A 57,671-nucleotide genomic window follows, 5' to 3' on the forward strand; every position below is an offset into this window, starting at 1 on the left:
GCACTTGATGGCAACCTATTAGTGCCGTTGCTATTTTCGGAAGCGGTAAACTTACATCCCGTCACTATTATTATTGCGGTGATTTTATTTGGTGGCTTATGGGGATTTTGGGGAGTGTTTTTTGCAATACCACTCGCAACTCTAGTAAAAGCTGTACTTAATGCTTGGTCAACTACGACACAGCACGACGCAGCTAAAGACGCATAATTGTTTGTTTAGATAACAATGTAGATATTAAGTTATTAATATCTACATTGACTGCTTTTTAAACTTCACCGTATTTGTAGCTCACCTTTTTGCATTGTAAACACATTAAACGCACTATTATTCAATGATCTTTATCAAATAATGCTTATTTATTATTGATCTAATAAAACCAAAATTTAGAACTTATCATTTCACATTGTCATATAAATAATGGTGCAGTTAGCACATGTTATTCATATCGGAAAACTTGCCTTTTTATCGTAGCTAAGGGCACATTCTATTATTGCTTTTTTACTGTTCTTATCACTATAAGTAACAGCTTTTTTATATCTGGCACGGCAATAAAAATGTTCTATTCTTAATGATGTTGGCAAAATTTACACGCGTAATAATTTAGTAAGTAGTGTCCAATAATATGCAAAAAATATCATAGCTTTTAGGCTTGTAGTAAGTTTTGCTTATTGGACAGTTTTTCATCGCCAAGCGTACACAAATATACTTTATTCTTATGATTCATATGGCTATGGCATTATTCAAAATTTTACATTGTGTGATTTAAATCAAAGCAAATTATCACACTTATGCCAATATTAGGCTGCAACAACGGTGTTGATAAGGGTAGGCAGATGACAATTGTAAAACAAACTTTAGCTATGACATTAGGCACTTTATTTTTGGTTAGTAGCAGTATTTCCGTTCAAGCCGAGGAATTAACGTCACAAAGAAAATCGGAGCTAATTCATATGGTTAAACAAGACTGCGGCTCTTGTCATGGTATGACACTAAAAGGTGGTCTTGGCCCAGCGCTTCTGCCTAGCGAAATGAAAAAACTACCCCAAGCTGTTATTAAGAATACTATTTTATTTGGTCGCCCAGGTACGGCAATGCCACCGTGGGAATCATTATTAACAGTGCAAGAAGCATCGTGGATCAGTCAACAATTACAACAAGGTATCGAAACTCATGATCAATCCAAGTAAATTATTAGCGGCAACAATGTTGTCGGTTTTAGTGAGTGCATGTTCTCAATCAGGGCTTAAAAGCGCAAACCAACATGAGGTTAATGCTGAATCATCTATTCGTGCCACTGGAGATTTAGGCGTTATTATTGAACGTGCTACCGGTCAAGTACAAATTGTTAATCATACCTATGCGACACAATTAGCAGAAATTGACGGTTTAGGTGATTTGTCGCACGCTTCAATTGTTTACTCTCGAGACGAGCGCTTTGCCTATGTATTTGGTCGAGACGGCGGTTTAACTAAGGTTGATTTATTAAAAGATAAAATTGATCGCCGTATTATTCAATCTGGTAACAGTATTGGCGGTGCTATTAGTCAAGACGGAAAATTGGTTGCAGTATCAAATTATACCCCAGGTGGCGTAAAGGTTTTTAATAGTGAAACGCTAGAATTAGTCGCCAATATAGAAGCGACTATTGTGCCGAGTAAGGGCTTAACGAAAGACGGCCAACCTTATCGCTCTAAAGTGGTAGGCCTCGTTGATGCACCTGATAACAAATTCGTTTTTAGTTTATTTGATAGTCATGAAACTTGGGTTGCAGACTTTTCAGAAGAAGAGGTTGCAATAACGAAATATAAAGATATTGGCTTGTTTCCTTACGACGCCTTAATTAGCCCCGACGGTCGTTATTACATTGCGGGTCTTTTTGGTGAAGATGGCATGGCGCTGCTAGATTTATGGCACCCTGAACAAGGCGTTAAGCGCATTTTAAGTGATTATGGTAAAGGGGATAAAAAATTACCTGTTTATAAAATGCCACATCTGGAAGGTTGGGCCATCGCTGGTAACCGTGCCTTTGTTCCTGCAGTAGGCCAACACAAAGTACTAGTTATTGATACGAATACTTGGCAGCAAGTAGCAGAAATTGATGCGCACAGCCAACCAATTTTTGTTATGGCGCAGCCTGATAATCGACAAATTTGGGTTAACTTTGCTTTCCCTGATAACAATACCATCCAAGTATTTAACACGGAAACACTAGAAAAAGTAAACACCTTAACACCAGGCCCAGCGGTACTTCATATGGAATTTACACCGAGAGGCGATAAAGTGTGGATGTCGGTGCGCGACGCTAACGAAGTGCAAGTTTATGATACGAAAACACAAACCTTATTAGATACGATTCCATCTGAAAGCCCGAGTGGCATATTCTTCACAAATCGTGCCCACCAAATAGGACTTTAATGATGGCTATTGTTTTAACTGAGTTACAACAAAGTATTATTAACCGTTACCAAAAAGGTTTTCCACTTTGCTCGCAACCGTATAAAGAGATGGCAGAACAACTAAATAGCTCTGAGCAAGATGTGTTATCAGCTATGGTAGCTTTGGATGAAGCGGGCATACTGTCAAGAATTGGCCCCGTATTTAATCATAAAAAAGCGGGTGCAAGTACCTTGGCAGCATTGGCAGTACCTGAAGATTCATTAGATGAAATTGCCAATATTGTTAACCAGTTTGAACAAGTGAATCATAACTATGCAAGGGAGCATAGCTATAACTTGTGGTTTGTGGTAACTGCTAGCGACGACATGGCACTAAAACAAGTTATTACTGACATTGAGCAACTTACCGGTTATCAAGTATTGGTATTGCCGATGGAAGCGTCTTATCACATTGATTTAGCGTTTAATATTAATTTTTCTCAGCAGCAATTAGGAAGTCATTAAGATGAAACAAATCGTAAGCGACTATAACCAAACACAGTGCGACAAGGTTGCTGAGCTTAAATTAAGCGGCATGATGAATGAGCACTTATCTGAACAGCAAAAACAGTTACTTCGGGGCATTTTAGAATGTGGCTTACCTATAGTCGCTGAGCCTTATTTACATATTGCCAAGCAAATATCTGCAACAGAAAAGCAAGTATTGAAACAAATTGAACATTGGCAAACCGACGGGCTGGTAAAGCGATTTGGTTTAGTCGTTAAACATCGTCAGTTAGGGTACAAAGCAAATGCAATGGTGGTTTGGAATATTGAAGATTCACAAGTCGATAGTATTGCTGAAATGTTTGCCAGTTGTCCAGAAGTATCGCTTTGCTATCGACGTCCTCGCCGTCTACCACATTGGCCATATAATTTATTTTGCATGATACATGGTACCGACAGAGACTTAGTGTTAGCACAAATTGACGCGATAGTGGCAAAGTTTTCGTTAGAGCATATTGAAAAAGATGTTTTATTTAGTTTTAAAGCGTATAAGCAGCAAGGTGCGCGTTATGGAAAAAGAAGGTCTTAATAATGGATAAATCATCACGTCATTCAACTACTGCACTGGCTGAGTTAACTGATTTAGATAAGAAGCTGATTAACTTATTGCAGCGCGGCATGCCGATAGCGGAGCGACCTTTTTTAGAAATTGCTGAGCAATTAAATAGCACTGAAGAAGCAGTACTTGAGCGCTTAAATCATTTAATGGCTAACAAGGTGCTGACGCGTTTTGGCCCAATGTTTGACGCTGTTTGTTTAGGTGGTGCATTTACATTAGCGGCATTAGCAGTGCCTGAAGAACGATTTGAAGAAGTTACCGAACAAGTAAATAGCTTTGATGAAGTGGCACATAATTATCGACGAACTCATGACTTTAATATGTGGTTTGTTGTTGGTGCTGAATCTGAAGCCCAAGTGAATCAAGTTATCGATAATATTGAGAAAAAAACCTCTTTACCGGTTCTTAATACTCCAAAATTAGAAGAATTTTATGTCCAATTATATCTCCCAGCCTAAAGAATTGACGGCACTTGAGCGCCAATATGTGCTATTGACACAATCAGGTTTACCGATTGTTGCCAAGCCATATCAACAAATAGCTGAAAAGCTCGATATTTCAGTAGCAGAAGTGTTGGCGATGACCACTGATTTAAAAGAGCGCGGTATTATTCGCAGAATAGCAGCTGTGCCAAATCATTATAAATTAGGTTATCGCTATAACGGCATGACAGTTTGGGATGTACAAGATAAATATGTCAGTGAATTTGGTAAAGCGGTAGGGCAATTACCTTTTGTTAGTCACTGCTATCTACGACCTCGCCATTTACCACATTGGAACTATAATTTATTTGCCATGGTACACGGTAAAACCGAACAAGAAGTTCAGCAATACCGAACCCAAATCAAAGATTTACTGGAAAACGTTTTTGAGACTAGAAATGATGACACAGATCAAGCGTGTAAATTTAAAACTAATGATATGTTAACCAGCACAGAGATACTAAAGAAAACAGGCTTGCGATTAAAACGCTAGCTATACTTAATAAAGTTTATATTTTGGTTTTTGTTGCCAGTACATGAGCAATAAAAATTTATAAGGATCGAAGCAGATGTTTAGAATTTCACAATTATTAAAAACATTTCATGATGATTTACCGGCCAATAAAGCCCATAAAATGCCTGGACCTGTTGTTATTTGGAATTTAATACGACGTTGTAATTTACGTTGTAAGCATTGTTATTCAACATCGCTAGATATGGATTTCAAAGATGAGTTGAACACAGAGCAAGTCAAAGCAACCATTGATGATTTAAAAGTAGCAAAGGTTCCAGTACTTATTTTATCTGGTGGTGAGCCGTTAATGCGCCCCGATATATTTGAAATTACCGCATATGCGAAATCGAAAGGTTTTTATGTTGCACTGTCAACTAACGGTACCTTGATTGACGAGTCGAATATCGAGCAAATTAAAGCCGCTGATTATCAATATGTTGGTATTAGTATTGACGGTCTTGAAGAGTTTCATGATGAATTTCGTCAACAAAAAGGTAGCTTTAAACAATCAATGCAGGCACTAAAACTGTGCAAAGCCGCTGGAATTAAAGTCGGTATGCGCTTGTGTTTAACACAAGATAATTTTGCTGACTTACCCGCTATGCTTGATTTAATGGAAGAATACAAGGTTGATAAGTTCTACTTATCTCATTTGAATTATTCTGGGCGCGGTAAACGAAACGCAGAAAACGACGCGGTATTTAAAATGACCAAAGACGCTATGGAAATGCTATACGAGCGTGCTTGGTCACATATTTCTCAAGGTATAGATACTGATTTTGTTACCGGAAATAATGATGCGGATGGACCGTTTTTATTGCAATGGGTTGAAAAAAGATTTGGTGATAAGTACCCAGACAGAATCGAAAATTTAAAACAACGACTCATTAATTGGGGCGGCAATTCTAGCGGCATCAATGTTGCTAATATTGATAACACCGGCACAATTCACCCAGATACTTATTGGTGGAATCATCCTATTGGCAACGTAAAAACTGAGAAGTTTTCTGATGTTTGGCGTGATACACAAGATCCACTTATGCTAGGTTTTAGGCAAAGCCCGCGTCCGGTTAAAGGTCGTTGTGCAAAATGTCAGTACTTGAATATTTGTGGTGGTAATACTCGCACCAGAGCGTTTGCACAATCAAATGATGCTTGGGCAGAAGACCCGGGGTGTTACTTAACTGATGCTGAAATTGGTGTGCAAGCAATACATTCTGAGTGTGCTGAAATTCCAGTAGTTGAAGTATAAGCACATTTTTTAGTGAGTGTGCGGTAATTTTAAAACACGCTTACTACAGTTAACTTAGTTTATTTAAAGCTAAGTTATTGAAATATAGTTTTATAAATTTAGTGGCTAGCATTTTATAATTGCAAGATAGCCGACAAGGTAACGTATAAAATGACACAGTTATCGATTGATAAAGTATCGAGTGAAAAACAAATGAACACAGATGTATTAAGTAAGTTAACGAAAAAATCATTCTTGCAATCTGGTGAAGTCGCTCTTGTTGGCTCAGGTCCTGGTGATGCTGAATTGCTAACAATAAGAGCATTGCGTTTTATTGAGCAAGCGGACGTTGCAATTTATGATCGTTTGGTCAGTGATGAAATTATGGCTTTGTTACCGGATGATTGTGAACGCTTTTACGTTGGTAAAGAGCAAGCAAAACACTGTGTTCCGCAGGGTAAAATTAATGAGTTGTTGGTGCAATATGCACAACAAGGTCGCAAAGTATTGCGCTTAAAAGGTGGTGACCCATTTATTTTCGGGCGTGGTGGCGAAGAAGCTGAATTTTTATTACAACACGGTATTAGCTGTCATGTTTGTCCTGGTATTACCGCGGCATCGGGTTGTACTACTTACGCTGGTATTCCACTAACGCATCGTGGCGTAGCGCAAGGTTGTACCTTTATCACCGGCCATATGCAAAATGATGGTCAGTTAAATCTTCCTTGGCAAAGTTTAAGCAGTGATGCTCAAACCGTGGTGTTTTATATGGGCATTAATACCTTGCCTAGTATTACCGAGCAACTAATTAAGCACGGTAGAGCAGCAAGCACACCTGCAGCGCTAATCCGTAAAGGTACGCAGCCTGAGCAACAAATTTTCCGTGGAAATATTTCTAACTTAGCTGAATTAGTTGAAAAGCACCAAATAACACCGCCAACCTTAATTGTAATTGGTGATGTTGTTAATCAACTAACAGACAGCACATTAGCAAAACCAGGCTTTTTAGACGCAAAAACGTATCAGACGCAAATGCAGTTATCGGCAAAAGCTGGATAAGAATCTAAAAAATTTGAAATTAATTTGTTTAATTGCGAAGTGTGAAGTCATGTTAGAAACAAAGTTAAGTTGCTTAAAATATATGCCAAAACTGATGAAGAGCGTTATTTTCTCATCAATTTTGGTGTTGCCATCGGTTGTTAGCGCTCAAGAACAAAGTGCTGAGTCGCTTTATCAAGAGCATTGCCAAAGTTGTCATGGTGTTGACCGAATGGGTGCTATGGGGCCTGCATTGTTCCCTGAAAACCTGTCTCGACTACGCAAAAACAAAGCGACCAAGGTTATTCAAAATGGTCGTGTAGCAACGCAAATGCCATCATTTAGTGAAAAGTTAACTGTCGAGCAAACTAAGCAATTAGTTGACTATATTTATACTAAGCCAAAAACTGAGTTAACTTGGTCAATGGCGGATATTACAGCCAGTAATATTCAGCACTTTGATCAAGCTAAGTTACCTAATAAGCCGCATTTCGAAGCCGATTTAATGAATTTGTTTATCGTTGTGGAATTAGGTGATCATTCCGCTACTTTGCTAAATGGCGATACGTTTGAACCAATCACGCGTTTTAAAACTCGCTTTGCATTACATGGTGGTCCAAAATATTCTCCAGATGGTCGCTATGTTTATTTTGCTTCTCGTGACGGCTGGATAAGTAAATACGATATCTACAACTTGAAAGTAGTTGCAGAAGTGCGCGCCGGTATTAATACTCGAAATATAGCGATATCGTCAGATGGTCAATATGCCATTATTGGTAATTATCTTCCGCATAACGTTGTTATCCTCAACACCAAAGATTTATCACCGGTTAAATCAATTGCAACGGTCGATAGTGAAGGTGTCAGCTCTCGTGTTAGTGCGGTTTACAATGCTCCACCACGCCATAGCTTTATTGTCGCTTTAAAAGATGTGAAAGAAGTATGGGAAATTCCATATAGCGATAAAGGCGGCGTAGAAGTATTTAAAGGCTGGGCGCATGACTATCGTAAAGACAGCGGTGAAGGAAAAGTGGAAAACTGGAAAGTGGATGAGCAGTTTCCAGTTAGAAGAATACGTACGGCTGATTTTTTAGATGACTTTTTCTTTGACCCAGAGTATATCAATTTAATTGGTGCATCGCGCGATAGTCATACAGGCCAAGTGATTAACCTTGATGCTAAAAAGAAAGTGGCAACCATTCCAATGGCAGGCATGCCGCATTTGGGCTCAGGCATTACTTGGGACTATCAAGGAAAAACGGTTTTTGCTTCACCGAATATTAAAGAAGGGCTGGTAACTGTTATCGACATGGATAACTGGACAGTTATCAAAGAAATTGAAACTTTAGGCCCTGGCTTCTTTATGCGTAGCCACAGCAATTCACCTTACGCTTGGGTTGATGTGTTCTTCGGTCCAAATAAAAACAAAGTGCATGTTATCGATAAAAACACCTTGGAAATTGTTAAAACGTTAGCACCTGTAGAAAATAAAACGGCAGCGCATGTTGAGTTTACAAAAGACGGTAAATACGTATTGTTGAGCATTTGGGATAAAGACGGTGCGGTAATTATTTACGATGCCAATACTTTAAAAGAAATTAAACGCTTACCGATGAAGAAGCCTTCGGGTAAATATAACGTCTTTAACAAAATTAATTATGAAAAGGGCACCAGCCATTAATTGTTAAGGTAATTAAACGATATTTACAATGAAAAAAAGGCGAAACAACATTGTTGTTTCGCCTTTTTAAATTTTAACCGAATGAGTTGCTACATTCTAATTTAGATTATTTAGTACATCTAAAACCACTTGATGATGATCTTTGGTTTTAAACTTATTAAAAACATGAGCGATTTTACCGTCAAGACCAATTAAGAAACTTAAGCGATGAATACCGTCATATTCACGGCCCATGAATTTCTTTAAGCCCCAAACGCCAAAAGCATCGGCGACGCTATGGTCTGGATCTGATAATAAGGTGAAGTTAAGCTCATCACGTTGACAAAACTTAGCAAGGCGTTTTGGTTCATCTGGGCTAATACCAAAAACGTGTGTGTTTAAAGCGTCAAGTTCGTTTTTACTGTCGCGTAATGCTTGTGCCTGCACTGTACAACCCGGTGTCATCGCTTTCGGGTAAAAATATACTAGAATTTGCTTTTTACCGATAAAGTCGGCAAGGTTTACCTCTTGCTCGTTTTCATCTTTTAATGAGAATAGGGGGGCTTGTTCACCAACGGTTATTGTTTTCATAGTATTCCTTTAAAATAAATTTGATTGCACGCTTTTAATGCAGCCTTGTACATCAAACTGTTCACATAATTCGACAAAATCACTTTCCAACTGTTCTATGCTGGTATTTTCCCGTAAAGCAATTAATATTGCTGCACTCATATGGTTAGTTTCTTGATTAATTTCTGACTTTAATGATGAAATATCTATATTGCGGGTAGCAAAAAATGCCGTTACTGCTTTTAAAATTCCAGGTTGATCGATACCAGCATAGTTGGCTTGATAGTGATGAACGAAATCGCGTTCGCGATAACCTGAAGTTCTTTTCATCATGGTAATTAATTCAAGTTCATGAGCAACCCCAGGGAGTTTACTTTCTAACTGGTAGATGGCTTTATTAGTGCCATTAAGCAACATAATGAGGGTAAACTCTAAACCAAATATCGCCATTCTACTGTCAATGATGTTACAACCACATTCACTAGCAAGCTTGGTTAAATCGCTAACGCTACCGGTACGATCGGGTCCCATTGCCGTTAAGACTAAATACTCACTCATTTAAAAACCTAGTTACCTCAAAAAACGTTATTGTAACGTATATTTAAAATTTAAAAACTAACTAATTTTTTGATTTATTGTTATAAAAACGCCCGAGTATCTTGTGTTTGGTTTTTCAGGCAAGTACCATGGTGCGCTGATTAATTTGCTGCTGTTTTCACGGCTCCCTAGATTAAGTAAAAATATGGGGAACTTAGCTAAGTCTCAGTAATCAAAACGGCGTATATATTAAATTTTAACGTTGGTTATTGGTCAAATGTGGCAGTTAAAGACATTAATCAAGATTATTATAAAAGCAAAATTACATTTAAAAGATTCAGGTTTGTATCCTCGGGAGTGTTAATGAATCGCAAGATATTTTATTTTTCATTATTAAGTATTGCTGTGGCAAGTTGTGGCACGATTAATAATAAGCAAGCAGTAGGCGATTTTGAGTACGCAAATCAAAAGCAAGCAAAAGTATTAGCAATACCTGTTGGGCTTGATAAGCCATTTCAAGCGAGCACATATGCGGTTTCAGATAACATAAATACACAAGGGCCAATTGGTGAAAACGTTGACGTAAGAGCGCCTTCTTTAGTTTTACCCATAGCTGCTTCAACGCGTGTAGAGAACAACTCAGCTCAAGCAAAAGTATGGTTTGACCAAGTACTAGAAGATAGCGACCTTAAAATATTTATTGTTGACGCCCTTAAAGCACAATTAGCATCTGATAATGTCGAATTAAAGAGAACAGATAAGTTAGGCCGCGTTTATGAATCTGATTGGTATCATAATGAAGTAGAAGAGGGAACTTGGCCATTTAAGTCAGTGGCAATCTCTGAAAGTATGCGTTACCGCTATACCTTAGAAGATAAATCTCATGGTCGAAGTGCGGCGTTAAAAGTTGAATTAATTGAGTATTTAAAAACAGATCAAAGTGGTGGCAGCAAGCGCATTGACCCAATTGACCAGCAACGTGCTGAAATGAACATGCTCAATGAAGTGATTTCTCAGGTTGATTACCAATATCGCTTAAAACAACAAGAAAACCGTTTGCTTCGAGCAAATCAAAAATTTGTTAGTTTAGGTGAAAACAGTAAATCTGAAGCGGCTTATATTGTTGAGATCAGCGCTGATTTGTTGTGGTCAAATTTACCGCTATTCTTTGAAGATCATGGTTTTAGTATTAATGATCTCAATGAGACAGATAAAGTTTATTTTGTTGATTATATTCAGCCAGAATCTAGCTTGTGGGATAGTATTTGGGGCGATGACCTACCTGTTGTTGATATTCCAAATGGCAAATACCAGTTTAAAGTTGAAAGTGCTGACGAGAAATCAACGGTAACTATTTATAATGAGCAAGGTGTTGCATTACCAGCAAGTAGCTTAGAAAAAATATTTGAGGTAATGGAACCAGGGTTATCATTTAAAGATGCGTTTTAAGTTAGAAAACTTAAACCTTGGCTAAAACAAAAAAACTCCGTAATTCGGAGTTTTTTTGTTTTAGCAAGTTAATTAATGTGATTTTTTTGAGAAAGTTTCTTTTTTAACTTCTGACTTATTTGACCTAGGCAGTGTTTCTTTTAAGTCATTTAGGCCTTTTTTACGTAATGGTGTTTTGGCACTTTTTTGAAAAGTACTAAAATTACCAATTAAAATGGCTAAGGCAATAATGATGATAATTGGTGTTAGCCAACTTTCAGTCAATATATTACTCATATATATGCTCCAACCTGCTTAGCAGAATTGTTATGAAATATTCGTTATATTTTCGGTAGCAACATTGCTGATATAGCGTTGATACAGCTCTGGCAGCAATTGTAATAATTGTTTCTTGCCTTGTATATCACTTTCAGAAATTACCCGTGCTAAGAGCGCAATGCTGTGCAGTTTTTGGTATTGACTGGCTACGGGCTGATAAGATAAATGCCAAGGCTCTGTGGCCACACCACCGCGAAACTTATTGTAGGGAAAATAAAAGCCAAAGCTTGCAGCATTTTTGTTTAGCCAAACCGTTAATGGATAAAAAGGCCCGTTGCTTTGATATTCCCATGGCTCTAATTGCAATGTTTGCCCATCGGCTAATAAATTTGGTGCATAAACGTCGATATCACAACCCCAATGGTGTCTGCTGGCTCCCGGCAGTGCCGAAAACAACATAATGGCGTGAATTTTTTCTATGTCATTTAGCTTTGAAATCTCGATTGGCTCATTGTCTTGGTTTTTAACTGGCAAATTGCCAGTAAATTTATTTTGCCAAATGGTTAATTGCCGAGAAAAGTTTCGAAAGCCACTTGCTATGCGCAGGTCTATGTTGTCGATTTTGGCTGCCTTGACCATTTTAGTGTATGCGTCAGTCATTTCATGGTGAATACCGACTTTATCACTAAGCCAATGTATGTGGCGGTCAGTTTGCCCGGTTAATATCAATTCAAGTTCTGTCATAACTTAGCTGCCACTTAGCTGTCGCCAAGGACATTAACCAATGTTTGGTAATATACCTGAGTTAGCGTGATCAGATCTTCAACCGACACACTTTCGTTAACCTGATGAATTGTGGCATTACAAGGGCCTAATTCCACAACTTGAGCACCGGTAGGTGCAATAAAACGACCATCAGAAGTGCCGCCACTTGTTGAGAGTTCCGCACTAATATTTGTACAGCTTTTTATAGCCTTGGTGACCGAATCAACGAGTGTGCCTGGCTCAGTAATAAATGGTTGACCATTAAAGGTCCAGTTAATTTCGTAATCTAATTTATGTCGAGTTAATAGTGCATTAACTTTATCTACAATCATATCAGCGCTTAATTCGGTACTATAGCGTAAGTTAAACCAGGCGGTTAAATGTCCGGGTACAACATTGGTAGCGCCTGTGCCAGATTGGATATTAGACAATTGAAAGCTTGTAGGTGGGAAGTATTTATTGCCATTATCCCAGTGTAATTGGCTTAACTCTGCTAATACCGGCATAGCTAAGTGAATAGGGTTATTAACATGCTCTGGGTAGGCAACATGACCCTGTTTGCCGTGTATATGCAATTCGCCGGAAATAGAGCCGCGTCGACCATTTTTGACCACATCACCTAATTGATTTGTACTTGATGGCTCACCAACAATGCAATAATCGATCTTTTCATTGCGATCTTCCAGCGTGTCTATTACTCGTGTGGTGCCATTAATAAATGGTCCTTCTTCATCACTGGTGATCAAAAATGCAATAGAGCCTTTATGATCAGGATAGTCGGTGACAAAACGTTCGGTAGCCACAATCATTGCAGCTAAACTGCCTTTCATATCGGCTGCGCCGCGACCATATAGCATGCCGTCTTTAATTGTGGCTTGAAACGGTGGTGTTTGCCATAACTCCAAATTTCCAGCAGGTACTACATCGGTATGACCGGCAAAACAAAATACTGGACCACTGTTGCCACGACGAGACCAAAGGTTTGTTGTATCCTCAAATATCATAGACTCATTATTAAAGCCAATCGCAGAGAGGCGTTCACTCATTAATACTTGGCAACCACAATCTTGGGGTGTCACTGAAGGGCGATTAATCAAGGCCTGAGTGAGTGCGATTGTTTGATCATTATGAATTGTCATTATTGCTATCTAATCTTTTTAGTCTAGCTATGCTTAGCTAAATATTGCTTGGTAGTTGTCTGCTTTAAAGCCAACCGTTATTTTACCATCTTTAAGCAAGACTGGGCGTTTGATCAATGTTGGTTGTTCAAGCATTGCTTGAAATACATTTTCTTTTGTTAAGTTGCTTTTAATGCTTTCATCTAAATTTCTGTAGGTGGTACTACGCTTATTAAGTAATTCATTGAAATCAATAAGCTGGAAAAGCTGTGCTAATAAAGATTCAGTAAAGCCGTCTTTTCTAAAGTCGTGAAAATTGTAGTCAATGTTATTTGCAGTTAACCATTTTTGTGTTTTTTTTACTGTATCGCAGTTGTGAATGCCGTAAAGCGTTGTCATAAGGTGTCCAAATTTAAATTACTTGATAATTATTGTTAATAAGCGCTGTTTTTGCTGCAGCAAATTTGTTTGATTTAACCAGCACATAGTCAGTGTCGAAAGTAGAAATGGCGAAAATACTAATTTTCTCATTAGCTAATACCGTTGAAATACTCGACATAATACCCGTTAAGGAAAAATCTAATGGCCCAACAACTTCAAATGCTTGCCAATCTCGTTCAACTTCTTCGCTGTCAATTTCGATAGCTTCGGGTAAAACGATTGATATTTCATCATAGGTTTTTGCTAAGAAAAATATTGGTGCGTTAAAAACAGCATCGGGTATTGAGCTTTCACGCCTAAGGCTATGAATGGCAAAAGTTTCATTTAAATGACGTAGCGTTAAATTGCTCATAGTTTAAATAGGCTTAGTTCATAGGTGATATAGATACTATAGCGGTTAAAGGTCAGGAACTCTAGCGTTTATGGCTTAGGTAAATGTTTGTTAAGTAAATAGTGAACGCATAAATTGTTGTGGTTAACCAGTACAAATAGGGAGCTTAGGAAGCATATGCTGGATTTGCTCAGTATTATTAAGTTTTATGCTTGTTATTTTGCCAATTTTATGCGTTTGAATGTGAAGTAGATTAGACAATGATATCCACATAACTTGTGGGTATCATTGTGAATAACTAATGTTTAACTGTTTAAGTTATTGTATTTTAATTATATTTATATGTGGTTAAAAAGTGCCACCTATAAAATTGATGGTTATTTTTTAGGTAAGTTGTCAAAATAACTGCTTGGGACTGGAATAAGTAGAAGATCTCTTTATCTACAAAAGAGATCTTCAGTATTTCAAGTTTTTATGCTGTAGAACTACATTTGTGCTTGAATAGCCGTCAATGCAATTGTATAAACGATATCGTCAACTAATGCTCCTCGCGAAAGGTCATTAACTGGCTTACGCATACCTTGTAGCATAGGGCCAATGCTTACTAAATCAGCAGAACGTTGTACCGCTTTATAGGTAGTGTTACCGGTATTTAAGTCAGGAAAAACAAATACATTTGCTTGCCCAGCTACTGGGCTATTAGGTGCTTTCTTACGGGCAACATTTTCCATAATGGCGGCATCGTATTGCAGAGGGCCGTCAATTATAAGATCAGGTCTTTTTTCCTGTGCGATTTTGGTGGCCATTGCCACTTTTTCTACGTCAGCGCCAAAGCCTGATGTACCTGTGCTGTAGCTGATCATGGCGACTTTTGGTTCGATGCCAAATTGTATAGCAGAGTCTGCTGATTGAATGGCAATATCTGCAAGTTGTTCCGCATTAGGTTCAGGATTAATTGCACAATCACCATAAATAAGCACTTGATCAGGCAAAAGCATAAAGAAAATAGATGAAACAAGTGAGCTACCTTCAGCAGTTTTAATTAATTGCAAGGCAGGCCGTATGGTATTGGCCGTGGTATTAACCGCACCAGATACTAAACCATCAACTTGTCCTAGTTGCAGCATCATAGTTGCTAAGGCAACATTATCTTTAAGCTCTTGCTTAGCAACGACTTCGGTTAAGCCTTTGGCTTTTCTCAGTTCAACCATAGGTGCGACATAATTATCGCGAATATTGTCAGGGTCAGTAATTAACAAGCCTGAAGGTAAGCTGATGCCTTGCTGCTCGGCAATTCGTAAAATGGTTTCTTTATCACCAATTAACTGACAGCGGGCAATATTGCGTTCAACACAAATAGCAGCGGCTTTTATGGTGCGAATATCAGTTCCCTCTGGCAATACAATTAATTTATTTGCCTGACGTGCTAACTCGGTTAATTTGTGTCTAAATGCTGGTGGTGACATTTTGTCACTAATCGTCGATTTATTACTTAACTGGGTTAACCAGTCGTTAGCCAAATTATCTGCGACATATTCTTTAACCTTGTCTTGGCGTTGCACGTCATCTTGCGGAATTTCAGGGTTAAAATTCATTAAGTGGCGGGAAGTTTGCCAAGTATCCCAAGGTACAGATAATACCGGTAAACCAGCGTCGAGAGCTTGTTTGCAGAGGTTTAATATGTTCTCGTTAGGTACGTAGCCATTAGTTAATACCAATGCCGATACTTTGGTGCCGTTTAGTGCAGACAAACACGTGGCAATAATAATATCAGTACGATCGCCGGGAGTTACTATGAGCCGACTTGGTTGTAAGTGACTCATTAAATTACCAACACTGCGTGCGCAAAAGCTAATGCTACGAATACGGCGATGTTCCATATCGCCACTGTTGATAATGTCGGCGTTTAAATAGTTTGCAATATCTAATACTCGTGGCGCGATAAGATCCATTTCCCATGGCACGGTACCGAGTAAATCGAAATGTCTATTTTTAAAGATAGACAAGTTGATCAGCGGCGTTAAATCTAAGGCTTGGTTGAATTCATTTTCTCTTGGAAGTAAGCCATATTCGTCTTTATCTGGAGAATTGATTTTATTAACGATACAGCCGATTAATTTGGGGTTTTTAATACCACCAAAAGTTTCTGCGCTCACTTCAATTCGATCTTCAAACTCTTCAACTGAGTCGTTATCTTGTGCTGCTACTAAGACAATTTCGGCCGATAGTGCTTGAGCTACGTCACGATTAATACGTCCTGCGTATGGTTGGCGAGTTGTTGGTATTAGTCCTTCAATGATGACGACATCATGAGCTTTATCAACAGCATTAAAATTCTCAACTATTTGCTCTAGCACAACATCGTGATGACCATCCCCCATTTGTTGTTCGACATAAGACAAGGCAATTGAATCAGAGGTTGGGGCTGTGGCGTCTTTGCTAGCATTGGCACGGCGATTTCTCGCGGGTTGCGAAATGGGTTTAAAATGACCAACATTTATGCCTTTTTGTTGGCAAGCATGAACAAGCCCGAGAGCAATACTGCTTAATCCGACACCAAAACCTGCTGGAATTAACATAATACGATGTGCCATGATTATGACTCCTGACTTAATAATTGAAAGGTTTGCTCTGCAATTACCCATTCTTCGTTAGTGGCGATAACCCAAGCTGCACGAGAACTCTCACTGGTAATGCGACCAGACTTACCAAATCGATTTTCGACATTTGCGTCAACGTCGGTGGTAAAATTAAGTAAGGTTAATTGTGACAGCACTTTTTCACGAATAATATCTGAGTTTTCTCCAATACCACCAGTAAAAATAATGCCATCTAGTTCAGTTAAACTAGCAGTAAATGACGCAATTGATTTAGCAATACGGTAGCAAAATACGTCGAGTGCAAGCGCGGCCTGTGGGTTGTTATCTTCTAAATAAGCACTTTCAATGGTTCTACAATCATTACTTAATTGTGAAACGCCAAGTAAACCACTCTTTTTATTAAGTAAGGTATCAACCTCTTCAACACTGTAATTAAGCTGATTGACTAAATGGAAAATAATGCCGGGATCTACGTCACCGCTACGTGTGCCCATCATTACACCTTCTAATGGTGTCATACCTAAGCTAGTGTCAACACTTTTGCCATTTTTAATTGCTGCTACACTACAACCATTGCCTAAATGAGCGCTAATAAAGCTACATTGCTCTAAAGGCTTATCGAGCATTTTTGCTGCTTGCTGAGCAACAAAGTAATGGCTTGTACCATGAAAGCCGTACCGTCTTATGCCATGTTCCTTGTATAGGCTATAGGGAATACCATAAATAAAGGCTTTTTCAGGCATAGTTTGATGGAATGCGGTATCAAAAATTGCCACTTGCGGTAAACTTGCAAAGGCAGACTCTGCCGCAGAAATGCCAATTAAATTGGCTGGGTTATGTAAAGGTGCTAATCGCGCAAGTTTCTCTATTGCGGCTTTTACATCGTTGTCAATTAAGGTTGGCTGGCAATACGTTTCACCGCCATGTACAACGCGATGACCAATTGCCGAGATGCAATCAACTAACTCCTGAGCAGTTAAAAAACTAACAAGTGCTTTAATCGCTGCTTGATGATCAAATGGTGTAGGGACTTGCTGCTGTTGCTTTTTACCATCATATTTAATTTTTATAGTGGCTTGCTCTGATAGCAAACGCTCTGCTAAACCAGACAATAGTGTGTTACCATTTTCTGGGGTGATTAATGAAAATTTTAATGATGAACTGCCGCAGTTTAAAACTAGAATGAAATTATTTTTCATGATTAACAAAATGCCGTCTTTACAATATCTTAATGGCGTTCATTATAGTGCAATAATTTGTTAAAAGTGTTGATGTTGTGCAATAAAATGTAATTGAACTAGGTCTTTTAACTAAGTTATTAACAACTTTGTGCTATCTTTTAATTAAACCTTGTTGTAGTGTGTCGCCTATGAAGTTATCTGTATTTGAAATTATCACACTTGGCCGAAAGTATATGAACTTATGGCCTGTTCGCGCTGAACTTGAGCAGTATTTTGCCGACTATCAGGCAGTAAAAATTAGCCGTTTAGTCTGCAAAGTTATGCCGGGATTAGCCTTGTTTTGCTTTATAATGCAAATTTACTTTGGCTCAACCAGTGTTTTACCTCAAGCGTTATTATATAGTTTTTGTATTTTAAGCTTTCCATTACAAGCGTTAATTTTTATGGGGGTAAAAGCGGATAAATTTCTCCCTCCAGGCTTAGCTAATTGGTATAAAGAAAGTGTTGCTAAAGTTAATCAGGGTGGAGGTGATGTAAAATTATCAACACAACGCCCACGCTATTTAGATTTGGCTTACTTGCTAAACTTAACATTCCAAGATAAGCAGAACTCTCATTAATCTTTGTTTAGGTTACTCTTCAATTCTTTTTTTGATAAAGCCTGATTAAAAAGTCAGCTTGGCAGTGAAAGTTATTGATGCTCAATAACTCAGTTTTTACGGCGTCACTTGCTTTAAAGGCAAACGGTGTCATTGACAACAGGTTTAAAGTGTCTTCACCACTTTTTAAGGTCATAGTGTAGGAAACGTTTTCTTGATGTATTAATGTTAAATGCTCAATTGTAAGCTTTTCTTCATTATGTTCTTTTGCATCATGATAGATTTTCTGTTTCAGTTGCATTAAATGTTGCTTAGCCGGTGTGACCGTTAATAAATAACCTTCCTGAGCTAGCACTCGCGTGAATTCTGCCTCTAGAATTGGTGCATATATTGAGAATAGCCAAGAAAATTGTTGCGCTGCAAATGGTAGTTTTGACAGTGTTGCAACACTAAAATGACATTCAGGATATTTCTTGCCGGCTTTTTTAATCGCTTCTTTAGCAATATCAACGCCATAAACAGTATTATTAGCAGTTTTATGTTGATGAGTATAATAGCCTTCGCCGCAGCCTGCATCTAAGATAATTGGCGGTAACGTGGTAACAGCCATATGCTTTTGATAAAGGCTGAAAATTTTATCAACTAAAGGCTGATAATAACCTTTTTCTAAAAATGCTCTTCTAGCATTCACCATAGCCTTATTGTCGCCGGGATTTTTTGAGTGCTTAAATTGAACGGGAAGTAGGTTTAGATAATTTTCTTTTGCCAGATCAAAGCTATGGTTGTTGTCACAGCGATAAAGTTTTTCTTGGCCATTAAGTGCCAAATTGCAAAGTGGGCAGGTATAGTGCAAAGCAGTCATAAAAAATAATAAAACTAATTAGAATATTAAAAGTATAAGTTAAATAGGGGACTTGCCCCTATTTAAATAGTGAAATGGGTAAGGGCTATGCCTTGAATGTTGACCAAATAGGCGCGTGATCAGAAGGCTTTTCAATACCTCGAAGTTCGTAATCAACGTCTGACTCGAGACAACGTTTAGCAAACTTCTCCGTTGCTAATACCACGTCAATGCGTAAGCCTCGGTTATCGTCAAAACCACGAGAGCGGTAGTCAAACCATGAGTATCGTTCTTCGCGTGTTGGGTGTAATTCTCTAAAAGTATCTTTAAATCCCCAATTCATTAGTTTGGCCAACCATTCACGCTCTTCAGGCTGGAAGCTACATTTACCTGTTTTCAACCAACGCTTGCGATTAGGTTCGCCGATACCGATATCAAGATCTGTTGGTGAAATATTAATATCACCCATTACGACAATATTTTCGTCCGGTGTGTGATTCTCGTCTAGGTATTGCATTAGGTCTTTATAAAACTTACGCTTATAAGGAAATTTCGTTTCATGAGCAATATTATCACCTTGTGGGAAATAACCATTAAGCACAGTTACTTTCTCGTCATTCTCGTCGGTTGTTTGCACCATAATCATGCGCTTTTGCGCTTCATCGTCATCTGTTGGAAAGCCTTTAGTTACAACGTTTGCAGCCTTTTTACAGAGCATAGCAACACCATAGTGTGCTTTTTGACCGTGAAAATACACGTGATAGCCCATAGCTTCAACATCTGCTAATGGGAATGCTTCGTCGTGTACTTTAATTTCTTGCAGGCCAATAATGTCAGGTTGGTGCTTATCAATAATGGCTTGTAATTGGTGGAGTCGGGCACGTAGGCCATTAATATTAAAAGAGATGATTTTCATATGCTAACTCAATAATTATTTTGGCTAATGCTAACAGAAGTTGTAAATAAGCGCGAAAGAGAATTTGAAATTATTATATTTTTGATACTGCACGACATACTTTGTTACGTATTTTTAACAACTGCTAGTAGTATGTTTTTTCGCCCTTGTTATAAACTGCTGGCTTAGGTTATATTGTTGGAAATGTATTTTTAATCGATTAAATCTTTGCATTCAATATGTTAGTTAAAGAGCATATGAGTGCGAGCATAATGAATATGATGATTTGATATATAAAAACTAAAAAGAAAAATAATTTGAGGGAAGGGAAATGCAAAGACGTGATTTTATTAAACTGACTGGCGTAGGTGCTGGTGGCTTGATGTTGCCAATGTCTGGCTTAGCCGTATCAGCAGATCAATTATTAGATAAGCCAATGGATGTTGCTTATAAGAAAAAATTAGCGGATATCGCCTTAAACGCGGCAAAAGCTAAAGGAGCAACATATGCTGACGCACGAATTGGTCGTTATCTGAATCAATTTGTTACGACACAAGAAAAGCGCGTAGACAATATTGTTAACACTGAATCGGCAGGTATTGGTATTCGCGTAATTGCCAATGGTACTTGGGGATTTGCTTCCACTTCAAATATGACACCAGATAGCGTAGCCAAAACCGCAGAAAAAGCTGTTTCAGTAGCTATGGCCAATTCTAAGTTTCAAACAGTTCCAGTGCAATTAGCGCCTGTTAAAGGCGTAGGTGAAGTTAGTTGGAATACGCCTATCAAAAAAAATGCCTTAGAAATACCCATTAAAGATAAGGTTGATTTATTGCTATCAGTTAATGATGCGGCAATGTCTAATGGCGCAAATTATATAACGTCAATTTTATTCTTAGTAAACGAGCAAAAATATTTTGCATCAACTGATGGTTCGTATATTGACCAAGATGTACACAGACTATGGGCACCATTTTTTGCAACTGCCGTTGGCAAATCAGGCTTTAAGCAACGTACAGGTTTAGGCAACCCTGTGGGGATGGGGTTTGAATACTTAGATGGTAAAGAAGAAGATAAAATTCGCATTTCAGGTGCCAATGTTGGCTATAAAAACTCATATGACATGCTTGAAGATGCAACAGCTGCTGGCAAACAACTACAAGCCAAGCTAAAAGCAAAATCAGTTGAACCTGGTAAGTATGATCTCGTGCTTGATCCCGCCCATTTAATGTTAACTATTCATGAATCTGTTGGGCACCCATTAGAGCTTGATCGTGTTTTAGGCTATGAAGCGAATTTTGCTGGTACTAGTTTTGCGACATTAGATAAATGGAGGAGTGGCAAATTTAACTACGGGTCAAATATTGTTAATTTGTTTGCCGATAAAACGCAGCCATATTCATTAGGTAATGTTGGCTATGATGATGAAGGCGTTAAAACTAAAGAGTGGGATCTCGTTAAAGATGGTACTTTGGTTAACTATCAAGCGACACGTGATCAAGTACATATGATTGACCAAAAAGAATCACATGGCTGTTGTTATTCGCAAAGCTGGCGTGATGTGCAATTTCAACGCATGCCTAATGTTTCATTAAAACCAAATGAAAAAGACTTATCGGCAGATGATGTGATTAAAGATGTTGAAAATGGCATTTATATCGCTGGTCGAGGTTCTTTCTCTATTGACCAACAACGCTACAATTTCCAGTTTGGCGGTCAGTTATTTTTCGAAATCAAAGACGGTAAAATTACCGAGCAAATTGAAGATGTTGCCTATCAGTCCAATACGCAACAATTTTGGAATAGTTGTACACAGTTGGCGGGTAAGTCAGATTATCGAATTGGCGGCTCTTTCTTCGACGGTAAGGGGCAGCCTTCACAAGTTAGTGCGGTTTCCCATGGTTGCCCAACGACACGTTTTAATAATATCAACGTGATCAATACTGCTCGTAAAGTGTAATTTCACTCAAATTTGACGATAAATAAAGAATAAAAGGAAGCAAAGCGTCATGACAATTTTAACAGAACAACATGCGAAAAAGTTATTACAAAAAGTGCTGTCATTTTCTAAAGCGGATGAATGTGAGTGTAATTTAGATGGTCAAGTCGGTGGCAATATTCGTACCGCGCGTAACACCGTATCAACAGCGGGTGAACAAAGTGATTTAACATTAGCAGTACAGTCTACCTTTGGTAAGAAAACCGGAGTTGCAACGATTAATGAATTTGATGACGCGTCACTTATGAAAGTCGTGAAGCGCTCTGAAGAATTAGCAAAGTTGGCACCCGATAATCCAGAAAATATGCCAGTATTTGGCAAGCAAAAATATACAAAGCCAGTCAGTGCTTTTGATTCAACTTCAAATGTTACTCCTGAAGATAGAGCACAAGCTGCGGAAGATAGCATTAAACCTTCTAAAGACAATAAACTGGTATCTTCTGGTTTTTTACAAGATGTAACTACCTTTGTTGCTATTATGAATAATAAAGGTTTGTTTGCTTATAACAAATCAACCAATGTCGATTTTACCGTCACCATTCGCACAGAAGATGGTAAAGGCTCTGGTTGGGTAAGCCGCGATTATAGCGATGTTAAGCATCTAAATACTAAGAAAGCATCGCAAATTGCTATAGATAAAGCTATGGGCTCTGTCGATGCAAAAGAGATGGAACCGGGTAAATATACCGTTATTCTTGAGCCAGCGGCGAGCGTGCAGCTATTGAGTAATATGTTTGGCAATATGAATCAACGTACCGCTGATGAAGGGCGAAGTTTTTTAAGTCAAAAATCCGAAGAAGGTAAAGAAGGTGGCCCAACGAACCGTTTAGGCGAAAAACTCTTTGATGAACGTGTCAATATTTATTCAGATCCAATGAATAGTGAAGTGCCAACTGCACCATTTGCTGGCGATGGCCATAAGGTTACTCGTACTGATTGGATCAAAGACGGTAAAGTTGTCAATATGCCTAATTCGCCATTTTGGGCGAATAAAACAGGTGTCGCGTATAACCCTACAGCATACACAGGCTCAGGTTTATTTGGCGGCCCAGCGCAAATTATTATGACCGGCGGTAACGATAGTATCGAAGATATGATCAAAGATACACGCCGTGGTATTTTAGTTACTCGGTTATGGTATATTCGCGCACTTGACCCGCAAACTTTGCTATATACGGGCTTAACGCGTGATGGTACTTTTTATATTGAAAATGGCAAAATTAAATATCCTATTAAAAATTTCAGATTCAATGAAAGTCCTATCGTTATGTTAAACAACATAGAAGCTTTAGGTAAACCACAACGTATTAACGGTAGTTTGATCCCGCCAATGAAGATACGTGATTTTACCTTCAGCAGTTTATCAGATGCTGTTTAGAAAAAAGAACAAGGTTGAGCTTAGAAACCAATAACAAGGTAAGTCCTTTAGTGGGCTTACCTTTCTTGGTTTTTGTGCATCATTATGAATAGACGTAATTTTCTTCGAATACTTTCACTAGTAACTACTACTGCTGTCACTGTGCCGTTGCGGCCGTTAAACGCTAGTGAGCAATTTGATTTCTTTTTTACTCGATTAAGTTATGAATCTGGTGATTGGGAAGTTGATGAAAGAATGCCTGCCAATGTGCTTAATTCTTTAATTGAATACACAAGTCTGCGTGTTGATATCAAAGAGCGTATTATTCCCTTGTCAGATCCGCAAATGTTGTCTGTACCATTTTGTTATATGGCAGGCCATCGACTAGTGCAATTTAATGATGAGGAGCGCCAGAATTTTCAACGTTATGTTGAAAATGGTGGTTTTGTGTTTGTTGATGATTGTAATCATGATATAGACGGTATGTTTGCACGTAGTTTTGAACGGCAAATGGCCGATATTTTTGGTGAATCCGCACTACAAAAAATTCCTAATAATCATGCTATTTATTCTTCCTTTTTTGAATTTGATGGTCCGCCTAGAACCTCCATTGAACTTAACGGTTGGGGGGATGATCTCGTGCACAATTACTTAAAAGCCATTGAAATAGATGGCCGAATAGCTGTTTTGTATAGCAATAAAGACTTAGGTTGCGAGTGGGATTACGATTTTCGTAATAAGCGTTGGCTGAAAGAGGATAATACCCGCTTTGCCGTTAACATTGTGATGTATGCGATGAACAGCTAAAGAATATTGAATTGGAATGGAAATGAAAGAACAAGAAATAACCGCGTTACTTGACAAGCTTTCTAAGGTGAATAGAGAAATAGCGAAAGTCATTGTTGGTCAACAAGATATTATTGATGAATTGTTGATCAGTATACTTGCAGGTGGTCATTGTTTACTTGAAGGAGCCCCAGGTCTTGCTAAAACGCTGATGGTAAGTTCATTAGCGAGAACCCTAGAACTTGGCTTTAATCGGGTGCAATTTACCCCAGATTTAATGCCAAGTGATATTATTGGTACAGAGATATTAGAGACGGATCATAATACTGGAGATCGCTTTTTTAAATTCCAAAAAGGCCCAGTATTTACCAATATTGTATTAGCAGATGAAATAAACCGTACGCCACCAAAAACTCAAGCAGCTCTGCTAGAAGCCATGCAAGAGCACAGTATTAGTTATGCTGGCACGACCTACAACCTACCTGAGCCGTTTTTTGTTTTAGCAACGCAAAATCCGGTTGAACAAGCGGGAACCTATCCTTTACCTGAAGCACAGCTTGATCGCTTTTTAATGTTCGTAAGAGTTAATTATCCAACCGAGCAAGATGAAATAGAAATTTTAAGCCGAACTACGGGTAATCATAGTGTTGAACTATCTGCAATATTAAACGCCAGTGATATTATTTCGCTACAAAGCCTAGTAAGAAGCGTAACTGTTTCAAGTGCGTTACTTAAATATGCCGCACATTTAGCGCGAGCAACAAGGCCGACACCCGACGGGAACACAGCTAATAATGAAGTAGCAGATATAGCAAAAAGTGTTGTTAATTATGTGCGCTGGGGAGCAGGGCCTAGAGCAGGGCAAGCATTAATTTTATCTGCAAAGGCTCGTTCACTCCTATTAGGGCGCTATGCAGTAACATTAGAAGATATTCAGTTTGTTGCACCAGCAGTACTGCGACACAGGATATTACTTAATTTCCAAGCGGAAGCTAATAATGTTACCACAGATGATGTTATTAGTGATTTACTTAAGTTTGTTTCTGCACCCGTTAGTCCGCTCAATTAAAGTTCTAGGATAAAGCCTTGCAACAACCTTACTTTGACGCCAAAACCATGCAACGAGTAAAAGACTTCCCCGTTGTTATTAAAGCCTTAGCACAAGGTTTTCTACATGGTATTCATACTAGTCAACAGCGCGGTGTAGGTGTTGAATTTAGTCAGTTTAGAGCCTACGAGCCCGGTGATGAGCTTAGCAAAATTGACTGGAAACTGTTTGCTCGCTCTGATAAATATTTTGTACGAGAGGCAGAAAGAGAAAGTGATGTTAATGTTTGGTTTGTTTTAGATTGTAGTGGCTCAATGCTGCAGCAATCGAGCGCGAATAACCGGCAAAGTGAGGCAAGTTTACCGGATGATTCTACTCAACTAGGGCGATGGAACAAGTTAGATTACGCCCGATACCTGATCGCGACATTATCTTATTTGGCACAAAAACAAGGAGATGCTGTTGGTTTACTAACCCTTTCTGGTGAGCAAACCTTTCAATTGCCGGCGTTACCTGGCAATAAACACTGGCAAAAGTTGTTGCTTGCCTTGACTAAATTAAAAGCTGATGGCCGTATTGAACAAAATAAGCAAGTTTTGAAATATTTAAATGCTGTGCAAGAAAATGCCTTAGTGGTCGTGGTTAGCGATTTTCATCAACAAAATTTAGAAGTTAGCACATTGCTTTCGCAATTAAAGAACAGTAAAACGGATGTTATTGCCTATCACTTGGATTGTGATGATGAAATTTATTTTTCATATCAAGGCTTGGTAAAATTTCAGGACTTAGAAACCAAGCAAAGTATAACTGTTGATGCCAAAGATATTAAAGATGACTACCTAGAAACAAAGCGTCAAATAAATCAGCAACTAATAACGCAATGCTATAAGCAAGATATCAGTTATTTTACCGCGAATATTGACCAAGCACTCGACCAGTCTCTGTTGGAATTTTTACAAGCTAGGGCCAGAGGAAACCGTCGGTGAGTGTGAGTAATTTAATGGCACAAAACCCACTGGCGTTAACTGCGCTTGCTTTGCTAGCCGTTCCTATTGCCATACATTTACTTAGCAAAGGTCGTATTACACAGGTTAAATTCGCCAATATTAACTTGCTTAGAGCGGTAAAGCCGAAAAAAATGCGCCATATCATGTTAACTGAGCCTTTTTTATTGCTCCTGCGATTACTATTGCTGACGGTTTCTATTTTAATGCTCGCACAAGTTTTTTATCTAAACTCTATGATTGTTGCGGATAAAATTACGTTAGTGACAGCGCAGTGGCTAAATAATAGTAATGATACCGAAAAACAAGCACTGTTAACAAAGTCAGTTGGCTCACCAATATACATGTTAAGTCGAGATAGCGTAAAGTTATCAAAAGATGAAGTATTAAACTGGCAAAAGCAACAAGCACAAAACAGCCCGAAAGAAACACATATTACACAGAATAAGTTCCAGGATATAAGCCTAAATCTTTATTATTTTTTACAGAAAGTTAAAAATGGCGCAACAATAAATATCTTTACTAGCGATAAAGCGATAAATTTTTCATCGGTAGCTATTGAACAGAAATATAACGTTCATTGGCATACCAAGAACATTACAAAACCTGCTGATATCAATAGCAAAATGTCTCAGAATATCCTGATTGTTTATGATCAAGATCGCGCAGCTGATATTAAGTACTTCCAACAAGCATTATCAGCTATATCGCGATTATCTGATCATAAATTTTCGCAATTGAGTTTTTTAAATAATAACCTTATTGGTAATCAACAGTATCAAAATTCACTAGCAAAAAGGCCAACTTGGATTTTTTATTTCAGTTCAATAAAACCTGATGAGTCAATAATGCAGGCGGTGAAAAATGGCTCATATATATTCGTTGATGCCAAGCTCGCTCATGAGAATTTAATGTCATTAGCTATGATTTCACTAGACAAAGATAATAATAAATTTTTGCCAGCCAATATAACGTTTTACCAGCGAGCAAGACCATTAAATATACTTGAGTCTTTACTTAACGGGAGCGAAAATATAGTGACGCAAGCATTGTGGCAATATCAAGAATCCCAGTTAGTGAACTCGCCTATGTTAACCAAAAGCACTATTAGTTGGCGAACTGCACACGATGAACAAGCAAGTGAAACAGATGTTTATCAATTTTATTCACGTTTCTCACCTTCGTGGAGTACTTTACTAGCTTCTACGCATTTTCCTGTATTTTTACAGAATTTATTATTAGCGGATAGTCAAAGACAAGTACTAGCGCAGCAATATAGGCTGAGTGAAGAAATAATAAATCTGCAAATTGGTCATGGAAACCTTGGCTTAAATGAGAATAAACTAACTAATGACTTAGCCGAAGAAACACCACCGGAGAGTCATCAAATAGCAGATTTTGCTAATTTAGCTTTTAATGTTGGTCAGCAACAAAGGGCATCGACACACTTTACGCAGTTATTAGCTACTCTATTGATTTTATTGTGGTTACTAGAAAGGGTTGTTAGCGAAGCGCTATTAAAAAATAGCCAGCAATTTAAGCAAGTCGATAATATAGCAATAGTTAGTCATGAGCAGGTTAATTAAAATGCAAGGAAAATCTCATGACAGCAAACTTGGCAATAAGGGCTCGTTAAATAGCCTAAATCAGCATCTAGAATTGTCAGAGCAGTTTTCTCGGCAGTTAATGACTATTTTAACACGCTGGCGTTGGTATTTTATTGTTCAGCAAAGTGTTTTATTTTTACCTATTTTATTAGCTATCACGGGTATTAATTTATACATTTTATTAAAGCTTGGTGTTGCGTCATTGTATGTTGCATTAGCTACAGTGGCGGCATTGATTTTGTTAAGCTGTATAAAAGCATTATTAATAACGAGGGGTAGGCGTTATAAAAATATAACCGCAGCGCACCTAGTATTACATTTAAATCGTCATTTTCCACAATTGGAAGAGAGCGCACAATTACTTATTTGTGATGAAGCGCAATTATCAGTTTTGGAGAAATTACAATGTGCGCGAGTGTTGCCTTTCGCTGTTTCGCTTACTTCAAACCAAGCTGTGCTGTTATATCGATCTTTAACCCCCGTTTTTGCGAAGCAGACTTTTTATCGACATGTTTTTCTATCGGTGCTGTTAGTTATATCGGCTGTTTTATTGGTTAATTTCTTATGGCTTGATAAACAATTAGCAACGACGAAAACAGCAAATCGTCATATTGATAAGCAAGCTTTAATTACTGATGGTAGCGTTGGTACTGCAATTGAAATTTTATCAAAACAAGTTTCTATTGAACCGCCAGCTTATAGTTTAGCTACTTCGCATCCAAGTAAGTCGGTAGCTAGCGGTAGAGCTGAATCTTTAAACTTTAGTGTTTTAGCTGGTAGTAAAGTTTCGTGGCTGTTTAAGTTTAATCAAGCAAACCAAGAATACTTCCTTAATTTTTCAAATGGCCAACGCCATAGATTGCAAAAAATGCCTGATGGTAGTTTTGGCCTTGAGAAAACATTTTCCTCAAGTACTGTTTACCATTTATCGACTCTTGATACTAAACAAGCCGATGCATTCTCGTCAGTTTATAGTATTCAAGTTATTGCTGATGCGGCGCCTAAAGTTCGCATTATTACCCCTAAAGCTACCATAACTGAGTTTACAAAAAATTCATTACCTAAACTAACAACAAAGGTGCAAATTTATGATGATTTTGCTGTTACGGATGTAAATATATTAGCGTCAATTTCCAAAGGCTCTGGTGAAGGTGTTAAATTTCGTGACCAAACTTTTCATTTCGACCATAAAGAACAAGTCGCAGGTAAATTTATCTACAGTAAAACATGGCAACTAGCTGACCTAGGTATGGAGCCAGGAGATGAACTTTATTTTAGTGTTAGTGCAAAAGACAACAGAATGCCGGCACCACAAACAACACGTTCGGTAACTAAAATTATTCGTTGGCTTGAAGAAGGCCAACTTGGAATTAGTGCCGATGGTATTTTGATTGATTTCATGCCTGAGTATTTTAAAAGCCAACGACAAATAATTATTGAAACCATTGAATTAATAGAGGATAAATTAGCGTTAACGCAAGATAAGTTTACTGAAAAATCAGAAATATTAGGTGTTGCGCAAAGTGAACTGAAAGAAAAATACGGACAATATTTAGGTGATGAATTTGAAGGGCAACACAGTGTTGGTGTCACTTTTACTGATGATCATAGCCAAAAGCAAAAACCGACTATTCATGTCCATGATGATCATGGCGGTAGTAATGCTGTTATTACCGAAAATGTGGCAAGTGTTGAAGCTGCGATAAATGATCACACACATCAACATAATGAGTCTGAAGGCTTAAATGAAAGTCAGGACATTTCAGGGCGAATGGCTCTTATTAACCGTTATGGCCATAACCATGAAGATAGTGATGTTGGTGTCATGACTAGTCAAGATCCTAAAGCGTTAATGAAAAAGAGTCTAGAGAATATGTGGCAAGCAGAATTGCATTTAATGCTGTCAGCTCCAGAGCTTGCTTTACCTTATGAGAAAAAGGCACTGAAATTGCTCAAACAAGCAAAAAAAGCAGAAAGAATTTATGTGAAACGGCTGGGTTTTGAACCGCCTCCAGTTAGTGAGCAACGCCGCTATCAAGGTGAGCAAAAAGATATTTTGGCGGATAATATTACACAGTCTCAATTTCAAAAATCACAGCTTTCAAATCAAACTCAATTAGCCTTTAAAGCGCTACTGCACCTGCTATATGAGCATCAATCACTCATCTTGGTTAAAAATAATGGGCTTAGCTCTAATGCTGGTGCTGCTAAAACGTTAAATAGTGATGATATATTCCTTGTTCAACAAGCCAAAAGTGCTTTAGCTGACATGGTTGAAGAACGGCCAGCTTTAATTAGTGCACTAGCAAGCGTTGAAAGAATTTTGCTAACAGAAAGTTTAGATTTACCTCACTGCGATAAATGTGAGCAGCAACTTATGGGCAAATTAGAACAGCTAATACCAAATGCTATTGCAGTACCCGTTTATCCTTCGAAAAATGTTGTTGATAAAGAACCTTTAATGAAAAGTTACAGCCAGTTTTTAAAGGATAATTTGTGAATATTTCACTATTAAATTACCAAACCAGTATTCATTCTATGAGTCAGTGGCTAGTCATTGCATTAGGGCTAATGGGGCTGGTTATTAGCTTGATATTTGTTTATCGACGCTTTTATCCCGTAACAATGAGTATTAATGATGCTAGCCCTCAACAGAAAGCAAGTCATGGCAGATTTGTTATGGTAGCTATCGTTAATATTATTGCATTTGTTGCTATGGTGTTGTTCATACTTCCTATTAAAGAGTTACAAAAAAAAGAAGTTTTTGATGTACTTATTACGCCAGGAAGCGATTATGTTCTAGGAGAGCAAACATTAAATTTACAACAAATTGAAAGCAAAACCGCTGAGTTATCATTATCTAAAGCGCGATATTTGTGGTTGCTAGTAAAAGATGAACATGAATATAGTCCGAAATTTATTGCTTACCTTGCAGAGCATTATCAGCGCAAATTGCTGGTAATTAAATCAACACAAGAGCTACAACAACTGTGGCAAGGAGCCGATAGTAATGACGCTAGTTTTCCTTTAGCTCAGGCTGTTATGCCGCATAAACTAAAGGTGATCGGAGATGGCTTAAACCAACAAGATTGGCAATATCTTAACGATATAAAAGAAAAAACATTACCCTTGCTGTTTTATCCGAGCGTGAAAAAGCTTGGTGTGGTTGAATTAAATTGGCCAAGAGAAATAGCATTAGGACAAACGCTTACCCTTACTGGAAAATTGCAAAAAGCTGATTTTGACCAGAAAGAATATCAAGTGAGTTTATGGCAACATCAGCAACAGCTTGAGCAAGTGGAAATTTCCGAAACGGGCTATTTTCAGATGCAAATAACACCCAAAATGTTAGGGGCGTTTAACTACCAAATGGCGATACATTTATTGCCAAGCGTTTTAGAGCAAAACGCAAAGCAAGCTAACATTGGCAAGTCTAATCGTAAATTACCACTAAACAGTGCAATCGTGATTGAAGACATTGCGGTAAATATTACTGGCAGCGAAAAGCCTGTTATCGTGATCAAGCAGTCGTCACCTTCTTTTGAAACAAGAGCGTTCAGGCAGTGGCTAAATCAAACGGGCAGTAGCGTTAAAGTGATCACACAAATAAGTCGCGATAAATGGTCGCAGCATCACTATAATGTGGGCAATGAAAATAACGCGGAAGCAAAACCTGACGGACATTTATTAACCGCATCACTACTTAGCAATAGCGATCTTTTATTGCTTGATAGCCGAGCAGTATTAAATTTATCAGCTAATGAAATTGCAATACTTGAACAAGCAGTTAGTAGTGGCTTAGGGGTATTTATTAATGTCGATAAAGATTTAGTAACAGCCCAACAAAGATCTGAATTAGCGCAAACTAAGTTATTTTCAGGGTTGAAAATTCAACCAACAGCAAAGCAAAAGCTAGTTCTACCGACGTGGCCCAGCAAGCATAAAACGGCAAGCGCTGAGCCATTATTTACCCAGGCTACGGAATTTAAGCTCACAGCAGAAAATGAAATCACGTTGGTGAAAGCCGATACTGGTCGTACGCTTGTTACTAGCTATCAGTTTGGACTTGGCAAAATTGCTTTTTCAACAATAACGCAAACGTACCGCTGGGCATTAGAGTTTGGTAATAGTCAATATAGCCATTACTGGCAATATATATTAGCTCAGATGTTAAGAGACAAAACATCCTCCTATTTTCTAAAGCCTGCATCAAACGAGTTATATATCAGTAATAATTTATCAACGTTGTGTTTGGTTACTGATGTGAAACAGGTCGTTTCAACCCAAGTAAAATTAGTGCCTCACCCTTTGTTGAAATATCGTCAATGTGGGCTTTATACTCAAGAGAAGGTCGGTTGGCATAAAATACAAGCTTTTGACGATAGGAATAAATTACTGGCCGAGCAATTACAGTATATTTATCCCGCATCAAGCTTTAGCGCTTGGCAACAGGCGAATAAACACAAAGAAAGTTTGAAGTACAGTGCCCATAACATCGCCACTATTGATAGCAATAAATTACTTATGCAGCACGTCAATAAACTTTATTTATGGCTACTACTGTTTTTTTCATTGCTGTTTTTATGGTTGGAAAGAAAATGGCTAACTGGCTAGTTAGCCAATTACTAGCTTATTGCTAATTTATTAATCAGTTAGCAGTAAGCTTAACGTTAGTTTTTTTGGCTGAAGTGAAAATCAATCGCAGCAATAATAAGTAAAATAGCACCGAAAATTATTGCCCAATGGGCAGCTATGAGTGCGAGAAAACTACCAATAATTGCCATTACAACATTGGCTAGGCTAAACGTTGTAGTGATTAAACCCATCAGTTGCCCTTGTTCGATATCGGCGTATTGCTCTGATATATAAACGGGCAGTAAGCCATTAAAAATAGCAATAGCAATGCCTGTTATTGCATATATTGGCCAGACACTGTTGGTTGATAATATAGGGTGTAAACAAAACAGCACTGCCATAAGAGTCATGCCGATAATTGATCCTGCTTTCAGTCCAAAAATGAATTTTAGCTGTTTAACAAATAAGACACTGGTTATTGTCATGAACAATGTCAAAATCACGGTAATATAACCAATTGTAGCACTAGAGAAACCAAACTTTTCTACTAACCACACCGGGTAAAATTCGTAATAAGCGTTTAAGCCTAATGTCGCTAATAAGTAAATAATAAAAATACGTCTTATGCTTTTGTGGCTTAGTAGGGCAAACGAGTTTTGGCTTGAGAACAATGTGACAAATTTAACATCAACCGCTAATGTATCGAGTTGATCTGTTGGTAATATAGTACTAACACAAAATAAGGCGACGATAATTGTAGCGGCAGCGAAATAAAATATGCTGTCAAGACCATAAATTGCCAGTAAACCGCCGGCGAGAGGGCCTAATAGCCAACCTAAATAACCCGTAGCATTGACTAAATTAAAGGTATAGGTTTTATCAAGTGTCGGTGATAAGTCTACCGCTACCGCTTTAGCGATACTGATATTGCCAGAAAATACACCTGTAATAAATCTTGCTAAAAGAAACAGTAAAAAGTTTTCCGCTAAAATTGCGAACGCTGACAATATATAGCTTATCGCTGTCAGAATTAAGGTAACCACTAGGGTTTTCTTTCTACCATATACCCCAGACGCAGCGCCGATGACAGAACTACCCAAAATGACCCCTAATGGGTAAATAGCTAGAATGATACCAAGCAGTACTTTGCTGGGAATGTTTGCAAATGTGGTTAAGGCATTAACTTCGTTTAAAAATACTGGCGCTAACACCGGGTAAGGCAGTGCAATGCCTGCGCTACTAAACAGTACAACCAGCATAACGGCAAAAAGCGCTTTCTTAGCTTTTGATTCTTCCGCATTCTTTATGTGTTTATTAGTTTCAACAGTCTGAATATCACTCATTTTAATAGTGTAGCTTTTCTTTTACGTTTATTTAATAACCGCTATTTTCAAGCTTTTTAACAAGTAAGTAAAGTTTTTACTTTATATAATATGTATAGTGTCATTTATATTATTATTTTTGGATAAAAACTTACGAAAACTCAGTTTGTTAGCTAGTTTGTAATTAAGTGTAATTGACGAGTAATAAGTTGTACTATTGAGGTAACACCTTGTACATGGCGTTGTTAAATAACTATAAACATTTTAAGCTAACCAGCATAAAGTCATTCATACTTTCAATGGTTATTGCTTGTTGCCATTACATTGAATTGTAAAAATAGCCATGAAACCGCTGCATTGCCAGCATAATAAAGTAGGAGCAAGTTTATGTCAGATAGTAAATCATCAGTTAAGAAGATTTTACTCGTTGAGGACGACCGTCAGTTATCGGATTTAGTCTCTGAGTTTCTAGAAAGTGAAGGTTACCATGTTAAGCAAGAATTTAGAGGCGACTCAGTTGAGAAGCGCGTTGAGAAGTTTGCCCCTGACTTGATCATACTAGATATTATGTTGCCAGGTAAGGATGGCTTTGCGGTTTGTAAAGATCTACGTCCTGAATTTAAAGGCCCAATTTTAATGTTAACGGCAAAAGGTACTGATTTTGACCAAGTACTTGGGTTAGAAATTGGTGCTGATGATTATGTTATTAAGCCTGTAGAGCCTCGTGTTTTGCTTGCACGAGTAAATGCTTTACTCCGTCGAGGCCAGTTGCCAACCGATGGCAAAGAAAATGCTGAAATTGATTGCGGAAAATTACATATTAGCCGCGGTTCTCGTCAAGTTACTTTACATGATGAAAATATTGACTTAACTAGCCAAGAGTTTGATTTATTGTGGTTATTGGCTAGCCGAGCAGGTGAAGTACAAAATCGAGATTACATTTATAAAGCGGTTGTTGGCCGTGAATACGATGGAATGGATAGAAGTGTTGATGTGCGAATTTCTCGCTTACGTAAGAAACTTCATGATAGCAATGAAACGCCGTTTAGAATTAAAACCATTTGGGGACAAGGCTACCTATTTGTTCCTGATGCATGGAATTAGTCAGTAATTTTTCATCATTAACACAGGCAAATAGAGTCATTATTTGCCTGTAATTATTTTCTATTCTTAGGCGTTTTAATGAAACTTGGTCGCTCCTTTTTTAGCTTATATTTCTTGATAATATCTATCTTTATCGTGTTTTCTTGGATGCTCGATGAAGTTTGGAGCTCTTATCTTGAACAAGATATAGAGTCTTATACTGGTTATAAAAGTATGCTATTTGCACTTTCTAATTATTTAGAAAAGCATCCTAAAGACGAGTGGCAAGAAATTATTTCTGGTGCGGCTGAACAGTGGCAAATGCCATTAAAATTATTATCAGAACATGAGGTTAAACAACTCAATTATCCTGATCATGATGTTATTAGTGCAGAAAACACCCATATTTACTATGACAATGACGCAGTAGAAATACATCACCGAATCGAAAGTTCAAATGCGGTTATTGTTTTAGGTCCAGCGAAAATGCCAACTCGGCCACGTGCTGAAGCATTAGTAAGAGTTGTATTACTGGCAAGTTTGGCCTGCTTACTTTTCTTCTGGTTACGGCCATTATCTAGGGATCTAGATATATTGCGTAAAAGTGCCGTTGAATTTGGCCAAGATAGTTTTGATATTGCCATCCCTAAAGCCAAATCTACCATGACTGCTCCCATGTTTACTGCCTTTAATTCCATGGCGGGTCGTATAAAACGCTTGATTGAAGCACATAAAGAACTTTCTACAGCGGTTGCACATGAGCTGAGAACACCATTAGCTCGTTCTAAATTTGCGCTGCAAATGCTCGCTTGTACGGAAGATAAAGATAAGCAGGAAAAATATCGAACGGCCATTAGCCAAGATATTTGCGAGCTTGAGCAATTGATCAGTGAAATGCTTATTTATGCCAGTTTTGATAATGACAAGCCGGATCTTAATTTTACTCAGGAATCTGTACTCGATATTATTCAACAGCAAGTTGGAAATTATCAGCAATTTGAACAGAACTTTGTAATTAATAACCATATTGGCGATTGCAAAGTTGATGTTGACAGGCATTTTATTAGTAGGGCGCTTAACAATTACATTTCAAATGCAATTAAATATGGTAATGGCGAAATAGATATTACGGTTAAGCAAGATAATCAACATTGCCAAATTCATGTTACTGATAATGGCGAAGGTGTTTGTGACGACTTTAAATGCATTATTTTTGATGCCTTCTCTCGTGGTGATTTATCAAGAAACCGCGAAACGGGAGGCTTTGGCTTAGGGCTTGCTATTGTTTGTCGTATCATGGAATGGCATGGTGGCAGCGCTTCTGTTGTTGATGGAAAAAATGGCGGTGCATGTTTTATCTTGTCGTGGCCAATAAAGCACGCCTCCTCATAATGGTTAATTTATATACAATTCGTTGTAAATTATAAAGGAATTAAACTTTATTTATAATTTCGCCTAAAGTTAACTTCGCTCTTGCCGATACTTATTTTATCAACGGCAAATAAGTAGAAAATTTTGGCAGTAGACGCGTTATCAAATGACATTCTGACCCATGAGCTTCAATTAGGCGAGCAGCTTAATGAAAGTGTTCATTCGGCACGTCGTTCTGATTTTTCCTTATTACTGGCAATGCTCACCGATGATGTAAGGGCACATAGTCAGTTTAAATTACCTCGTTCGAAGTCTCCTGAAAAAATTACCTCTGCCAAATTGTTGCGTAAAGAGTTTCAATTGCCTGATGAAGCGCCACTAGCAATAGCAGATATTAGTGAATTATCTGCATTTGATCAGGCAAGTTTGGTTGAAAGTAAACAATTAGCGCAGCTACATTTACTGAATGCATTACAGCCAAAGCCACTTGCCTTTAGAGATGATGCCAAGCATATTGCCAGTGATATTTTAGCGAATACGAGTCTTTATTGTCAGCAGCAACATAGTGACAATAAACTCGAATCGCAACAATTTGATAACCAAAGAGCTGAATTTAATGCAAAAGCTTGGTTAGCGGCTGTTCAAACAACAATTGTAAAGTCACCGCTTATGGCAGCACATGCTTAAAAGTTTTTTGCACAGCATTGTTTAAATTTTTTCTTACTACCACAAAAACATGCTTCATTACGTTTAGGTTTACTTAATGCATCGCTTTCGGATACCTTGCCATCGAGGTAACGCCATTGCTTATCTTCGTAGATAAAATTTGAACATTCACGCATTTGCCAAATATCACCTTGGTATTGATAAAAGGCTGAAAATTCAACTTGAGCAAGTTCACTTTTTTCTAACTGAACATTAAAGTCGCTGCTCGAATGAATAATTAACTTTATCCATTTTGTTGCTGCTGCCCATTGGCTAATATCATCTATTGATTGCGACTTTCGACTTGTTTGTGCGTAGGTGTTGTAAATATATTCTGCTTGTTGAGTCGCATAGGCACTATAGCGTGAACGCATAAGTTGCTCTGGAGTACGTGGCGTTATTTTGTTTAGAATATACGGCTGGCAGCATAAATTAAAGGCTCGTTCTGAGCCGCACGGGCATAGCATAAATAGTTACTTTATTGACAAAAACAACAGTTTATCATATTTCACTATTGTACCTTTAATCTTTCCCTATCGATAATATAGCAAAACCTTACTCTCAATGTGAATTATGCTCTGATATGCAGGGGCATTAGTGCAGTTGCGCTGTATTTTGAGGCATCGTTTGTTGTACTAAAATACATTGTGTTTTTCCCTGTTCAGCATAAGTTGATAATTCTGCAATTTGTTTTTGATTAAATTCAGTTTTTGCAAGAATGATTGCTGAACAGTTACCTTTAAGTAAGGTATTTTTTATATGTATAAAGTTAACATTTACCTTGTTTGCGTTCACTTTTAATATTTTTGCAGGGTCAATTTTCCCCTCTGATGACAGTTGAACTAGTGGCTTGTCATCGGGGTTTATCATCAAGATCCATTTATTATCAGCGCAATGAGTTTGACAAATACTCAAGTAATTATCTGAAATATCACAGACATCTTTAACATTAACAATGTTACACCATTGGCGTTTATTTGCTGTGATGCTGGTTGACTTTGTAAGTGAATTTACTAGTAAGTTGTTGTTATTTAATTTTAAATTCAATTTATTAATATTCAACATAGGTATTACCTCGATATACTGTATGGATGTACAGTATATCGATTTTGATGCTATTTCAAGCATTTTTGATTTTATTTTTGTAAAAAATGAGACTTGGTCTATATTTTAAAATCAACAATAAAAAAGGAACCTCTGTGATGGAGCCGCAAGGAGCAATACAGTTAAGTGTAAAAGAAGTGAAAAGTGCATTAGACGATTTACAGTTAATTGTCGCCACAGACACTTGTTCACATGACGCTTTAAACAATCTGCGAAATGCACTTGCAGATATTAATGAAGAAGTTAATTTGCTAAGTAATGTTATGCAAATGAATATGTCATCAAAATAATTTTGCTCTATTAACCTATTTAAATAACCCAGTCTAAACAATATGCGTTCAACATAAGCTGTTGTCATACGCTTGCATACCTCTTTTTAAGCAGTTTTCTCAGGTTTGAACTTAGCTAATTTAATTTTCAAGATTTAAGGCAATTTCTTAAGTAAACGTTAAGAAAGCATTGTTATCTTTTCTCACAAGTCGACAAGAACACGATTAAATAAGGAAAGATGTCATGAATTTACAGCAAGAAAAACCAAGTTTGCAATCGTTAGCACTCGCTAATAATCGAACACCATCATTTCACTTATACGACATACATAACGTACAAAGGTCAAAAGCAGAAGCCGCGGTAAAAAAGATTTTTCGCTCAGCACATGGCGCCGATATTACCAGTTTTTTACCTTGTTTATTGACAGCTGAAATTAACCAGCGAATTGCTGCCGTCGTTGGCGTGCGCAGTGCGGTAAATCAACCTCTGTTCCTTGAACAATATTTAAATTTCCCTATTGAAACGGCCATTAAAAATATTAATGGCCTTGATATTTCAAGGACAAGCTTAGTTGAAATTGGCAACTTAGTGTCATGTAAAACAGGTGTCAGTCGACAATTATTTATTGTTCTAGCATTTGCTTTAGAGCGAGCGAATATTGAATGGGTGAGTTTTACCGCAACTAGTCAGGTTGAACAATTATTAGCAAAACTTTCCTTAATGCCTGTCGTGATAGGGCAGGCAAATGAGGAGTCATTAGTAAACGGTACTGACAATTGGGGAACTTATTATGTTGATAGTCCAAATGTATGCGTTGGTAATGTTTATAACGCCGTTTATGAATTAAGAAAATCAATGCGTATTCGGGAAATGGTAATGCAATTAACGCCAACTATTCACCGTTTAGCACGACAAATAATGCAACAGATCGAAGGTGAGTTATGAGAAAAGATTTAGATTTAGTCTGGTCTGGGCAAGCAGAACAGCCAATGTTGATTGGCGATAAAGAGCAAATTAATTACCTTGAGTTTAAAAAGCGTGTTGAGCAGTACAAGTCTTGTTTAGTTGATTACGCTGCAACTTCGGTAGCTTTATGTATGGATAATAGTATTGACTGGGTGTTAATTGATTTTGCGTGTCAGCAATTATCAATCACACTCTTGCCTTTACCTAGCTATTTTAGCATTGAGCAAATTAATCATAGCGTTATTACTGCTGGATGTGACTTGCTATTTATTGACAGTAAAATATCAGAGCAATTTATTAAGCAGTTTTCAGGGGCAGAATTATTAGTATACGGTAGTGATTTAACTGTTTATTCACTGCCATATGCAAGCTGTCTTAAAAGTAAAAAGTGCTTACCTGAACATACGGCAAAAATTACCTTTACATCTGGCACTACTGGCAATCCAAAAGGCGTTTGCTTAAGTACGGAACATCAATGGCAAGTAGCTGATAGCATTGCTCAGGGTGTTGAATTAAAAATGACTAAACACTTATGTGTTTTACCATTGGCAACATTATTGGAAAACATAGCAGGCGTTTATGCGCCGTTATTAAATGGGACGCCAATTGAGCTACCTTCGCTGGCTAATTTAGGTTTTAATGGCAGTTCGTCACTAGATTTTAGGCAGTTTGTTCGACAAATAAGTTTATCTTCACCGGCCAGCATTATTACAACACCTGAGCTACTAAAAGGGTTGATACAAGCGTGTCAAAATGGTTGGAAAATACCAACTACCTTAAGGTTTATCGCTGTAGGTGGTGCTCATATAGCGCCAGCGTTACTTAACATCGCGACAGATATAGGCTTACCTGTTTATCAAGGTTACGGTTTATCTGAATGTGGCTCTGTGGTGAGTTTAAATACTAGACAGAACAACCTTGCGGGAAGCGTTGGTCAGTCACTAAAGCATTTAAAACTTGACATTGAAAACGGCGAAGTTGTTGTAAATGGGCCTTTATTTCTAGGATATGCCGGCGAGAAGAGTTCATGGGGAAATACTCGTTATGCCACAGGCGATTTAGGCTATATCGACCAACAAGGTTTTTTGCACATTCAAGGGCGCAAGAAAAATACGTTAATTTCTAGTTTTGGCCGAAACATTAATCCCGAATGGATAGAAGCTTGTCTACAAGCTAAATCAGATATCAAGCAAGTGATTGTTTTTGGTGATGCAAAACCTTTTTGTTGTGCGGCGATCTACTTTGACAATGCTTCAACCAATGACCATGACGTTTCACAGCACATCAAGCGAGTAAATCAACAATTACCTGATTATGCACAAATAAAATCTTGGTTCCCGTTAACAGAGCAAATTAAAGCAAACTCAAATTTAATGACCGCAAATGGTCGTATTCGACGTCAGCTTGCAAGTGAATTTTTGTCAAAACAAATTGCAGCGCTATACCAGCGGCCAGTGAACGCTGAACTTTATGTAAACCCTCAAGGCTCGGATCAGAGCATTCAGCCCAAACTAAGCGTGGAGAATTTGTAATGAAAATTGAAGAAAGTACTGTTGTTATTACCGGGGCTACTGGTGGTATTGGTGCTGCGGTAGCGTTGCAGTTGTCAAACCTTGGCGCGAAATTAATTTTGGTTGCACGCAATATAGAGAGCTTAAAAGAATTACAGCAGCAACTATTAACAGAGTCAGGACAAGCGCATGAATACCTCAGCGCTGATATCACAACTAAACAAGGCAAAATTGATGTAATTAGTAAGGCGAAAGTTTGCCAAGCCAATATGCTAATAAATGCGGCTGGCGTAAGCGATTTTACACGCTTTGAAAATGTTACTGAACAATCGCTAAGCACAACCATGAATATTAATTTGTTAGCACCTATGATGCTCACACAGTTGTTCTTAGCCTGCGGCTCTAACGAGCAAGTTACGGCAAAATGTATTGTTAATGTGGGCTCGGCATTGGGCGCAATTGGGTTTCCCTGCTATAGCAGTTACTGTGCATCAAAATTTGGTCTTAGGGGCTTTTCTGAATCTTTACAGCGTGAATTGACTCACACCAAACATCGTATTCTTTATTTTGCCCCACGTGCAACAGCGACAAAAATCAACAGTGAAGCGGCAAATGAAATGAATTTCGCATTAGGCAATTCTGTGGATGCACCAGAAGCCGTTGCAACAGCATTAGTGCAGCAAATTTCCAAAGAAAAACTAAGAGTTACAGTAGGTTGGCCGGAACGATTGTTTGTACGCATTAATGGCTTTTTACCTGAATTAGTTGATAACGCGTTACGAAAAAATATTGAAAAAGTTAAACGTTTTGCAGGTTTATCACAACAGGAAAATAGCCGGCATTATGAAAAAGGAGTGGATGAATTTATAAATCACTATTTTGACTAATTTTAAGAATGATTAACTAAAAATGACAACTTAGGTTGCAGGACAAATACAATATTTGGAGTGAATTATGAGTGCGTATATTAAAATGAAGAAAAAATTTAAGTCAGCTAAAGTTAGCGTTAAACGAAGTATAGTAGTGGTTACTTTACTAGTGAGTAACTCACTATTTGCTCAGCCAATTGATATGATTCAGACACTAAGCGATGACTGGGCTCATGTTAATTTTGAGCTTGAAGGTGACGCGCAAGAAGCAGCATTTAGCAAACTGATAACGACAGTAAATAAATTAAAATCTAGTGCGCCTGAGCAAGCGGGTATTTGGACATGGAGTGGCATTATTAATTCAAGTTTTGCTGGTGCAAAAGGGGGCTTAGGAGCATTGTCGTATGCAAAACAAGCGAAAAAAGATTTTGAAAAAGCAATTGAACTTGACCCCAGCGCCTTGGCGGGCTCGGCATATACAAGCTTAGGGGTACTTTACCATAAGGTACCCGGTTGGCCGATAGCTTTTGGTGATGATGATGACGCAGAGCAGCTATTAAAAAAAGGTTTGAGTACTAACCCTGATGGTAAAATTTCAAACTTTTTTTACGGTGAGTTTTTATTTGATGAAGGAAAATACCAACTATCGAAAAAATACTTATTAATCGCAAAACAAGTACCACTGCGTCTTAACGCCCTAATTGCCGATAAGCATCGACAAGTGGAAATTGAAAATTTATTGGCAAAAGTAGAGAAAAAAATTGCTAAAAAAGGCAAACGTTAAAACAACTGTTTCTTGCCTAGGCAATTAATATTGCCCTTGTTGGCGAATGAGTAAATAAACTAAATTGTCAGATATTTTCAGGCAATTTAGTTTAAAATCATGTTGATAAGGTACAATCGAAAAAAAACACTTGAGTTTGCTTTTATATATATAAGGTAAAATATAGCTTTATGAGAATTTTATTAGTGGAAGATGATTTACCACTGGCACAGGCATTACAGCAATCTTTGCGACATGAAGGCTTTGTTGTAAATCATGTCGGGAATGGCAAAGACGCCCTAACTGCGTTAACAGTTCCTGATCATGATATGGTTATTTTAGATCTCGGTCTTCCTGATATTGACGGCTTAATGGTTTTAAAAAAATTGCGTGCTAAAAAGCAAACCACGCCTGTGATTATTCTTACCGCCAGAGATACTATAGAGCAACGAGTTCAAGGGCTTGACTTTGGTGCTGATGATTATTTAGTTAAACCTTTTGATATTAATGAGTTACTTGCTCGTCTTAGAGTCATAGAGCGCCGATTGGGCACTGCTGATAGCGCCATTATTTCCATAGCGGCTGTGAAACTTGATAGTACTGCACATAAAGTGTTTGTTGGTGAAGCTGAGCTCAGCTGTTCAAAAAAGGAGTATATGGTACTGAAAGCCTTGATGGAAAATGCCGGTAGGATCCAATCCCGTGAGCAAATAGAGTCTCGCTTGTATGATTGGGGGGAAGAGGTGATTAGCAATGCTGTTGAAGTTCATATCCATAATTTACGTAAAAAATTACCGACGAAGTTTATTCAAACAGTGCGTGGTGTTGGTTACACCATAAATAAAGGTTAATTGATGTCGATTCGTCGTTATTTAGTACTGATATTGTTGTCGATTATCACCTTAGTGATATTCGTTTCCGCCATTCAAGGTTACAAAACCAGTATGAGTAAAGCGGAAAGTTTATTTGATAAAGAATTAGTATCCTTGACACAGGTACTAACTGCTGTAGCACTTCCTAACGGCGTTATTAGTCAACAAAAAAGTGCTAATTTTGCTTATCAGCTGATACAAGATAGCCAAGTGTTGTCGCGAACTAGTAATGCTCCGTCGGCGATGATCAATGAATTGGCTAGTGGATTTCGAGAAACAAATTTTTTAGGTAAACGCTGGCGTACCTACACCTCAAAAGTAAACAATGGTTTAGGTGCAAATATCTGGTTTATCATTGCGCAACCAATAAAAAAACGATTTGATCTTGCTGAAGATATCATTTTATCAGCGGTGACTCCTATTATTGTTGTTATGCCATTGTTAGCGCTCATTATTTCGCTAGCTGTACGTCAGGGCTTGCGTCCACTAACATTTTTAACTCGCGCCTTAAAAAATAAGAAAGCAAATGATTTAACTCAACTAGCCCGGAGTGATATTAAAGAGTTAGCGCCGGTAACTGATACTTTAAATGAATTGTTTTTACGCCTTTCTTTAGCATTTGAGCGAGAAAAGCATTTTGCATCGGATGCAGCACACGAACTAAGAACTCCGTTAAGTGTACTAAAAATTAATGTGCACAACTTACAGCAGAATTACCTAGCTATTTCCGAAGTTATTGGCAACGAAAATTTAAAGAAATTAGATAAAGAATTATCTTTTGAGCAACTTCAGCAAAGCGTAGAAAGAATGGCTCATGTGGTTGATCAAATATTAACTTTAAATAGAACTAACCCTGAGCAAATATTAGCTGAAAGTGAACAGCTTAATTTACAACAGTTATTGCAAGAATGTATTAGTGATCTTTACCCTGATATCGCAGCTCGTGGCCATGATATAGAATTGAATAGCGAATCGACAACAATACGAGGCAATCGATTTGCTATTGGGATACTATTAAAAAACTTAATAGGTAATGCCGCCAAATATACGCCTAACAACGGAGAAATTAGAATCAGCTGTACTGAGCGTGACAACTTGGTGCAATTGCGCATTGAAGACTCTGGTCCAGGTATTGCCGCAACAGAATATTCCCGAGTATTTGATAGGTTTTACCGAGTCGGAGGGGATAGCCACAGTTCAAAAGTATTTGGTTGTGGTTTAGGTTTGTCGATTGTTAAACATATTGTAGAATTACACCACGCTGAAATCAGTTTATCGACCTCACCATTATTATCAGGATTATGCGCTCAAGTGACATTTTTTAAGGATAAAAATAACCACACAACAAATCCACACGGAGCAAAGTATGGCTAAGGCTATTAATACCGTGCTGTTATTGTTTTCATTTTACGTGTTAACGGCTGAAGCGAAGCGGCCAGAATATGAAATAGAGCTAAAAGATCATTTATTTTATCCAACAGAACTGGAAATTCCTGAGAATACTAAGGTGAAGTTGATTATTTATAATCGTGATCAAACGCCTGAAGAATTTGATAGCTTTGATCTTAATCGAGAAAAAGTTATATACCCTAATAAACGTTCTGTGATTTTTATTGGCCCGTTGCCTTCAGGACGTTATGACTTTTTTGGTGAATATAACCCAAACAGCGCCAGAGGTACCATTATTGTAGTACCTAAAACCAATAAAGCTGCGGCCAATATCTACTCAGTAGCAAAAGAAGAACTGCTATTCGTGAGTCAAAATAACCAACAAGATAGCGAGGTGCTGTATGTTGATTAATACCGTTATTTTGTTTCTACGAGACGCACTACCTATTTTTGTGGCAATCATTCTTTTGTTATCACTATTGCAAAAGCAAGCCATTCAATACTCTTGGATTTATTACGCCGTTTCAGTCGGAGTCGGCTTAAGTTTCATCTTGTTATTATTTGGTGATGAATTGTCTCGTTCACTTGATGATACGGGGAGGGAGTGGTTTTATGCTGGGCTTTACCTTGTTTGCTACAGTTTATCGTTATTAATATTAGGGCAAAAGTTTATACACCAATACACAGCAGCCGATGTTCAGCGACAAATAACTAAATATAGCGCCATAGCACTTATTGCTATTGTGTTTATGTTAAATGGCGGAAATTTTTTAATCTATATCACAGGATTTTGGCATCAAAGTAATGCCTCTAATGTATTAACAACAGGTGTAGTGTTAGGCATTGGCATTTGCGCAAGTATTGCGGTTTTATTGTATTTTTTGATTGATTTCATCAAACCTTACTACCAACTGTTTGCTGAAGTATTATTGGCATTTTTTAGCACTGGCTTATTAATGCAAGCTAGCAATTTATTATTGCAGATAGATGTTGTCTCAAGTGGCAATATGCTTTGGGATTCCAATGATATTGTCATTGAGAACTCAGAGTTTGGGCACCTATTTACGGCATTTTTCGGTTACGATGCCACACCAACCTTTATGCAAGTAGGTGTTTATTTAAGTGCAATTTTCTTGGCGCTATCTGTCACTATTTACGCAACAAAAACAAAAGTAACAGACAAAGAAAAAATTATTCAGGAGGCTTTGTAATGAGCTATCGTATTTTTACAAGGCAATTTGCGCTACTTCTTCATAGCGCCCTTATTATCTATTTATTGATTGCAGCTAAACTTGTGCTGGCAGATGGCGTGGTTGTTGATAAAGTTTATCATCCATATGTTTTACCTGATGAAACCGAGTTTGAGTGGCGATTATTGTCACATCAAAATGATGCGGGCAATAGCCTAGGACAACGTTTTGCTTACGGGCAGTCTTTAACTGATCATTTTATGGTTGAAGTTTATTTAGTTGGTGAACGAGATGCTAGTGGTGATTTTGGCTTATCGGCGTATGAAATTGAAACACGCTGGATGGCGACTGAACAAGGCGAGTACTGGGCTGACTGGGGCATGTTGTTTGAGGTAGAAAAAGAACATAAGCTTGATATTTGGGAAGTAACGACCGGAGTACTGTTTGAAAAAGAATTTGGGCGCACCAGTTTAGCGCTAAATGCATTTTTAATTTATGAAGGGGGGAGTGATATTAAAAATGAATTTGAAACAGAATTTCGTTTGCAATACCGCTACCGCTGGATACCACAAATTCAACCTGCTATTGAAATTTATACCGGTGAAGATTATACCGGCATAGGCCCAGCTTTTATGGGCATACAGCGCTTTAGTGGTCAAAAACAGTTAAAGTGGGAAGCTGGTTTTATTACCGGTTTAAATGGTGATAGTAAAGATCATGTATTGCGTGTAGCAATAGAATATGAGTTTTAATGCATAAAATGACTTTATTTTTGGTATGTCGCCAATTGCTCTGGCTAACTTTTTCATTATCCTTATTGATATTTTCTGCGGGAGTAAGTTGGCAGCTCAGTAAATCGGCAAACTTTTTTTATGATGTTTGGTATCAAACCCTAGACATTAATGATGTTGTTGTAAAACACGTTCCTAAGAACACTCAAGGTAAACGAGATTTTCCACGTAATGATACCTCATTACATAGCCAAAAATTTGCTGATATCGTTGGTGCCATTCATCAACAAGGTGATGGTTTAACGACTATCTCTTATGTAAATAAACAGGGCTTGTCACAAAAATTGCTAACAAAAAGTGAAGTGCAACATTTACAAGATGTTGCCAACTTAATTGACAGTTTAAAAACACTTTGGTGGTTAAACTTATTGTTATTGATTGCATTTATTTACTTTTATTGTGCTAAATGCGTATTGCAGAGTCGTTATAAAGCGCTGGCGATTATTTTGCGTATTCCAAATGTTAAGCAAAAATTGTTTGCTATAACTGTGCTGGCGCTATTGATTGTTATTAGTTTTATAAGTTGGGGCTTTACGGAAATTTTTTATTATTTACATACCGTGGTTTTTCCCGAAAATCATCAATGGTTTTTTTATTATAATGATTCTTTAATGGCAACGCTTATGAAAGCACCTGATATATTCGCTGCCATTGCAATACAGTTGACCTTTATTACTTTAATAGTGGCAGCGTTTATGGACATGTTCATTACACGCTTTCAGGCACGAAATAAGCCTTTATTTACTCAGACTGGTTAATTCGTTAATTCTATCTTGAGTTAGGGTGATATAGCACTTTTTGAACGCTGCTGCCGCACCTGTCCCCGGAGAAATGGCTAAATATTGCCAACGACAATTATTTTCACGATAAGTAATAAAGTTACGTTGTGAACGCTTAAACATATTTAATGCTGCTTGACGTCCGGTAACCTTGGCTAATTCTTCTAAAGTAAAGGTTTGATTGTTTACCCAAGTTTGTAGCTCACGGTCTTTGTGTTTTCTTACGCCATCTAAGCATTTTGAAAACTCTTCTGTGGTGGTCATTTTAGCTTCACACAATGTCACTGTGTTTTTGGCAATGCTGGAGTAAGAAAATGCAAGCAAACAAAGAATAAAATATTTCATAGGGTTATTTTTAATCACTTTAAATACTAATATTGGCAGATAAAAACTTAGGCTGGTAGTACTTTTTTATAGGGTTTTACCGTCACATTTTTATATACACCAGCGGCAATGTAAGGGTCTTGTTCTGCCCATGCTTTAGCGTCAGTTAAGCTATTAAATTCTGCAATAATCAGTGAGCCAGTAAAGCCGGCATCGCCTGGGTTTTCACTATCAATTGCTGGGCAAGGGCCTGCAACTAACAACTTGCCTTGGCTTTGCAATACTTTTAAGCGTTCAAGGTGCTTTTCACGAACGCTCATACGTAGTGATAAACTATTTTCTACATCTTCACTGTAAATTAAATAAAACATCGGCTTCCTAAATTCTTTTTATTGCTGATAAAAGTGTGCGAAAAACTACTCTTTCTTTTCTTGCTCTTGGTCGTCGGGCATATATTTGTATAACGACATAACTGAACCTATGGCGAATACAAAGGTTAAGCCAGTTAAGCCAAACACTTTAAAGTTAACCCAAGTTTCAAGGCTAAAATTAAACGCTATGTACCAGTTAAGTATACCGCAGGTGGCAAAAAATATTGCCCAAGATAAGTTTAACTTATTCCAAATATTCTCAGGTAGAGTTATTGCTTCCCCCAAAAATTGCTTAATAATATTTTTATTGAATATTTTTTGGCTGATTATAAGTGCAATTGCAAAAATGCCATTAATAATCGTTACTTTCCACTTTAAAAAGGCGTCGTCATGCAAAAATATGGTGAGGCCACCAAATATTGCAATTAAAGCAAAGAATATTAAATTTCGCTTAGGAACTGGTTTTTTCTGGATCAGGTAATAAGCAATTTGTATGGCTGACGTTACTATTAATGAACCTGTTGCCCAATAAATATCAGCAAATTTATAGAAAACGAAGAAAATAATTAACGGAATATACTCTAAAATGGCGTGCATAGCTTTTAAATCAAAAATTATAGTAGTTGGATTCTATCCAAAGCCACGCCATAGGCCAAACTATTTTAGTGTGTAAAATGTAATAGTTTTTAATAAGCCAGCATTAAATCGTATTTCAATGCTGGCTTATATACAGAATAGCGTGGAAAATGGCCGAATATAAAGCTTAGTTTTGATTATAACCAAACGGATCGTCAATAGAATAAGATGGCTCGGTAAACCATTTAGCCCCTGTTGCTGTCATATAGAAATGATCTTCCAAACGAACACCAAACTCGCCCGGTAGCACTAACATGGGCTCATTAGAAAAACACATACCTTTTGCTAATGGTGTTCTATCGCTGCGCACTAAGTAAGGCCACTCGTGAATGTCTAAGCCGATACCGTGTCCTGTTCTGTGCGGGCAACCTGGAGTTTCATAATCTGGCCCCATATTTTGGCTTGCTAGGTATTCTCTTGCTGCAACATCAACGTCACCACAGGCAACACCAATATTAGCGGCATCAAAAGCTGCTTTTTGTGCTAACTTTTCCACTAGCCACATTTCACGCTGACGCTGATTGGGCTCACCGAAAACATAAGTGCGGGTAATATCAGAGTTATATCCTTCAACCTGACAACCAGTATCAATTAAAACAATATCATTTTCTTCAAGTACTTTCGGTGATTTTACCCCGTGTGGGTAAGAAGAGTCTTCACCAAACAGAACAATACAAAAATATGAGCCAGCCGCAGCGCCAACTTTACGATGTGCTTGGTCAATAAAGTGGCTAACTTCTTGAGTCGTAATACCCGCATAAAGAATACGAGCTACGGCTTTATGTACTGCCATAGTCATATCTTTAGCTTGTTGTAATAGGGCGATTTCATGATCAGATTTTTCAGCACGGCATCCTGCGGTTACAACTTTTGCATCAATGAGTGTAAATTCAGGTGCGACTTTTTTAATGCCGTCTGCAATAAAAAAAGCAGTTGATTCATCAATAGCAATTTGACCATCTTTAATATTAAGCTCAGCAAGGGTTTGTTTAAATAACTGATATGGGCTTTCATGTTCTTGCCAGCCTTTGATATCTCCTTTTATCGACATGTATTGGTTTAGGGTATTAACTTCAAAAAAAGGTGCAATATATTTAATTTCACCTTGTTGTGGGATGATAGCTCCTACCATACGTTCGCTTGCGTACCAGCGTGTGCCGGTAAAGTAATATAAATTGGTACCTGCGTTGATATAAGTAGCCGCTATATTGTTCTTGGTCATTATAGCTTGGGCTTTAGCAATACGCTGTTCAAACTCAGCTTCAGTAATTGGCTGAACGTTTTTTGTCATGTCTGTTAATTTATCGAGTTCTTGCTTTGCGGTAGAGCCGCCGACACCTATAGTCATAGTAGTACCTTGCTAAATTTAAAATTAGTTATGTATATTTTATACAAAACTAGCATAAAAGTAATCTAATAAATCAGCTTAACTTTATATATCTTATCTAAAAATGACGAAATTTATTACCGTACGCAAAGTTAAGCTTTTTCTTCTTGTGCTCACATCTTGTTATTAAGAAGATCACCAATAGTAAAAGAATCAAGGTGATGCAAGAGAAATAGTGATTAGAGCATATGCTATGCTGATGAATAATAGTGCCTAACCAAGACAGTTTTTAGAAATTGCGGACAAGTCATTATCAAGCAGCCAAATGTTAAAACAGTGGCTGCTTTTATTGCAAGACCACTATCAGTTATTAATACCGCCCATACAGAGGTATTTAATTTCTAGGTAGTCATCTAAGCCATATTTAGATCCTTCACGGCCATTTCCTGATTGTTTTATGCCACCAAAAGGTGCTGACACATTAGAAATAATACTTTCGTTAATACCAATCATACCGTATTCCAAAGCTTCTGATACGCGCCAAACTCTACCAATATCGCGTGCATAGAAATAGGCTGCTAAACCATACTCAGTATCATTTGCCATAGTAATGGCGTCTGCTTCATTATCGAATGCAATAATTGGTGAAACTGGACCAAATATTTCGTTACTTGCAATTGGCATATCTGAGGTAACTTTAGTTAAAATTGTCGGCTGATAAAAGTGGCTACCCGCTAGATGGCGCGAGCCACCTGTATGGAGTTCTGCGCCTAGTTCAAGAGATGCTTTTACTAGTTTATCTACACCGTCGACCGCTTCACTTGAAATCATTGGCCCAATTTGCGTGTTGTCATCCATACCATCACCTACTTGTAACGCGTTAACGGCTGCTGAAAACTTTTCAGTGAAATTGGCAAGGATATTTTTTTGCACGAAAATTCGATTTGTACATACGCAGGTTTGCCCAGCATTTCGATATTTAGAAATGATGGCACCCTTGACAGCTTCATCAATGTCCGCATCGTCAAATACGATAAATGGAGCATTACCGCCTAATTCCATGGAGACTTTTTTAACGGTTGAGGCACATTGTTTAATTAAGGTTTTACCTACGGCGGTTGAACCAGTAAAGGTAAATTTCGCGATATCAGGGTGTGTTGTTAATACCTGACCTATGCCAACAGCATCTTCACCAATAATAACATTGAATACACCAGCAGGAATTCCGGCGCGCTGTGCAAGTTCTGCAATGGCTAATGCTGAGAAAGGTGTTTGTGTTGCAGGCCTTACAATAAATGTACAACCTGCTGCTAATGCGGCCGCAGCTTTACGGGTGATCATCGCATTGGGAAAATTCCAAGGCGTTATTGAGGCAACAACACCGACAGCTTGCTTGATAACAAGAACTTTTTGATTCGACGATAAACTAGGAATAGTATCGCCGTATACACGTTTTCCTTCCTCAGCAAACCATTCAATAAAGCCAGCACCATAGGCAATTTCTCCTCTCGCTTCTGCTAACGGTTTACCTTGCTCAAGCGTTAACATACGCGCCAAATCTTCTTGATGTTCCATCATCAAGTTATACCAATTACGTAGCAGATGGGCACGTTGTTGGGCCGGCATTAAAGACCACGTTTTAAAGGCTTTCTTTGCCGCCTTTACCGCAAAATGTGCATCATCTATCGTTGCATCACAAACTTGCCCTAGAATGTCACCTGTTGCAGGGTTAGTGACATTAAAGCTGGTATTACTGGTTTGCCAATTGCCGTCAATATACGAGGCATTTTTAATTAAATTTTTGTCTTTTATAGTATGCAAAATATGTCCTTAATCATTTTTTAGGAAGCCATGAAAAGTACTTTGTTTTAAATATGGCAATGATGATAGATAAGTGCCGCTTATATTGACTTTAAAGCTGTTTTATCTGTTGCTGATAAATTATCATAATTACTACGCTGGCATCATAATTATTATTCATATGGTATACAATATAAAATTAAAGGTTTGTAATGTCTGAAGCATTAAAAGGAATTAAGGTCGTTGATTTGAGCCGGATTCTCGCAGGGCCATGGGCATCGCAAATGTTAGCTGATATGGGGGCGGAAGTCTTTAAAGTTGAACGGCCGAAAAAAGGGGATGATACGCGCCATTGGGGCCCGCCATTTATTAAGCCAGCGCAAGATCAAGAGCCTGCACAAGCAGCCTACTATCACAGCGCTAACCGTAACAAAAAGTCTATTGCCATTGATATTAGCCAGCCAAAAGGGCAGCAAGTGATCAAAGATATGATCGCCAAAGCTGATGTTTTAATTGAAAACTACAAAGTTGGAAGCTTGGAAAAGTATGGCTTAGCTTACCAACAAGTTAAGAAAATAAACCCCAAATTGGTTTACTGCTCGATTACGGGTTTTGGACAACACGGCCCATATGCACAGAAGGCTGGGTACGATGCGATGATCCAAGGCGAAGGTGGCTTAATGAGCCTAACAGGAGAGCCCTATGGTGAGCCAATGAAAGTTGGAGTTGCCGTTGTTGATGTTATGACTGGACTATACAGCGCTAATGCTATTCTTGCTGCATTGCTTGCGCGAACACATACGGGCAAAGGTCAACATGTTGATATTGCCTTGTTAGACGTGCAAGTCGCGACCTTGGCCAATCAAGGGATGAATTATTTAGCGACAGGTAATAACCCGACACGTTTAGGCAATGGTCATCCCAATATTGTGCCTTATCAAACCTTTGCAACGAATGATGGTAGCTTAATATTGGCGATTGGTAATGATCAGCAATTTGAAAAGTTTTGCATTGCAGCAGATTGTCATGAACTTGCCCTAAACCATTTATACCAAACCAACCAGCAAAGGGTGGAAAATAGAGCATTGTTAATCCCAATATTAGCTAAAATTATTGCATTAAAAAGTACGGCTAATTGGGTTGAGTTATTAGAAAAAATTTCTGTGCCTTGTGGGCCTGTTAATACACTTGAGCAAGTTTTTAATCACCCGCAAATACAGCATCGTAATATGGTTAAAGAAGTGGAGGACAAAGATGGCGTTATGATTAAAACGATTGCATCGCCAATTAACCTTTCTGATACACCACTACAATATAAGCACGCTGCGCCAAATATTGGTGAACATAGCCATAAGGTTTTGTCTGAATTTTTGCAATATGATGATAATAAAGTAAAAAGTCTAGTGAATGAAAAAATCGTAGAATGATTTTTATAAGGTCAAAATTGGTTTAAGATTATTTTGTATATTGATTTTACTTTAATTATGGTATTCAAAGTCACTTAACAAGGAGAGTTAAATGTATTTAAAGGAAATTGAAAGTTTTACCTTATCAGGCATATCGGTTCGAACGTCAAATCAAAATGAGATGAATCCAGCTACCGCCAAAATTGGCGATCTTTGGGGTACGTTTTATAGTGAGTTTGGCAAAAGGCTAACAGAAAATTCAAATGTTTACGGGGTTTATACCGATTACGAGTCAGATTTTAGTGGCCGATATAATGTGTATGCGGCCTCAGACATTTTTGCGGAATATAGCGATCTTAGTCAAATTAACATTGTCGCTGGCGAGTATTTAGTCTTTTCAGCACACGGAGAAGTTCCTCATGTTGTCATTGACTTATGGGGACATATTTGGGAGCACTTTAGTAATAAAGACTTAGCTTATGAAAGAGCATACACGACAGACTTTGAACATTTTAAAAAGCCAACAGCAGTTGATATTTATATTGCTATAAAGAACAAATAGAGGTTACGCCTGTTAAGTGCGCTTGCATTACTAACATTTTCTATTCTACCTTTTTATAAATATCGATTATATTAAGTTATTACAAATGCATAGCAAAAAGGATCTTCTATGGCTAATAGTGACTTAATTAAAGCTTCTTACGAAGCGGCACGAGCCGAAATTAATGTTCGTTTACGTATTCGAAGTCAAACCATTGCGTTCTACCTTGCAGCTTCAGGCGTTTTACTTGGTTTTATTGTTAAAGGTGTGTTGCCAGATGGTGTTGTAGTACTTGTCTCACTATTTGCCTTAGCAGGCTGTTTGATGATCACACATCACAACATATGCATTGCACAAGCTTCATTATTTTGTGGTACCGAGCTGAAAGCACAGTTTAATGGTATTCCTATGTGGAATAATTGTGCCGCAAGTGTAAGAGAAGCATTTTGGCGGCGGCAATTACGCTTTTACAGCCAAATGCTGATTCTACTTTTCCCGCCTATTTTGGCTTTTATTTTTCAGTTTTATCAATCTAAATGCACAAGTGTGATCAAGTTTATGCTGCAGTTTGCTAATATATCGGCCATTGTGATTATTCTAGTTGTTACACTTATTTTGTTTTTATCAAAACGTTACCGTAAGGAAATGTTTTCTAAGTCAAGTGACTATTGTATTAGCGAGTAACATCAAATGTGGCATTTAATTAACAGTATTTGTTGCTATGAACCACAATAATTTATATAACTCATATACATAGAGTTAGGTGATGGAATTAAAGTTATGAATAAAATAACGTTTACTTTGGCTGTAACGCTGATTATTTGCGGTAATTCTTTAGCTATTGCAGACACTCCTCAGCACGGCGCTTTTAAAAACAATAGCACAACACAGGTGTGGCATAGTACAAAGAATACTTGGATAACACCTGAACAATTCTGGTTAGATTTTGCCAATTCAAGAGGTGGTTTAACTTGGCCACAAAGTCGCGAGTATCCACCTTTCAGTGTGGTAAATGAGCATGACACCTTTATGGTTGAACTTGACTCAGGAATTTGCTTAATGGAATTTTTCCATTCTCGTTGGCGCCGAGCTAATGATGTTAGGCGCTGGGATGATAAATTTAATAGCTACAGTGGTTGTGAAAAGGTCTTTGATTAACTGTAAATACTAATTTTTTCGGAGTTTATATGCCAGGCCAGTATCCTAATAAAATAAAACAGCTACCTGTATATGACGGTAGGTTTGACGCTTTTAAACTTGCTGCAGAGGGCAGTGATGTTTTGTTTGCTTCTTATCCTGCGGGTACTAAAATTTCTACTCATAGTCATAACACAGACAACCACGGAATAATAACACGTGGCGAGTTAATTCTAACTATGGCAGGTAAGACCCAACGTATAAAAGTAGGCCAGTGGTATCATGTACCAGCTCAAGTTGAACATAGCGCTTTGTTTGAAGAAGAAACAGATGAAATAGAGTTTTGGTTTCATCAAAGCTGTGAATGTTAACCTACGGTGAATTACTGATAAATAAATGACCAATGCAAAAGTTCAAAACAATAAATCGTTTAGCCAATACTTTTTATTATTGATCATTGGCTATCACGCTTTTTGGTATGTTACATTTTCATTCATCTTTCGTTACCAATTTGCCGTGAAATATGCGAATAATATTGCGTTTGGTAAACTAATTGGTGAATTATTTTTATATACTGTATTTGTTTTGTATGTCGTTTTTTTAATAAAACATTTAATAAAGTATCGAAATCTTGCTTAGCTTGCGTAGCACTTTCATTGTCGGTATTTACCGCCTACGCGAGTTTAAAATATATTTAGTTAGTGTTTAAACAAGGAATAAATATGAATTCAACGGTTTTTTGTCGTTATTGCGGTGATCATATTAGTGACAGCGCAAATGAATGCGAACATTGTGGCTCAGAGCAACATTTACCCAGTGCGTTTGGTGGTGTGGCAAGTAAAAATGCGCAAGGTGTGTTTGCTTTTATTTATTGCTTACTCCTTGGTGTATTTGGAGTACACCGTTTTGTTTATGGTCGAAAACGCAGTGGCTTCTTTATGTTGTTTACCTTAGGCGGGGTCGGTATTTGGTGGTTGGCTGACTTAATTACAATACTTGCTGGCCGTTTTGAAGATGCTAATGGTAATATATTAAGTCCAATTTTTTAGTTAAAAGTTATTTAAAAGGGAAACAAATGAAAAAGTTATCGTTGGTTGTATTATCTATTTTGCTTGTCACTGCATGTGCTCCAGAAGTAGGTAGTGAAGAGTGGTGTACACAGTTGAAAGAAAAGCCAAAAGGTGATTGGACAGCAACTGAAGCTAAAGACTTTACCAAGCATTGTATTTTTTAAATAGTTTACCAAGTTTAATGGCCGATATATCATTTGGTATATCGGTTTTTTTATTTCTCGATTAAGAATATGATGGTTATTATTCTTGGCTTGGTATTGGCACCTTTATATAATGTTCTAAAACACCAACATCCTGCTTTGGAATTCCTTCTTTATGTACCCGCTAAATTATATTGAGCCCGTTTTTAGACCACCGAGCGAGTGGAAAAGTCTTATTTTGCAAGTTACAAATGGTTGTTCTTGGAATAAGTGCACTTTTTGCGATATGTATACCAGTGAAAGCAAAAAGTTTAAACCTAAAAAAACAGAGAAAATAGAGCAAGAATTACTATCCATTGTTAATAGCAACTTACCAGTAGGACGTGTCTTTCTAGCTGATGGTGATGCCATGATGCTGCCATTTAATCGCTTGAAAGAAATACTCTTACTAATAAAGCAGTATCTTCCACAAGTGACTCGTGTTTCTAGTTATTGTTTGCCTCGAAACTTAGGTAATAAAACGGTTGAGCAATTAAGTCAATTACGTGAACTCGGCTTAACATTGATGTACGTGGGTTGCGAGAGTGGTGACGACGAAGTGCTTGAGTTGATAGAAAAAGGTGAAAGTTACCAGTCATCTTTGGCGGCATTAACGAAAATAAAACAAGCAGGGATGAAGTCATCGGTTATGATTTTAAATGGCTTAGGTGGGCCAGAATTTTCTGAGCAGCATGCGTTAAATTCGGCAAAGTTGATGAATGAAGCACAACCGGATTTTCTCTCGACGTTGGTGGTATCGTTTCCTTTAGGTGAAGAACGTTTTGCTAGAAATTTTAATGGTCGATTTCGTCAATTAAATCAGCAAGAGTTATTTCAAGAAATGTCTACCTTGTTACAGGCATTGGAATTAAATAAAACAATATTTCGCTCGGATCATGCTTCAAACTATTTAGTACTCAAAGGAATTTTAGGAAAAGATAAAAAACAGTTGCTTGAGAAGGTGAATATGGCTTTAACCCACCCCGAGCAGATATCACTTAGGCAAGAATGGCAACGAGGCTTATAGCCTATGCTAAACTTTAGCTTTATGCTGTAATGCAATAATATTTATTATAGTTTTTTTTGATAATAATAAAAATATAACCGCTGAAAGTATCGCAGAGGCAAAAATCATACACATCACAATAATTTGGTAACGAGCAGCAATTAATGGGGAAACCCCCGAAAGTATTTGACCTGTCATCATCCCTGGTAACGAGACTAAACCTACGGCAAATAATGAGTTTATCACCGGAATAGTTGCTGCATTTAAGGCGTGTTTGCGCGCAAGAGAAAACTCAGTATTGTTATCAACTTCTGAAAATAACCTTTCGGCACATAAGCTAATACTATTCATGGCATTGGCAAAGATCATTCCTGCAAGTGGAATGATCACTTGTGGTTGATACCAAGGTGATATTGACAATGCTCCTTGGCTGATTACCAATAATGTGAGGCCGCCCCCGAGTAATATCGCGCAAAAACCATGCTTAAATAACAGTAAC

General features: G+C 37.8%; 61 protein-coding genes and 1 pseudogene (2 of these 62 running past the window's edge). 42 read left to right on the forward strand and 20 right to left on the reverse strand.

Annotated elements, in window-relative coordinates; all coding sequences use genetic code 11:
- The 10 genes from AC27HL_RS11570 to AC27HL_RS11615 form a co-directional block, all read left to right on the forward strand.
- A protein-coding gene (locus AC27HL_RS11570; RefSeq protein ID WP_487081146.1) for an AI-2E family transporter crosses the window boundary here: on the forward strand, window positions 1-207 show its end. The gene continues 867 nt to the left of window position 1, outside the view; the window shows 207 of its 1,074 coding nt (coding positions 868-1,074); its start codon lies beyond the left edge, outside the window; the stop codon is at window positions 205-207.
- 626 nt (window positions 208-833) lie between these two features.
- Window positions 834-1,187, forward strand: coding sequence for a c-type cytochrome (locus tag AC27HL_RS11575; protein WP_487081147.1), 354 nt, complete (start codon window positions 834-836; stop codon window positions 1,185-1,187).
- Window positions 1,171-2,415: a cytochrome D1 domain-containing protein gene (locus tag AC27HL_RS11580; protein WP_487081148.1), complete on the forward strand. Its 1,245-nt coding sequence runs from the start codon at window positions 1,171-1,173 to the stop codon at window positions 2,413-2,415. Before AC27HL_RS11575 ends, AC27HL_RS11580 begins: the two co-directional genes overlap by 17 nt.
- Window positions 2,415-2,900: a hypothetical protein gene (locus tag AC27HL_RS11585; RefSeq protein ID WP_487081149.1), complete on the forward strand. Its 486-nt coding sequence runs from the start codon at window positions 2,415-2,417 to the stop codon at window positions 2,898-2,900. The genes AC27HL_RS11580 and AC27HL_RS11585 overlap by 1 nt, the downstream gene beginning before the upstream one ends.
- 1 nt (window position 2,901) lies before the next feature.
- A complete protein-coding gene (gene ahbB, locus AC27HL_RS11590; RefSeq protein WP_487081150.1) occupies window positions 2,902-3,471 on the forward strand; it encodes a siroheme decarboxylase subunit beta in 570 nt (189 codons plus the stop codon).
- 2 nt (window positions 3,472-3,473) lie between these two features.
- Complete coding sequence (locus tag AC27HL_RS11595) at window positions 3,474-3,959, forward strand: Lrp/AsnC family transcriptional regulator (RefSeq protein WP_487081151.1); 486 nt, start codon at window positions 3,474-3,476, stop codon at window positions 3,957-3,959.
- Window positions 3,934-4,476 (forward strand): siroheme decarboxylase subunit beta, encoded by a 543-nt coding sequence (gene ahbB, locus AC27HL_RS11600; protein ID WP_487081152.1) that lies wholly within the window; start codon window positions 3,934-3,936, stop codon window positions 4,474-4,476. The genes AC27HL_RS11595 and ahbB (AC27HL_RS11600) overlap by 26 nt, the downstream gene beginning before the upstream one ends.
- Window positions 4,477-4,552: 76 nt before the next feature.
- Entirely contained in the window at window positions 4,553-5,749 is a 1,197-nt protein-coding gene (gene nirJ / locus AC27HL_RS11605; protein ID WP_487081153.1) for a heme d1 biosynthesis radical SAM protein NirJ, read from the forward strand.
- A gap of 150 nt (window positions 5,750-5,899) precedes the next feature.
- Entirely contained in the window at window positions 5,900-6,787 is an 888-nt protein-coding gene (gene cobA / locus AC27HL_RS11610) for a uroporphyrinogen-III C-methyltransferase (RefSeq protein WP_487081154.1), read from the forward strand.
- 49 nt (window positions 6,788-6,836) lie between these two features.
- The gene (locus tag AC27HL_RS11615) at window positions 6,837-8,447 is read left to right on the forward strand and encodes a cytochrome D1 domain-containing protein (RefSeq protein WP_487081155.1); all 1,611 of its coding nucleotides are present in this window, start codon (window positions 6,837-6,839) and stop codon (window positions 8,445-8,447) included.
- Between the two features lie 96 nt (window positions 8,448-8,543).
- On the opposite strand, the gene bcp is transcribed toward AC27HL_RS11615, so the two are convergent.
- Window positions 8,544-9,017 (reverse strand): thioredoxin-dependent thiol peroxidase, encoded by a 474-nt coding sequence (gene bcp, locus AC27HL_RS11620; RefSeq protein ID WP_487081156.1) that lies wholly within the window; start codon window positions 9,015-9,017, stop codon window positions 8,544-8,546.
- Between the two features lie 9 nt (window positions 9,018-9,026).
- Complete coding sequence (locus tag AC27HL_RS11625) at window positions 9,027-9,554, reverse strand: glycine cleavage system transcriptional repressor (protein ID WP_487081157.1); 528 nt, start codon at window positions 9,552-9,554, stop codon at window positions 9,027-9,029.
- A 342-nt stretch (window positions 9,555-9,896) separates the two neighbouring features.
- On the opposite strand from AC27HL_RS11625, the gene bamC reads away from it, so the two are divergent.
- A complete protein-coding gene (bamC, locus tag AC27HL_RS11630) occupies window positions 9,897-10,982 on the forward strand; it encodes an NlpB/DapX family lipoprotein (RefSeq protein WP_487081158.1) in 1,086 nt (361 codons plus the stop codon).
- A 72-nt stretch (window positions 10,983-11,054) separates the two neighbouring features.
- On the opposite strand, the gene AC27HL_RS11635 is transcribed toward bamC, so the two are convergent.
- From AC27HL_RS11635 to AC27HL_RS11665, 7 genes are all read right to left on the reverse strand, one after another.
- On the reverse strand, window positions 11,055-11,258 hold the full coding sequence (locus tag AC27HL_RS11635; protein ID WP_487081159.1) for a hypothetical protein: 204 nt from the start codon (window positions 11,256-11,258) through the stop codon (window positions 11,055-11,057).
- 30 nt (window positions 11,259-11,288) lie between these two features.
- Complete coding sequence (locus AC27HL_RS11640; protein ID WP_487081160.1) at window positions 11,289-11,984, reverse strand: M15 family metallopeptidase; 696 nt, start codon at window positions 11,982-11,984, stop codon at window positions 11,289-11,291.
- Between the two features lie 14 nt (window positions 11,985-11,998).
- On the reverse strand, window positions 11,999-13,144 hold the full coding sequence (gene dapE / locus AC27HL_RS11645) for a succinyl-diaminopimelate desuccinylase (RefSeq protein WP_487081161.1): 1,146 nt from the start codon (window positions 13,142-13,144) through the stop codon (window positions 11,999-12,001).
- 33 nt (window positions 13,145-13,177) lie between these two features.
- Complete coding sequence (locus tag AC27HL_RS11650) at window positions 13,178-13,522, reverse strand: arsenate reductase (protein WP_487081162.1); 345 nt, start codon at window positions 13,520-13,522, stop codon at window positions 13,178-13,180.
- Window positions 13,523-13,535: 13 nt separating this feature from the next.
- Complete coding sequence (locus AC27HL_RS11655; protein ID WP_487081163.1) at window positions 13,536-13,916, reverse strand: ACT domain-containing protein; 381 nt, start codon at window positions 13,914-13,916, stop codon at window positions 13,536-13,538.
- 464 nt (window positions 13,917-14,380) lie between these two features.
- Window positions 14,381-16,489, reverse strand: coding sequence for a phosphate acetyltransferase (gene pta, locus AC27HL_RS11660; protein ID WP_487081164.1), 2,109 nt, complete (start codon window positions 16,487-16,489; stop codon window positions 14,381-14,383).
- Between the two features lie 2 nt (window positions 16,490-16,491).
- Complete coding sequence (locus AC27HL_RS11665) at window positions 16,492-17,694, reverse strand: acetate/propionate family kinase (protein ID WP_487081165.1); 1,203 nt, start codon at window positions 17,692-17,694, stop codon at window positions 16,492-16,494.
- A gap of 170 nt (window positions 17,695-17,864) precedes the next feature.
- Between AC27HL_RS11665 and yfbV the strand changes: the two genes are divergently transcribed.
- Window positions 17,865-18,296 (forward strand): terminus macrodomain insulation protein YfbV, encoded by a 432-nt coding sequence (yfbV, locus tag AC27HL_RS11670; RefSeq protein WP_487081166.1) that lies wholly within the window; start codon window positions 17,865-17,867, stop codon window positions 18,294-18,296.
- Window positions 18,297-18,315: 19 nt separating this feature from the next.
- Here the strand turns inward: yfbV and rlmA are convergent, their stop codons facing one another.
- Together rlmA and xthA are read right to left on the reverse strand one after the other, a co-directional pair.
- A complete protein-coding gene (gene rlmA, locus AC27HL_RS11675; protein ID WP_487081167.1) occupies window positions 18,316-19,137 on the reverse strand; it encodes a 23S rRNA (guanine(745)-N(1))-methyltransferase in 822 nt (273 codons plus the stop codon).
- Window positions 19,138-19,222: 85 nt separating this feature from the next.
- Window positions 19,223-20,032 carry an exodeoxyribonuclease III gene (gene xthA, locus AC27HL_RS11680; RefSeq protein ID WP_487081168.1) on the reverse strand — a complete coding sequence of 270 codons (810 nt, stop codon included), beginning with the start codon at window positions 20,030-20,032 and terminating at the stop codon, window positions 19,223-19,225.
- A 310-nt stretch (window positions 20,033-20,342) separates the two neighbouring features.
- Between xthA and AC27HL_RS11685 the strand changes: the two genes are divergently transcribed.
- From AC27HL_RS11685 to AC27HL_RS11720, 8 genes are all read left to right on the forward strand, one after another.
- Window positions 20,343-21,971 carry a TldD/PmbA family protein gene (locus tag AC27HL_RS11685; RefSeq protein WP_487081169.1) on the forward strand — a complete coding sequence of 543 codons (1,629 nt, stop codon included), beginning with the start codon at window positions 20,343-20,345 and terminating at the stop codon, window positions 21,969-21,971.
- A 49-nt stretch (window positions 21,972-22,020) separates the two neighbouring features.
- Window positions 22,021-23,388 carry a TldD/PmbA family protein gene (locus tag AC27HL_RS11690; protein WP_487081170.1) on the forward strand — a complete coding sequence of 456 codons (1,368 nt, stop codon included), beginning with the start codon at window positions 22,021-22,023 and terminating at the stop codon, window positions 23,386-23,388.
- 84 nt (window positions 23,389-23,472) lie between these two features.
- Entirely contained in the window at window positions 23,473-24,174 is a 702-nt protein-coding gene (locus AC27HL_RS11695) for a DUF4159 domain-containing protein (protein ID WP_487081171.1), read from the forward strand.
- A gap of 22 nt (window positions 24,175-24,196) precedes the next feature.
- Window positions 24,197-25,222 carry an AAA family ATPase gene (locus tag AC27HL_RS11700; RefSeq protein ID WP_487081172.1) on the forward strand — a complete coding sequence of 342 codons (1,026 nt, stop codon included), beginning with the start codon at window positions 24,197-24,199 and terminating at the stop codon, window positions 25,220-25,222.
- A 17-nt stretch (window positions 25,223-25,239) separates the two neighbouring features.
- Window positions 25,240-26,187 carry a DUF58 domain-containing protein gene (locus tag AC27HL_RS11705; protein ID WP_487081173.1) on the forward strand — a complete coding sequence of 316 codons (948 nt, stop codon included), beginning with the start codon at window positions 25,240-25,242 and terminating at the stop codon, window positions 26,185-26,187.
- Window positions 26,184-27,791, forward strand: a complete 1,608-nt coding sequence (locus tag AC27HL_RS11710) for a BatA domain-containing protein (protein WP_487081174.1) — start codon at window positions 26,184-26,186, stop codon at window positions 27,789-27,791. Before AC27HL_RS11705 ends, AC27HL_RS11710 begins: the two co-directional genes overlap by 4 nt.
- On the forward strand, window positions 27,775-30,312 hold the full coding sequence (locus tag AC27HL_RS11715; protein WP_487081175.1) for a hypothetical protein: 2,538 nt from the start codon (window positions 27,775-27,777) through the stop codon (window positions 30,310-30,312). The genes AC27HL_RS11710 and AC27HL_RS11715 overlap by 17 nt, the downstream gene beginning before the upstream one ends.
- Window positions 30,309-32,426 (forward strand): hypothetical protein, encoded by a 2,118-nt coding sequence (locus AC27HL_RS11720; RefSeq protein WP_487081176.1) that lies wholly within the window; start codon window positions 30,309-30,311, stop codon window positions 32,424-32,426. Before AC27HL_RS11715 ends, AC27HL_RS11720 begins: the two co-directional genes overlap by 4 nt.
- Before the next feature lie 56 nt (window positions 32,427-32,482).
- Here the strand turns inward: AC27HL_RS11720 and AC27HL_RS11725 are convergent, their stop codons facing one another.
- A complete protein-coding gene (locus AC27HL_RS11725; protein ID WP_487081177.1) occupies window positions 32,483-33,730 on the reverse strand; it encodes an MFS transporter in 1,248 nt (415 codons plus the stop codon).
- Window positions 33,731-34,096: 366 nt separating this feature from the next.
- Between AC27HL_RS11725 and AC27HL_RS11730 the strand changes: the two genes are divergently transcribed.
- The 3 genes from AC27HL_RS11730 (at window position 34,097) to AC27HL_RS11740 (ending at window position 36,850) form a co-directional block, all read left to right on the forward strand.
- Window positions 34,097-34,813, forward strand: coding sequence for a response regulator (locus AC27HL_RS11730; protein WP_487081178.1), 717 nt, complete (start codon window positions 34,097-34,099; stop codon window positions 34,811-34,813).
- A 78-nt stretch (window positions 34,814-34,891) separates the two neighbouring features.
- Window positions 34,892-36,184 carry an ATP-binding protein gene (locus AC27HL_RS11735; RefSeq protein ID WP_487081179.1) on the forward strand — a complete coding sequence of 431 codons (1,293 nt, stop codon included), beginning with the start codon at window positions 34,892-34,894 and terminating at the stop codon, window positions 36,182-36,184.
- A gap of 123 nt (window positions 36,185-36,307) precedes the next feature.
- Complete coding sequence (locus AC27HL_RS11740; protein WP_487081180.1) at window positions 36,308-36,850, forward strand: VC2046/SO_2500 family protein; 543 nt, start codon at window positions 36,308-36,310, stop codon at window positions 36,848-36,850.
- Here the strand turns inward: AC27HL_RS11740 and AC27HL_RS11745 are convergent.
- Together AC27HL_RS11745 and AC27HL_RS11750 are read right to left on the reverse strand one after the other, a co-directional pair.
- Complete coding sequence (locus AC27HL_RS11745; protein WP_487081181.1) at window positions 36,847-37,335, reverse strand: YchJ family protein; 489 nt, start codon at window positions 37,333-37,335, stop codon at window positions 36,847-36,849. The genes AC27HL_RS11740 and AC27HL_RS11745 overlap by 4 nt on opposite strands.
- Window positions 37,336-37,462: 127 nt before the next feature.
- Complete coding sequence (locus tag AC27HL_RS11750) at window positions 37,463-37,933, reverse strand: hypothetical protein (protein ID WP_487081182.1); 471 nt, start codon at window positions 37,931-37,933, stop codon at window positions 37,463-37,465.
- Between the two features lie 134 nt (window positions 37,934-38,067).
- Between AC27HL_RS11750 and AC27HL_RS11755 the strand changes: the two genes are divergently transcribed.
- The 11 genes and pseudogenes from AC27HL_RS11755 to AC27HL_RS11805 all read left to right on the forward strand — a co-directional run bounded on the left by AC27HL_RS11755 (window position 38,068) and on the right by AC27HL_RS11805 (window position 47,351).
- A complete protein-coding gene (locus tag AC27HL_RS11755) occupies window positions 38,068-38,262 on the forward strand; it encodes a hypothetical protein (protein ID WP_487081183.1) in 195 nt (64 codons plus the stop codon).
- 223 nt (window positions 38,263-38,485) lie between these two features.
- Window positions 38,486-39,187: a thermostable hemolysin gene (locus AC27HL_RS11760; protein ID WP_487081184.1), complete on the forward strand. Its 702-nt coding sequence runs from the start codon at window positions 38,486-38,488 to the stop codon at window positions 39,185-39,187.
- Complete coding sequence (locus AC27HL_RS11765; protein WP_487081185.1) at window positions 39,184-40,740, forward strand: AMP-binding protein; 1,557 nt, start codon at window positions 39,184-39,186, stop codon at window positions 40,738-40,740. The genes AC27HL_RS11760 and AC27HL_RS11765 overlap by 4 nt, the downstream gene beginning before the upstream one ends.
- Window positions 40,740-41,606, forward strand: coding sequence for an SDR family oxidoreductase (locus AC27HL_RS11770; RefSeq protein ID WP_487081186.1), 867 nt, complete (start codon window positions 40,740-40,742; stop codon window positions 41,604-41,606). The genes AC27HL_RS11765 and AC27HL_RS11770 overlap by 1 nt, the downstream gene beginning before the upstream one ends.
- A gap of 67 nt (window positions 41,607-41,673) precedes the next feature.
- The gene (locus AC27HL_RS11775) at window positions 41,674-42,372 is read left to right on the forward strand and encodes a hypothetical protein (RefSeq protein ID WP_487081187.1); all 699 of its coding nucleotides are present in this window, start codon (window positions 41,674-41,676) and stop codon (window positions 42,370-42,372) included.
- Between the two features lie 170 nt (window positions 42,373-42,542).
- On the forward strand, window positions 42,543-43,202 hold the full coding sequence (locus tag AC27HL_RS11780) for a response regulator (RefSeq protein ID WP_487081188.1): 660 nt from the start codon (window positions 42,543-42,545) through the stop codon (window positions 43,200-43,202).
- Between the two features lie 3 nt (window positions 43,203-43,205).
- The gene (locus tag AC27HL_RS11785) at window positions 43,206-44,597 is read left to right on the forward strand and encodes an ATP-binding protein (protein ID WP_487081189.1); all 1,392 of its coding nucleotides are present in this window, start codon (window positions 43,206-43,208) and stop codon (window positions 44,595-44,597) included.
- Window positions 44,590-44,943 (forward strand): annotated as a pseudogene (locus tag AC27HL_RS11790) (cupredoxin domain-containing protein); the annotation flags it as partial. The gene AC27HL_RS11785 and the pseudogene AC27HL_RS11790, both read left to right, overlap by 8 nt.
- A 70-nt stretch (window positions 44,944-45,013) precedes the next feature.
- Window positions 45,014-45,823 (forward strand): FTR1 family protein, encoded by an 810-nt coding sequence (locus AC27HL_RS11795; protein WP_487081190.1) that lies wholly within the window; start codon window positions 45,014-45,016, stop codon window positions 45,821-45,823.
- Complete coding sequence (locus tag AC27HL_RS11800) at window positions 45,823-46,554, forward strand: hypothetical protein (RefSeq protein WP_487081191.1); 732 nt, start codon at window positions 45,823-45,825, stop codon at window positions 46,552-46,554. Before AC27HL_RS11795 ends, AC27HL_RS11800 begins: the two co-directional genes overlap by 1 nt.
- A complete protein-coding gene (locus tag AC27HL_RS11805; RefSeq protein WP_487081192.1) occupies window positions 46,554-47,351 on the forward strand; it encodes a lipoprotein intramolecular transacylase Lit in 798 nt (265 codons plus the stop codon). Before AC27HL_RS11800 ends, AC27HL_RS11805 begins: the two co-directional genes overlap by 1 nt.
- Here AC27HL_RS11805 and AC27HL_RS11810 read toward each other — a convergent pair.
- The 5 genes from AC27HL_RS11810 to AC27HL_RS11830 all read right to left on the reverse strand — a co-directional run bounded on the left by AC27HL_RS11810 (window position 47,331) and on the right by AC27HL_RS11830 (window position 51,851).
- Entirely contained in the window at window positions 47,331-47,717 is a 387-nt protein-coding gene (locus tag AC27HL_RS11810; RefSeq protein ID WP_487081193.1) for a lysozyme inhibitor LprI family protein, read from the reverse strand. The genes AC27HL_RS11805 and AC27HL_RS11810 overlap by 21 nt on opposite strands.
- Window positions 47,718-47,764: 47 nt before the next feature.
- On the reverse strand, window positions 47,765-48,067 hold the full coding sequence (locus tag AC27HL_RS11815) for a YciI family protein (protein WP_487081194.1): 303 nt from the start codon (window positions 48,065-48,067) through the stop codon (window positions 47,765-47,767).
- A 45-nt stretch (window positions 48,068-48,112) separates the two neighbouring features.
- Window positions 48,113-48,664, reverse strand: a complete 552-nt coding sequence (locus AC27HL_RS11820) for a septation protein A (protein ID WP_487081195.1) — start codon at window positions 48,662-48,664, stop codon at window positions 48,113-48,115.
- Between the two features lie 166 nt (window positions 48,665-48,830).
- A complete protein-coding gene (locus tag AC27HL_RS11825) occupies window positions 48,831-50,051 on the reverse strand; it encodes a M24 family metallopeptidase (RefSeq protein WP_487081196.1) in 1,221 nt (406 codons plus the stop codon).
- Between the two features lie 342 nt (window positions 50,052-50,393).
- The gene (locus AC27HL_RS11830; RefSeq protein ID WP_487081197.1) at window positions 50,394-51,851 is read right to left on the reverse strand and encodes an NAD-dependent succinate-semialdehyde dehydrogenase; all 1,458 of its coding nucleotides are present in this window, start codon (window positions 51,849-51,851) and stop codon (window positions 50,394-50,396) included.
- Between the two features lie 191 nt (window positions 51,852-52,042).
- Between AC27HL_RS11830 and AC27HL_RS11835 the strand changes: the two genes are divergently transcribed.
- The 8 genes from AC27HL_RS11835 (at window position 52,043) to AC27HL_RS11870 (ending at window position 57,193) form a co-directional block, all read left to right on the forward strand.
- Window positions 52,043-53,257 carry a CaiB/BaiF CoA transferase family protein gene (locus AC27HL_RS11835; RefSeq protein WP_487081198.1) on the forward strand — a complete coding sequence of 405 codons (1,215 nt, stop codon included), beginning with the start codon at window positions 52,043-52,045 and terminating at the stop codon, window positions 53,255-53,257.
- 91 nt (window positions 53,258-53,348) lie between these two features.
- Entirely contained in the window at window positions 53,349-53,798 is a 450-nt protein-coding gene (locus AC27HL_RS11840) for a GyrI-like domain-containing protein (protein WP_487081199.1), read from the forward strand.
- A 108-nt stretch (window positions 53,799-53,906) separates the two neighbouring features.
- On the forward strand, window positions 53,907-54,461 hold the full coding sequence (locus AC27HL_RS11845) for a hypothetical protein (RefSeq protein WP_487081200.1): 555 nt from the start codon (window positions 53,907-53,909) through the stop codon (window positions 54,459-54,461).
- Window positions 54,462-54,557: 96 nt separating this feature from the next.
- On the forward strand, window positions 54,558-54,935 hold the full coding sequence (locus tag AC27HL_RS11850) for a hypothetical protein (protein ID WP_487081201.1): 378 nt from the start codon (window positions 54,558-54,560) through the stop codon (window positions 54,933-54,935).
- A gap of 29 nt (window positions 54,936-54,964) precedes the next feature.
- The gene (locus AC27HL_RS11855; protein ID WP_487081202.1) at window positions 54,965-55,285 is read left to right on the forward strand and encodes a cupin domain-containing protein; all 321 of its coding nucleotides are present in this window, start codon (window positions 54,965-54,967) and stop codon (window positions 55,283-55,285) included.
- Window positions 55,286-55,636: 351 nt separating this feature from the next.
- Window positions 55,637-55,963 carry a TM2 domain-containing protein gene (locus AC27HL_RS11860; protein ID WP_487081203.1) on the forward strand — a complete coding sequence of 109 codons (327 nt, stop codon included), beginning with the start codon at window positions 55,637-55,639 and terminating at the stop codon, window positions 55,961-55,963.
- 26 nt (window positions 55,964-55,989) lie between these two features.
- A complete protein-coding gene (locus AC27HL_RS11865) occupies window positions 55,990-56,148 on the forward strand; it encodes a DUF3012 domain-containing protein (RefSeq protein ID WP_487081204.1) in 159 nt (52 codons plus the stop codon).
- A gap of 154 nt (window positions 56,149-56,302) precedes the next feature.
- Window positions 56,303-57,193 carry a radical SAM protein gene (locus AC27HL_RS11870; protein ID WP_487081205.1) on the forward strand — a complete coding sequence of 297 codons (891 nt, stop codon included), beginning with the start codon at window positions 56,303-56,305 and terminating at the stop codon, window positions 57,191-57,193.
- Between the two features lie 6 nt (window positions 57,194-57,199).
- On the opposite strand, the gene AC27HL_RS11875 is transcribed toward AC27HL_RS11870, so the two are convergent.
- A protein-coding gene (locus AC27HL_RS11875; protein ID WP_487081206.1) for an ABC transporter permease crosses the window boundary here: on the reverse strand, window positions 57,200-57,671 show its 3' portion. It continues 269 nt past the right edge of the window; the window shows 472 of its 741 coding nt (coding positions 270-741); the start codon falls outside the window, past its right edge — the gene reads right to left on this strand; it ends in the stop codon at window positions 57,200-57,202.

Source organism: Colwellia aquaemaris (assembly GCF_057548755.1).

Excerpts from the sequence above, each read along its gene's own strand:
- AC27HL_RS11655 (WP_487081163.1), bottom strand. The coding sequence starts at position 13,916 with ATGAGCAATTTAACGCTACGTCATTTAAATGAAACTTTTGCCATTCAT.
- AC27HL_RS11785 (WP_487081189.1), top strand. The coding sequence starts at position 43,206 with ATGTCGATTCGTCGTTATTTAGTACTGATATTGTTGTCGATTATCACC.
- AC27HL_RS11855 (WP_487081202.1), top strand. The coding sequence starts at position 54,965 with ATGCCAGGCCAGTATCCTAATAAAATAAAACAGCTACCTGTATATGAC.
- AC27HL_RS11835 (WP_487081198.1), top strand. The coding sequence starts at position 52,043 with ATGTCTGAAGCATTAAAAGGAATTAAGGTCGTTGATTTGAGCCGGATT.
- AC27HL_RS11585 (WP_487081149.1), top strand. The coding sequence starts at position 2,415 with ATGATGGCTATTGTTTTAACTGAGTTACAACAAAGTATTATTAACCGT.
- AC27HL_RS11815 (WP_487081194.1), bottom strand. The coding sequence starts at position 48,067 with ATGTTTTATTTAATTTACAGTGAAGATGTAGAAAATAGTTTATCACTA.
- pta (WP_487081164.1), bottom strand. The coding sequence starts at position 16,489 with ATGGCACATCGTATTATGTTAATTCCAGCAGGTTTTGGTGTCGGATTA.
- AC27HL_RS11715 (WP_487081175.1), top strand. The coding sequence starts at position 27,775 with ATGAGCAGGTTAATTAAAATGCAAGGAAAATCTCATGACAGCAAACTT.
- AC27HL_RS11870 (WP_487081205.1), top strand. The coding sequence starts at position 56,303 with ATGTACCCGCTAAATTATATTGAGCCCGTTTTTAGACCACCGAGCGAG.
- AC27HL_RS11865 (WP_487081204.1), top strand. The coding sequence starts at position 55,990 with ATGAAAAAGTTATCGTTGGTTGTATTATCTATTTTGCTTGTCACTGCA.
- AC27HL_RS11850 (WP_487081201.1), top strand. The coding sequence starts at position 54,558 with ATGAATAAAATAACGTTTACTTTGGCTGTAACGCTGATTATTTGCGGT.
- AC27HL_RS11780 (WP_487081188.1), top strand. The coding sequence starts at position 42,543 with ATGAGAATTTTATTAGTGGAAGATGATTTACCACTGGCACAGGCATTA.
- AC27HL_RS11595 (WP_487081151.1), top strand. The coding sequence starts at position 3,474 with ATGGATAAATCATCACGTCATTCAACTACTGCACTGGCTGAGTTAACT.
- AC27HL_RS11800 (WP_487081191.1), top strand. The coding sequence starts at position 45,823 with ATGAGCTATCGTATTTTTACAAGGCAATTTGCGCTACTTCTTCATAGC.
- AC27HL_RS11580 (WP_487081148.1), top strand. The coding sequence starts at position 1,171 with ATGATCAATCCAAGTAAATTATTAGCGGCAACAATGTTGTCGGTTTTA.
- bcp (WP_487081156.1), bottom strand. The coding sequence starts at position 9,017 with ATGAAAACAATAACCGTTGGTGAACAAGCCCCCCTATTCTCATTAAAA.
- AC27HL_RS11760 (WP_487081184.1), top strand. The coding sequence starts at position 38,486 with ATGAATTTACAGCAAGAAAAACCAAGTTTGCAATCGTTAGCACTCGCT.
- AC27HL_RS11615 (WP_487081155.1), top strand. The coding sequence starts at position 6,837 with ATGTTAGAAACAAAGTTAAGTTGCTTAAAATATATGCCAAAACTGATG.
- ahbB (WP_487081150.1), top strand. The coding sequence starts at position 2,902 with ATGAAACAAATCGTAAGCGACTATAACCAAACACAGTGCGACAAGGTT.
- AC27HL_RS11730 (WP_487081178.1), top strand. The coding sequence starts at position 34,097 with ATGTCAGATAGTAAATCATCAGTTAAGAAGATTTTACTCGTTGAGGAC.
- AC27HL_RS11820 (WP_487081195.1), bottom strand. The coding sequence starts at position 48,664 with ATGCACGCCATTTTAGAGTATATTCCGTTAATTATTTTCTTCGTTTTC.
- AC27HL_RS11665 (WP_487081165.1), bottom strand. The coding sequence starts at position 17,694 with ATGAAAAATAATTTCATTCTAGTTTTAAACTGCGGCAGTTCATCATTA.
- AC27HL_RS11700 (WP_487081172.1), top strand. The coding sequence starts at position 24,197 with ATGAAAGAACAAGAAATAACCGCGTTACTTGACAAGCTTTCTAAGGTG.
- AC27HL_RS11775 (WP_487081187.1), top strand. The coding sequence starts at position 41,674 with ATGAGTGCGTATATTAAAATGAAGAAAAAATTTAAGTCAGCTAAAGTT.
- AC27HL_RS11745 (WP_487081181.1), bottom strand. The coding sequence starts at position 37,335 with ATGCTATGCCCGTGCGGCTCAGAACGAGCCTTTAATTTATGCTGCCAG.
- AC27HL_RS11690 (WP_487081170.1), top strand. The coding sequence starts at position 22,021 with ATGACAATTTTAACAGAACAACATGCGAAAAAGTTATTACAAAAAGTG.
- cobA (WP_487081154.1), top strand. The coding sequence starts at position 5,900 with ATGACACAGTTATCGATTGATAAAGTATCGAGTGAAAAACAAATGAAC.
- AC27HL_RS11625 (WP_487081157.1), bottom strand. The coding sequence starts at position 9,554 with ATGAGTGAGTATTTAGTCTTAACGGCAATGGGACCCGATCGTACCGGT.
- ahbB (WP_487081152.1), top strand. The coding sequence starts at position 3,934 with ATGTCCAATTATATCTCCCAGCCTAAAGAATTGACGGCACTTGAGCGC.
- AC27HL_RS11635 (WP_487081159.1), bottom strand. The coding sequence starts at position 11,258 with ATGAGTAATATATTGACTGAAAGTTGGCTAACACCAATTATCATCATT.
- AC27HL_RS11825 (WP_487081196.1), bottom strand. The coding sequence starts at position 50,051 with ATGACTATAGGTGTCGGCGGCTCTACCGCAAAGCAAGAACTCGATAAA.
- AC27HL_RS11805 (WP_487081192.1), top strand. The coding sequence starts at position 46,554 with ATGCATAAAATGACTTTATTTTTGGTATGTCGCCAATTGCTCTGGCTA.
- rlmA (WP_487081167.1), bottom strand. The coding sequence starts at position 19,137 with ATGACTGCTTTGCACTATACCTGCCCACTTTGCAATTTGGCACTTAAT.
- AC27HL_RS11640 (WP_487081160.1), bottom strand. The coding sequence starts at position 11,984 with ATGACAGAACTTGAATTGATATTAACCGGGCAAACTGACCGCCACATA.
- AC27HL_RS11770 (WP_487081186.1), top strand. The coding sequence starts at position 40,740 with ATGAAAATTGAAGAAAGTACTGTTGTTATTACCGGGGCTACTGGTGGT.
- AC27HL_RS11650 (WP_487081162.1), bottom strand. The coding sequence starts at position 13,522 with ATGACAACGCTTTACGGCATTCACAACTGCGATACAGTAAAAAAAACA.
- AC27HL_RS11685 (WP_487081169.1), top strand. The coding sequence starts at position 20,343 with ATGCAAAGACGTGATTTTATTAAACTGACTGGCGTAGGTGCTGGTGGC.
- AC27HL_RS11860 (WP_487081203.1), top strand. The coding sequence starts at position 55,637 with ATGAATTCAACGGTTTTTTGTCGTTATTGCGGTGATCATATTAGTGAC.
- xthA (WP_487081168.1), bottom strand. The coding sequence starts at position 20,032 with ATGAAAATCATCTCTTTTAATATTAATGGCCTACGTGCCCGACTCCAC.
- nirJ (WP_487081153.1), top strand. The coding sequence starts at position 4,553 with ATGTTTAGAATTTCACAATTATTAAAAACATTTCATGATGATTTACCG.
- AC27HL_RS11725 (WP_487081177.1), bottom strand. The coding sequence starts at position 33,730 with ATGAGTGATATTCAGACTGTTGAAACTAATAAACACATAAAGAATGCG.
- AC27HL_RS11845 (WP_487081200.1), top strand. The coding sequence starts at position 53,907 with ATGGCTAATAGTGACTTAATTAAAGCTTCTTACGAAGCGGCACGAGCC.
- AC27HL_RS11695 (WP_487081171.1), top strand. The coding sequence starts at position 23,473 with ATGAATAGACGTAATTTTCTTCGAATACTTTCACTAGTAACTACTACT.
- bamC (WP_487081158.1), top strand. The coding sequence starts at position 9,897 with ATGAATCGCAAGATATTTTATTTTTCATTATTAAGTATTGCTGTGGCA.
- AC27HL_RS11795 (WP_487081190.1), top strand. The coding sequence starts at position 45,014 with ATGTTGATTAATACCGTTATTTTGTTTCTACGAGACGCACTACCTATT.
- dapE (WP_487081161.1), bottom strand. The coding sequence starts at position 13,144 with ATGACAATTCATAATGATCAAACAATCGCACTCACTCAGGCCTTGATT.
- AC27HL_RS11810 (WP_487081193.1), bottom strand. The coding sequence starts at position 47,717 with ATGAAATATTTTATTCTTTGTTTGCTTGCATTTTCTTACTCCAGCATT.
- yfbV (WP_487081166.1), top strand. The coding sequence starts at position 17,865 with ATGAAGTTATCTGTATTTGAAATTATCACACTTGGCCGAAAGTATATG.
- AC27HL_RS11735 (WP_487081179.1), top strand. The coding sequence starts at position 34,892 with ATGAAACTTGGTCGCTCCTTTTTTAGCTTATATTTCTTGATAATATCT.
- AC27HL_RS11840 (WP_487081199.1), top strand. The coding sequence starts at position 53,349 with ATGTATTTAAAGGAAATTGAAAGTTTTACCTTATCAGGCATATCGGTT.
- AC27HL_RS11765 (WP_487081185.1), top strand. The coding sequence starts at position 39,184 with ATGAGAAAAGATTTAGATTTAGTCTGGTCTGGGCAAGCAGAACAGCCA.
- AC27HL_RS11575 (WP_487081147.1), top strand. The coding sequence starts at position 834 with ATGACAATTGTAAAACAAACTTTAGCTATGACATTAGGCACTTTATTT.
- AC27HL_RS11750 (WP_487081182.1), bottom strand. The coding sequence starts at position 37,933 with ATGTTGAATATTAATAAATTGAATTTAAAATTAAATAACAACAACTTA.